The following is a 57,671-nucleotide window of genomic DNA, read 5'->3' on the forward strand; positions in this document are numbered from 1 at the left end:
TTAGACAAAACTGATAATCCATGATCGCTAATTTGTAATCGATAGCTTCCAGGGCTTGTCACTTTGAAGTGATCGTCCGAAGCCCCATCGATTACTACTCCATCTCTCATCCATTTTTTGTCTATTCCTTTTTGAATATTTGTAGAAAGCATTACAGACCCGCCCTGCGAAAACACAATAGGCCCGTCAGCGCTAATTACAGGTGTAGGAACGTAAATAAACCCATCCATAGCCACTAACCCGGCCAGTGTACTGACCGAAACAGTACCAGTGGCGCCCTCACCCGGAAAGGTTTTGATTTCAGTTGATGTAGCGGTAAACGACTTTGCTGCTACATTACCAAATGTTATTGATTGGAGGTGATCAAAGTTAGAACCCGAAATGGTGATCTCCATATCTTTTGTAGCAATTTTTGGTGTAAATCCTGTTATTACCGGAACAGGAAGTGCTGTAATTTGTAATAGTCGGGTGGCGTGCGAAACCTTACCTGAACTCAACGTGGCAGAGAATATAATCGTCCTGTCTCCGCTTAAATTTACGGTATTTGAATAATTAACTTTTCTAAGGGCATTTTGCCACTCTGTAACTGATGCGGAATTGCCTGCAGAACTTAAAACCAGCGCTCCGTTTACTGAATCGTAAGTCCCCGCAATATTCCCCATTCCTCCATCATTTTTAAATGACAGGATATCTGCGGAATGGAGACCTTCATCGATCACTACATTACAACTGCTCATGATATCATTTCCTTTACTGATAATTTTTATTTCGGGATCTAATGCAACAGCTGTAAGCCTGCTGGTGTAGCTGGAGAACCCCGGGGATGTAGCTAGTTCGAGATCAAGAGCACCTAACTGGTTGATCAATATTGCCGGCGATACAAGATTCGAAATGTTGGTATAAGGAGCAAGAAGCAAATCGGCCCTGCCATCTAAATTGAAATCCGTAACAGCAGCTACCCTGAACATATTAGGCAACGTAACTGTTATTGGTTTATTAAAAGATGATTCATCAAGAATTCCTGGTGCAGCTATATTCCTGAATAAATATATGGCAGGCTTGGATTCATCTTCACCAGCCAGGGCAAGATCGGGCTTTCCATCACCATCAAAATCAGCCGACTCGATAAACCTTACTGCAAGATTGTTAACAATGGTTTTACTCTCAGCAAAACCAATATTACCTCTGGTCGAGATATTACGCATAAAAATTATGGAATTATACTGTGAGACAATCAGATCAGTTTTACTGTCTCCATCAAAATCTCTTGCTGAAATATGCCCAACATACGAAGGTACTGCCCTGTAGAAAGGGTTGGCAAATGAAATTGTATTCGCCCCGGGGGTACTGGTATTACGGAATATACACAGGCGTTTGGTACCATTCGAACCACTAACCATCAAGTCTATCATCCCATCATTATCAAGATCGGCAAGCTCATATCCCAGATTACTGGAATAAGATGCGTCAATATCTAAAACAACTCTGGTATAGGGATCAAAACTTATGCTTCCTCTTTTTGAGTTGTTAAGGTAAATGCGTAGTGCTGAGCCAACATCGGGTGCAATAATATCAATCTTACCGTCCTGATTGATGTCTGCTAGAAAAAACCTGTAAAACCTGGTCTCCTCATCCAGTATATCCGAAAGAAAAGATAAGCTGCAATCTTTAGTGCAGGCATTTTCGAAAATGAGTATTGTGGACGAAAGCGCCAGAATTTCCGGCTTCCCATCTCCATCAAGATCGGCTATCTGAACCAGTGAACCGTTTTTGTTGGTCTCCATCTCTTTGGCGCTAACAAAGTTTTTGGGTAAACTCGTTTCATCACGCGAGGCGGCTTTGAATATCTTTAACTTCGATGTATTTCTTGTTTCGCCGATGATGACTTCAGGAATACCATCGTTATCTAAATCCACGGCTGCGAGACCAGAAGAACCGGGATTATTGACATAGTTTTCCTGAAGTTTAAAGGCGGAGGAATCAAAATCCGTTCCTTTGCCATCACCTGATTGTACACTAAAATACTGGGTTGTTGTGGCCCGCAATTTGGTTTCGATATCGAGTACACTAATGAAGGAATAAACAGCACCTGGCGGTACCTCAACTACTAACTCACTGCTACTTCCGGAAAGTAAACGTGCACGCACATCGCCGAAGTAAATCATATTTTTCTCCAAAACCGGATTGAAATGATTTCCCTTAATTAAAAGCTTAGATTTAATGGTTCCTTTAGCTGGGGCAAAGGAGCTAATTACAGGTGGGGTATCAGTCTCAGGATGTGTGGTATTCTCAAAAATAACTAAATAGTTATTCTGGAATGTCCTGAGCACAATGTCTGCTTTTCCATCATTGTTTAAATCTATAAACCCCTCCAGACCAGGTGTTGCTATGATATTATCACCAGGATTTTCATTCCGGGCGTTAAACTTTACGTAATCCTGGTAAACCGGATCCTGCACACCAGACATCAAATTCTGATAGACATATAAGGTATCTTGATTGGCAGCCGAAAAACCATTTCTACCTCTGATAGCATCTTCTAACCCATCACCATTGAAATCTGCATAATCAAGAAAAGATGTATTAAAAGTATAACTTTTATTTACCGGATACCCGGTAAGGGTTTGTTGCTGCCCAAAATTAACATCTGTGCCCAAGCTATTGTTTCTATAATAATATTCACCATAAATCATGTCTGGCAAACCATCATTATTGAGGTCCTGATAGCGCACATTTATGGGGGGAGAAAGTGCGGGTACATGAACAAACAGACTGTCGCTTACCATACCTGGCTGGCAGTAATTTTTATAGATTTTGTAAATACTCCCTTCTGATAAATGTAATTCAGGCTTTCCATCATTTGTAATATCTATCATGTTCGCTTGTTTTGAACTGACCTTTACGAAAGTTGGCCGGGTCGAATTTTCGGTGGTGACATTACGCATTGGAAAAAAATCAATCTTGCCATCTCCGTCGATATCAGCCCCTAAACCTCCGGTGAGGGGTATGCCAACAGGTGGATTAAACATTATTTTTCCTGGTGTAGAAATATTTTTAAAATATTGAGTTTCACTATCGCCAGCAACAAGAATATCTACTAAACCATCATCGTCCAGATCTTCATAAGTTGCATCACCTTTGCTATTCGAAGTCAAAACCATCTTCTCCGCGAAGGTGGAACAATCCAACGCACCACTGGCACTGTTTCTGAGAATAGTTAAGTTTTGTTTGAAGTCGACACTTGCCATATCCGGAAAACCATCGTTGTCAAAGTCGATAAACTTCAATTTGTTTGTTCCTTCACCGGGTCGGTCCATGCGTATAGCGAATCGATAATCTGCCGCAGAGATGGGTACTGCCTTTTCATAGATATATCGGAAAGGCTGAGAAAATCTTGCCGTGCGACGGGAAACTTTATTCTGAACGCTAACGATAGCTGACGCTGCACCTGTGGGAATTTTGATTTTTAACTGTGTTGCGGAGGCTGATAGGATTTGTACTTTTTTACCACCCACTAAAACCAGATTATCATTGGCGCTTTTGCCAAAGTTATTTCCCTGAATAGTAACAGTTGCTCCCATCGAAACAATCAAAGGTTCAACCGACTTAATCGTAGGTATAAGGGATTCCTTGTTTTTCCTAAAGGTGATCGTATTGTCGGCATTAAGGGAAATTAGGTCTGGAATACCGTCATTATTTAGATCTTCAGCGAGTAAAGCATAAGGTGTTTGAGCGAACTGATATAGGGTGATGATTTTGAACCAGCTATTGTTAGCAACTGAAAAACTAAAATCATTTTTGAAAACCGATACGCGATTGTCACTTTTACTCACAGTTACGAAATCAACCCTGCCATCTCCATCAATATCATTGGCAAGAACATCTTTGGGGTCTGCTCCGATGTAGTGTTTAGAAATAAGTTGGAGGGAGCTATTGGTAAAATTAGTAGAACCAGAATTTTGTTTATAAACATTCAGATATTTTGTAGTGCCAGAAATTGTGATAAGATCTTTTAAACCGTCCTGGTCTACGTCTCCAATAGCGAGCATAGAAGAACTTCCCACTTCCAGCTTGGTAATAGGGAATGAGGTACTGGAGAGTATATTATTTATTACCTGATTTGAAAAGATGCTTACAAAGGAATTAGAATTCCCTCCGGCAATAATTTCTGGCCTGCCATCATTATTCATATCTTCGATTGTAATTCGATTGAAACTACCAAACGCAGGTATGGTGGTGATATTCGAGAATGAAGCTGGAAGGATCTGATTTGGGGAGCATTCATTTTTATAAATTTGAAGATTTAGAAAACCTAACACAATGTCGGGCTTTCCATCTCCATCCATGTCGCCAATGGCCAGTTTTCCACCAGATTGTCCAAGAGGTATTTCTACCCGGGTAAACGCATCCGCTCTAAAACCTGATGTTAAATTATTTTTATAAATAGATATTAAACCACTTTCCAATACGATGATATCTTGCTTACCGTCTCCATCCATATCTGCTATTGCCACATTTTCAGACCCGGATTTTGTTTGTAAGCTGATTGTAGTGGTAAAAGAATTGTTATTCAACAGCTCAGTTCGTCCCATATTAGGACAGATGTATAAAATATTTGAACCCAAATTCACGTAAACCAAATCCTTCCTACCGTCGCCGTCTAAATCTCCAGCCGATATAGCAGAATTTGCCGAACCACCATTTCTGGAGGTTTCGATATCGAAATCAGAAGCAAACATCTTATCTTCACGCGGGTAGGTGGAAATAAAATACTTTGATGATTTGACTGATAAACCAGTGACGGTATTGAGTATGTTAAACGAACCGGTTCCTCCTGTTGGTGGGATGATAAAGCTAAGCTGTGTTTCTGTGGCGGCTTTTAACTGGACTTTTACGCCTGAAAAATAGACGACATTTTTGTCTACTGAAGAATTAAAGTTTTTTCCAGCAACATTCACTACGGTACCTGGCGCCCCTTTCTCCGGACTAAACGATTCAATGATAGGCGCTTGACAAAAGCCAATTGTAGGAATTAAAAAAAAGAGCAGATAAAGCGGCAGCAGACCTGATTTAATAGATCTTAATAGATTTGAAAGCATTAAATTTAATTCAGTTGGTTTATATAGGGAATTTGGAATTACCCATGCCTAAAGATAATGGAAAATATTTATCTTTTCACACATCGAATAAAATTCCATTGGATCATTTGCCCGTTCTAAATCCCTAGGTACCATAAGTGTTTAGATTTGATTTCGGACATTAAAAGGAGTAGATAGCTCAGTGTATAGATTAACCAGATAAAAACAAGAACTAGCTACCCATGCGTGGTAAGCAATTTACAACCTGGCATCAACCAATTCTCTTGGAACAAAAGATTTGGTATCAAAAATCACAGCACCTTCCTGTTTAAACTTTCCGTAATCAATTTCCAGAAACTGCTGATGTGCCACAGCCAGGATCACCGCGTCATAGCTTTTGATTGCCGCGGCTGGGATCAAATTGAATCCATATTCTGTTTTAACTTCTGTCGCATTGGCCCAAGGGTCATAAACCTCAACATTTAAACTGAAAGATTTTAATTCTTTATAGATATCGATTACACGGGTATTGCGGGTATCCGGACAGTTTTCTTTGAAGGCAAAACCCAATATTAATACACGTGCGCCATTGATCACTTTATTTTTAGCCACCATCATTTTGATGACCTTGTTCGCCACAAACATTCCCATATTATCGTTTACCCTTCTGCCCGACAGAATCACTTCAGGTTTATAACCCAGCGATTCAGATTTATGGGCCAGGTAGTAAGGATCTACCCCGATACAGTGACCGCCTACCAAACCTGGCTTGTAATTCAGAAAATTCCATTTGGTTGCGGCAGCCGCCAGTACATCCGTGGTGTCAATCTCCATCCGATCGAAGATCAGCGCCAGCTCATTAACAAAGGAGATGTTCACATCGCGTTGCGCATTCTCAATGGCTTTTGAAGCTTCGGCAACTTTGATGCTCGGCGCTAAATGCGTTCCGGCTGTAATAATAGAAGAATAAAGTTCGTTTATTACAACAGCGATTTCTGGCGTGGAGCCAGAAGTAACTTTTTTAATTTTAGTAAGGGTATTCACTTTATCACCCGGGTTAATCCTTTCCGGCGAATAACCGCAGAAAAAATCAACATTGTATGTTAACCCTGATACTTGTTCAAGCACAGGCACACAGTCTTCTTCGGTGCAGCCTGGATATACAGTAGATTCGTAAATCACGATATCTCCCTTTTTGATTACTTCTCCGATCATTTTACTGGCTTCCAGCAAGGGCTTTAAATCAGGGCTTTTCTGCTGATCGATCGGTGTAGGTACGGTGACGATGTAGATGGAACAATTGGCAATTTCATCGAGTCTGGCAGTAAGGGTTAGCCCCATTGTTGCTGCCTTGGGCTGCAACACCTGAGCAAGCGCATGGAGATCAGCTTCGTGCGTGGCATCTTCCAAACGACTCAATTCGTCTACCCGTTTAGCATTGATATCGAAGCCATAAACGGAATAATGTTTAGCAAATTCAATGGCCAATGGTAAACCAACATAGCCTAAACCAATAACTGCGATTTGCTTTCCCTTGTTCATAGATGCGCAAATATATATAAAAAGGCATGAAGGGTGAAACGGGTACTGAGGGATGGAAATAGAATGATTTCATTTCCAAATTATTTATTAAATCTATGTACTTTTGTGTCCATTAAAAATATAACATTGGAAAAAAGCGCCAAAATTTACGTTGCCGGACATAGAGGTATGGTTGGCTCGGCTATTTGCAGAAAGTTACAGAGAGAAGGCTATACTAATTTGATCACAAGAAGTTCTTCTGAACTAGACTTACGTAATCAACAGGCTGTTGAGGATTTCTTCACAAAAGAAAAACCAGAGTATGTATTTCTGGCTGCGGCAAAGGTAGGCGGTATTATTGCCAACGACATATACAGAGCTGACTTCTTATTTGAAAATCTGGCTATTCAAAGTAATGTGATCCACAGCTCCTTCGTTCACAATGTTGAAAAATTGATGTTTTTAGGATCCAGCTGTATCTATCCTAAAATGGCGCCTCAACCCTTGAAAGAAGAATATCTATTAACCGGCTCTTTAGAAAGCACCAATGAGGCATATGCCATTGCGAAAATTGCAGGTATTAAAATGTGTGATGCATACCGCGACCAATACGGCTGTAACTTCATTTCAGTAATGCCAAGCAACCTATACGGCACCAATGATAATTACCACCCGGAAAATTCGCACGTACTTCCAGCACTAATTCGAAAAGTACATGAAGCCAAGTTAAATAACCAAAAAGAAATTGTGGTTTGGGGTTCAGGATCGCCGATGCGGGAATTCCTCTTTGCCGATGATTTGGCAGAAGCTTGCTATTTCTTAATGGAAAATTACAACGAGCCCAACCTAATTAATATTGGTACCGGAGAGGACCTGACGATTAAAGACCTGGCTTTACTCATCAAGGATGTATTGGGTTATGAAGGCGAACTGGTATTTGATGCCAGCAAACCGGATGGAACGCCAAGAAAACTGATGGATGTAAGCAAATTGCATGCGTTAGGCTGGAAACATAAAATAGACCTGCGCGAAGGCATTGCCCTGGCTTATCAGGATTTCGAAAGCAGATACTAAGCATAATAAAAAACAAAAAATCCCGAATGATTCGGGATTTTTTTATGCTATTTAATTTGCTTTAAGATATAGGCACCATAACCACTCTTAAGCAACGGTGTAGCAATTGCTTTAAGTTGTTCCGCATCGATAAAACCCATGCGGTAGGCAACCTCTTCGATGCAGCCGATTTTTAAGCCCTGGCGCTCTTCAATGATGCGCACAAACTCCCCAGCCTGCATCAAGGAGGCGAAGGTTCCGGTATCCAACCAGGCCGTGCCACGGCTCAGCACACCAACCTTCAGTTTACCACGTTCCAGATACACACGGTTCACATCGGTAATTTCATATTCGCCACGAGGGGAAGGTTTCACATTTTTGGCAATTTCAACCACTTCATTGTCGTAGAAATATAATCCCGGAACAGCATAATCTGATTTAGGTTGCTCCGGTTTCTCTTCTATGGAAATCGCTTGTTTGTTTTCATCAAACTCCACTACTCCATAACGCTCCGGATCAGCTACCTGATAGGCAAATACCACGCCGCCTTCCGGATCAGCACTTTCCTGCAATAATTTCGACATCCCATCTCCGTAGAAAATGTTATCGCCCAATACCAAAGCTACTTTATCCGTTCCGATGAAATCAGCACCGATCACAAAGGCTTGTGCCAGTCCGTTGGGTTCTGCTTGTACCGCATAGCTGAATTTACAGCCCAGCGATGCACCATCTCCCAGTAACTTTTCGAAGTTAGGCAGATCATGGGGCGTAGAAATAATCAGAATCTCTTTAATACCCGCAAGCATTAAAGTAGACAGTGGATAGTAGATCATCGGTTTATCGTAAACCGGCATCATTTGCTTGCTGCAGGCAAGGGTGAGTGGATGCAGGCGCGTACCGCTACCGCCAGCTAAGATTATACCTTTCATATATGGAAATTAGATTTGAGACACTAGATGTAAAATTTAAGAAAGTTTATCGATACAAGCCACAAGGCTATCTCTCCAGTATGGAATGCTGATATTAAAAGTACTTTTGATTTTGCTTTTATCCATTACCGAAAAAGGAGGGCGTGTGGCTTTAGTAGGGTAAGCCGAACCGGGAATGGGATTGGCTTTTACCTGTGTGTTGCTGATATCAAAGATGGCTTTTGCAAAATCAAACCAGCTGGTTACCCCCTCGTTGCTGTAATGGTACAAACCGTAAGCGGTTGAACCGGAAGCAATGATATCGAAAATGGCATTAGCCAGGTCGATGGCATAAGTGGGTGTACCCACCTGATCAGCAATGATGTTCAATTCATCACGCTCGGCACCGAGCTTTAGCATCGTTTTTACGAAGTTGTTGGCGTATTCTGAATACAGCCAGCTGGTACGTAAAATGAAATGCTGCGGCAATAAGGCCATCACCGCTTTTTCGCCATCCAGTTTGGTTTGTCCGTATACACTAACTGGCAGTGCTTCGTCATCTTCCTTCAATAGCTTGACCTCATTTCCGGCAAACACGAAGTCAGTGGAAATGTGCACTAAAGTAGACTGATGCGCAGCACAAGCCAGGGCCAGATTAGCGGCACCGGTTTCATTCACTGCTTTGGCCAGTTCCACTTCATCTTCTGCTTTATCTACGGCGGTATAAGCGGCACAATTGATGACGAAAGCTGGTTTCTCTTTTTCAAGCAGGCTGTTTAAGGCTTCCTGATCCAGGATATTGGCATCTGCTTCAGCAGGAAATATCATTTCGCTAATGCCTCTGCGTTCGGCAACGGTTTTTAAACATTGGCCCAATTGCCCGCCGGCACCAATCACTAATATTTTACCCATGTTGTAATTCAGCAAATGGTTTTAAAAGCATGTCTTTTTCGGAGATCGACTCCATTCCGGCTGGAATCAGCCAGTCTATATTCAAATCCCTATCATTATAAATGACACCGGTCTCTGAAGCTTTATTGTAAAAGTTGTCGCATTTGTAAAGGAACTCCACAGTTTCACTTAATACGGAAAAGCCATGAACAAATCCACGAGGGATATACAACTGCAATTTGTTTTCGGCACTCAAACGTACGGCCACATGCTGTCCGTAAGTCGGAGAACCCGGACGAACATCAACCGCTACATCCAATACTTCTCCTTTGGTTACACGCACCAGTTTGGCTTGTGCAAAAGCACCGGTTTGGGCATGTAAACCACGGATGACACCGTAAGATGAATAAGATTGATTGTCTTGTACAAAGGCACCGGAAAGCCCCGTTTTATCTTCAAACGTTTGTTGATTAAAGCTTTCGAAAAAATAACCACGTGCATCATCAAAAACCCTTGGCTTTAAAATCAGACAGTCTTTTATTCCTGTTTCAGTAATTTCCATTATTTAGCGCTGTACTGTTGCTCGTAGTAAGATTGATAGTTTCCTGAAGTTACGTTGTTTAACCAGTCTTCGTTTTGTAAATACCAGTCTACCGTTTTCGCTAAACCTTCTTCGAACTGTAAGCTGGGTACCCAGTCTAACTGATTTTGCAATTTGCTCGAATCGATAGCATAACGCAAATCATGTCCGGCCCTGTCGGTTACATAAGTAATCAGCTTAGCGGATTCGCCAGCTTCACGGCCCAGTTTCTGGTCCATGATGGTGCATAGCAAATTGATCAGGTCGATATTTTTCCACTCGTTGTGTCCGCCGATATTATAGGTATCGCCAGTTTTAGAATTGTGGAAAATCACGTCGATGGCACGTGCATGGTCTTCTACCCATAGCCAGTCGCGTACGTTTTCACCTTTACCGTAAACCGGTACTGGTTTGTTATTTTTAATATTGTTAATGGCTAAAGGGATCAGCTTTTCAGGAAAGTGATGTGAACCATAGTTGTTTGAACAGTTTGAAATCACACAGTCCATACCATAAGTATCATGGTATGCCCTTACAAAGTGATCGGAGCTGGCTTTGGAGGCGGAATACGGACTATGTGGATTATAAGCAGTAGTTTCCGTGAACATGCCCTCTTCACCCAGTGCGCCATATACCTCATCCGTACTCACATGGTAGAAACGTTTCTGGTCGTAAGCACCTTTCCACGACTCACGTGCTGCATTTAATAAGTTTACCGTACCAATCACGTTGGTCATTACGAAAGCAGTAGGATCTGCAATAGAACGGTCTACATGACTTTCGGCAGCGAGGTGAATGACTGCATCAAAGTTTTCGTTTTTGAATAATTCGAAAATGGCACTGGCATCAGTGATATCTTCTTTAACAAAACGGTAGTTTGGTTTATTTTCGATATCGGTTAAGTTGGCGAGGTTACCGGCATAGGTAAGCGCATCTAAATTAACAATTTCGTATTGCGGGTAGTTGTTTACAAAACGACGAACGACGTGAGAGCCAATAAAGCCTGCACCACCTGTTATGAGAATTTTTTTCACTTTATTATTTGAGTTTCAGGTGGCTAAATTAACACAGATAATGCTAAAAGTCAATGTTTTTGGCTGGATAGATGGTCGAATAGCCCTATTTCGCCAGATTAAGAACTGAAAAGGCTCAATTAACAGGTAAAATGAATAGAGTAAACAATAAAGTATCTACATCGCGGCAACCGAACTCTCCAGTTCCTGGTACCAGGCTTCGCCATACTTACGGATGAGCGGTCCTTTCAAAAAGCTGTATACCGGTACCTTTAGCTCGCGGCCGAAAGTACAGGCATCATGGCAGATGTGCCACCTGTCGTAGTTCAGCACATCAAATTCCGGATATTTGGTAATGCGGATCGGGTATAAATGGCAGGACATTGGTTTTTGCCAGTCTACAATGCCTTGCTCGTAAGCTTTCTCAATGGCACATTTAGTAATGCCACCTTCAAATAAAACATAAGCACACTCTTTGTTTTTATCTACACAAGGCGTAGTTAAGTCGCCGTCTTCATCCACCACATAAGTCCCTTGTTCTTCGATGGCTTTGATGCCTTTTTCGTTGAGCAGGTGTTTGATTTTCGGATAGATTTCTTCCAGTATCGCGGTTTCATCATGATCTAATGGTGCACCTGAATCGCCCTCCACACAGCAAATGCCTTTGCACTTGCTTAAATTACATACAAAGTTTTCTTTTAAAACGTCTTCGTGCACCAGCACCTGTTCCACTTCTATCATCATTATTCTTTTGCTAAAGCATATTTAAGCCCATCGGCCGATTTCAACTCCATTGTAACCGCACCCACCAGGATTTCGACCTGCGCTTTTACCGGCACACGGTTCCCATCATCGGTGACCCAAAGATACAAACGACTATCCTTTTTAAAAATACGTCCAGGCTTAATAGATGGACTAAATTTTAAACACCTGATGTTTCCCAGCTTACTTTTAACGGTTTCTTTACCAGCATATTCCACTTCGAGCGCGGAGATTTCATCCTGCAGGAAATAGTTCAGCTTAAACTTGTCGCCTACTTTGAGCTTGCTGATGTCCAGACTGCGGGCAAAATAATAGGCCGATACCAGATCAAAGGTCTGCGTGGTTGGGGTGGTAAAGGTGCCCCGGTTGGAGACTACCTTTTTGCCGTCCTGATTAAAGCGTGCCTTATCCTGGCGTTTATAGCTGGCTTCACGGATGTTCTCCTGGTAAAAGTAGGGCAACAAATCGGTTCTATCGATATAGGAATCGTAATGGTCCCTGATTTTATAAAAGACATCAAAGGTACCGGAGGTTTCGGCATCTACCGTGAGTTTATAGGTAGGCCTGCCGTCGAACTTCAGATCGGAGTTGGTCACTTTCAGCGTACCCTCGGCCGCGGTGATGAAGCCGTAGCGGAGTTTGTACTTGAGTACCTCCCCTTCCTGAAATACAGGTTCCTTTTTGATGGGGAGCTCCTGCGCCAGACTCGTCAGGCTAAGAAGCACCCCGGTGAAGATGAATAGTATTGGTTTCATTTGCGTGTGTGTTTGCATGAAGATATGCAAAAAGTAAACCAAATTCCAAACAGCATGAACAAACTCAGGCTAATCCTTCCTTTTGAAGACCGGCACCGTAGAGCATGGCTCCCCGAACATGATGCTCTTTACGACTGGTGTAAGCAGATTGGTGATCTCTACATAAGCAGATACAGGTACATCGATATCGCCACAACCTTTTACCACTACCCTCTCGTTGGCATAGGCCTGAGGATCGATTTTAGATAAGGCTTTGGTGGCCAGAACAGCTTCGAGGGTATCAAGCGTGCCGAATACCACTTCATGGGCATAAGGCTTCATTTTATTGGCCAGCAGCATATAGGCCCAGGTAGGTACGATAGCATCGGCTGAGCAGAAGATGGCAACATTTTTATCCTGGTACTGGCTCCAGTCGTGGGTTTTGATGAACTCGCGGAAATCCTTTTCGCGCAGCATTAAACCATGGAAAAGATTATCCTTGATATCGTACAGTACACGCTCGCCTTTGTGATAAAAGTCTTCGAGGTTTAAGGTGATTAAACCACTGTTAGCTACTTTGTTGATGATGTTTTCCTGAATGTCCATGGCCTGTAAATAAAAAAAACCGTTCCGAAGATCCTCGGAACGGTTACAAAATTACGTATTTTCTGTTTAATAGAATTTCACACGATTGTCTTTTATCTTGGCATTATCCTGTAAAGCCTGGAAAGCTGCGCCCAATGAACGCTGACCTAAGCTTAACAACATCCCTTCTTTTTGTTTGTACATGTTGGCAATTGGTGCAGGATTAGTAAATCCATCTACCGAGAACACATATACACCACGCTCGCCTTGTACCGGTGCAGATACTTTGCCTGGCTGAGAACCGAATACGCTACCTACCAATGCATTTTCTTGTGCCACACCTGGAATTACCGGGTTAGCAAATACAATGTTCGATACCGGACTTACCTGACGCGCAACTTTCGCTGCAATCTGATCTAAGTTTCCTTTTCCGGCAGCAGCTAATTTCTCTTTTAAAGTTTTAGCTTTTACATTGTTGAGCACCATCGGTTTGATATCGTTTTTCACATCAGCCAATGATAAAGTGCCTTTCGGACTCACACCTGTTAAGTGCGCCACTACATAAGAATCGCTCATGCTGTAGATTTCAGGCAATACTTCACCTTTATCTGCTGCATATGCATCCTGGATTAATTTACGTGGGTTATCTAAACCTGCAGCGAAACCCTGAGTAGCGGTAACGCGGTCGGCCAAAGCCACTTTTAATTTCTTGCTAGCTGCTACTTTAGCAAAATCACTTCCTTTAACATCGTTTAAGAAGTTACTTGCTGCTTTATAAGCGGCATCTTTGGTTTTGCTGCTTGCAGTAAGTGCTTTCTCAACGTAAGCCAGCTTAGCTACTTTAGAAGAACCAATTTGTTTTTCGATTTTAAGGATGTGTACACCAAACTGAGATTTTACCACTTTAACATCGCCAACCTGGCCATCAAAAGCAGCATTCTCAAATTCAGGAACCATAGCGCCACGGGCAAAAGTACCCAGCTCACCACCTTTATCTTTAGAACCATCTACACTGTATTGTTTTGCCAGTTCAGCAAAGTTACCGCCTTTAGCGATTAAGCCTTTTAATGAATCAGCCAGTTTGATGGCTTTATCTTCGCCGCCTAATTTAGCTGCATCTAATAAAATATGGCTCGCTTTAACCGAATCAGGAGAGAAACGGGTTTGAACCACTTTAACAATTTTATAAGAGTTACCTGATAATTTCGGACCGTAGAAACTGCCTGCAGGTAAATTGAATACTGCTGAATCTAATGCCGGATCGCCCAGTTTACCTTTTGAAAGGTAAGTGAAAGGAACCTTAACATCAGAGTTGATGGCTGCGAACAGTGAATCGTTTTTAGCTACCTGGAAATCTGCAGCCAATTTATCTACCTGTGCTTTTGCAGCCAGTGAATCTTCTTTGGTTGGGTTGATGCTGAAAGCAACATATTCAAAAGCGCGTGTTTCAGTTGGATTATTGAAACGTGCTTTGTTCTGATCGTAATACTCACTGTAATCTGCATCTGTTAGTTTTACAGAAGCATCAGGAATAGAAGTATAATCAAGGCTTACATATTTGAAGTTAGCCAGTTTGTTGCGGTTGTTGTACTCATCGGTAGCTTCTAATGAAGTTACATACACAGAGTTTTTAATCAGGTTGCTGTATTTGGTTTGCAAAGCCTGGTTGGTTACCTCTTGTTGTAACATATTCGATTGCTGTATCGCTTGTGCTTCTTTTGATTTTAAGAAGTTCATCAGCGTAACGCGATCAATCTGTCCGGTTTGAGGGTTAGAGAAATATTGTTTGATTAAAGGGCTTGGGTTTGAACCTTGCAATAAATCAAGTAATTCATCTTCAGAAACAGTTAATCCTAAACGCTCGTATTCTTTTGTTAACAATACTTTACCCAATTCAGCATTCCAGGCCTGATCTACAGCCATAGCAGTCATTTGTGCATTCGCACTACCGCCATACTGTTGTTTCATCTGGTTAACACCCTGATCTACTTTCGGTCCGAAGTCATCGATACTGATATCGTTGCCATCGATAGACCCCACAACTTTCTGATTTGCCGACCAGAAAGGCTTACCTACGTTAATTGCATCGCCTACTAAAAATGCAACAATTGCAAAACCTATCGCAAAGACCAGGATATAGCCTGCACGGTTACGCAAAAATGTCATTAATCCCATATTGTACTGTATAAATTTATTTAGTTTTTTTAAGAGGGCGCAAGATACAAATTTGCCTTAAAAAAGAAAATACAAAATTTTATTTATCAAGAGCTTAGTTTTCAGGAGTATCAGGTATCAGAACTGGATTCGGACTAAGGCGCCACGCCTTCTTTCATGTTCAGCTCCCCGCTACCTGTTTCCATTTCATAGGTACTAAAATCCTGGGGCGCTTTGAAGTTGATGCCGTTACCGACATTCCCATCAACGCCCTTTACAAATACCCTTTGATTGGAATAAAAGATTTTTTTCTGCTCGTCCCAGATGAGTTCTTCTGAAGAGAAGGTATCGCCTTTGGCGCTCTTCACCACTACGTTTTTACGGAATTCGGTTTTGAGTTCCTGATCTTTACGGATGGCGTAGTCGCATACGAGGTTACCATCAATCTGGCCGTTCTCGTTATAGAAGTCGATCTTTACGCCTTTGGGCATTTCCTGGTAAATCGCTGCGTTGGCCGGAGTTACCTTATCAAGTACGGGTGCGTAGCCCTGCGCTTTTACCCTTGCCGAATCACTGTAAATGATATCAACACCCAGGGTCCTGTCGCGCGCAACATTAACTTTTTTGGAAGAAGCAACAGCATCGGCTTTTTTTAAATCATCATCTCCACACGATGCCAGAAATAAAGGCAGGGCAAAGATTAAACCATATAAAAAAGCCTTTCTGATCATTAATCTACCCTGTATCTGCGGAACCAGGTATCGTTAAGTGTAAAACCTAAATGGAAATTGATGTATTGTTCTTTAACCAGGTTATTGTTTAAAGTACCGCGTTGACCAACTTCTGTAGTGAAGTTGATTTTATAAAAAGCAGTACCCCCGTTTGCTGATGGCAATGGGAAACCAAAACCCAATGAAGCACCCATTTGCTTAATATCCTGATTGTTGATTTGAATATATGTTTTATCGTAAGAAACCCCTAAACGGTAATCTACCCTTTTCATGTAGTTGTTGTATGAATAGGCATCAGGCGTAAATTGTCCACCTAGAGATGCACCCCAGCTGTTTTGTAAGCCTTGGTTTGTACCATTAATAGAAGTGGCTGACCATTTGCTCATTCTGAAATCGGCACCCACCATCCATTTATCATTTTGCTGAATGGAAATACCAAAGTTATGTGTTAATGGTAAAGTGATGTTTGATGATCCTTTATCCACGCTGCTCAGGGTATCAATTGCCGTTTGCTCGTTTCCGCTCGCATCTCTCAGGTAACGGGTAGCATAGAAATTCTGGGTGGTATTGATTTTACCTTTGTAGCTTCCTGAATAACCTAAAGTAACGAGGGTCTTTTTACCTACATTGAAATCGTATTGAAGTCCGTATGAATAGTTGATACCGCCCACGCTGTTTTTATTTTGCAATTTAGCATATACGGAAGTGGCATCGTAAGGGTATTCTGTAGCCCTGGTGGTTTGCAGGTTACCGAAGATATACTCGATGTTTGCACCGATCCTGAAGTGATCGCCAATGCGGTGACCGTAACCGAAGTAAGCTTTAGATAAACCACCTTCGCCTTCGTAAATCTGATCTACAGTGGAAGTATCAACCTTGGTTCTGTTGCGGTAAGAGTAACCCAGATCAGAGTATGGCAGGATACCAAAACTGATGGCCGAGTGCCTGCTTACCGGTGTAGCAAATGCCAGGTGACTAAATGTAGAGTTAAAGCTGTTCTCACTCAGACTGCCTTTTTGCAAGTTAGTAAGACTGGCATTCATACCGATATCGATGGTGGTTAAGGTAATGCCCGCATAGGATGACGGGTTTTGCATATTGATGTAGTTAAAACCACTTACCTTATTTACTGCAGTAGAAATTCCGCCCATTGCCCTTAACTGGGGAAGCAATGAACCTTTGATATTTCCTAATCCATATCTTGAATATGGTGATGATGTGGTAACCTGTGCATGAGCACCTAAACCACAAACTAAAACGAGTATGGCTGCAATATAATTTATTCTTCTGTACATTTTAATCTGCAATAGCTTCATTTAATCCTTTTAATACTAAGTAGGGATCATTAATAATTTGCGGGGCAAAGATGCTGTTTTGTAATTGCTTATACAAAAATTTAGCGTCGCCACCTGTTAAAATCACCTTTAAAGTACTTTCTTTTCTATTATTTAGGGCGATAAAGCCTTCAATTTCATTTATTACCCCTTGCAATACCCCGTTTTTCATGGCCGAAGCGGTATCTGTTCCGGCCTCAATCTGGTCTCTTTCACTCCACTCTACCAAAGGCAGCCTGCCGGTAAATTCGTGCATGGCTTTAAAGCGCATGGCAATACCGGGACTAATGCTCCCCCCGAAGTAGGCTTTACTGCTGCCCAGCAAATCGTAGGTAATGCAGGTTCCGGCATCGACAACTAAACTTGCCGAATTGGGATACAAGCTATGGGCCGCTAAAACAGCTGCCCACCTGTCTAATCCCAGTGTGGCCGGTGTAAGGTATTTATTCTCTACGCCGTTGGTAAGCTGTGTTGAAAACCGCGTGTAAAGTGTGTGTTTTTTTAAATACTCTTCCAGGGGTTTAATGTCCTGATTCACACTGCTAATGATTGATTTTTGAGGAGAGAACTTCTCGATTAGTTGTGCCAGATCAAGAATACCCAGTTTAGTTAAACGTTGATGGTGTACCACTTCGCGATGCTTAAAAATGGCAACCTTCGCTGATGAATTCCCAATATCGATGCTTAATTTATGCACTTAATATCCCTGTCTGCTAATTATTAAATCATTAGAAATTTAGAAAAAACACAGCATAACCAAACTTCATGGCACAAAGCTATCAATCTTCTTCAAGTTTCGTCCTGGTTTTTTGTTAAAAAAGGTTAAACAAAAAGAAAGTACTGCACCGAAAGCACGAACAACAGGAACAGCGTTTCGTAAAACCAGCGCTTTTTGGCATTAGAAAAATAATAGGCTAACAGCACTGCGCCCGGTGGTACGCACAGTAAAAAATGCCAGGTCCGGAAATCAGGCTTGAGGTAGAAACTGGCTGCCGCCACGATGAACATGAAGAACAGGAGCTGGAAGGCTTTCCGGGTACTGATAAAACTGCGGAAGAAGTTTTCGCGAAGCTGTAATGATGCCAGAATGATGATGATGGCCACAGGGATCAGCACCAGATAATCGTTATAATTGATTTTGAAAACGGATGGAAATTTATTGCCCAGTGGTTTCCAGATCTGATAAAACAGGCTTAGGTTATCATTCCAGTAGTAAAAAACGGCCAGAAAGAAAAAGACGGTCAGAAAACCGGTCACGCCGGCAACCCACTCGCGCCAGCTGAACGCCCGGAACAGCAGCAATGCCAGAAAAATCATCACCATCATGACCATGAAAGGGAAATAAACCAGCGTGCCCAAGCCGATGATCATTCCGATATCAAATACCGTAGTGATGGAATTAGCACTCTTCCCCAGTTTCAGGAATTTATCAATGATCCAGATGAGCAGAAAATTGCTCACCAGTGCCGGGCTCAAAATCATAAAGGGCATGAAGAGACTGGTTCCGGTAACAAACATTAGCGCCGGCAGAAAGCTGGGCTTTGCCAGTAAGTTGTGGTTGTTTACGACATAATTGAAAATTAATGCCTGAATAAAAACCAGCATAGACGCAATGGCAATGTTGGTAGATGGGGTAAAGGCGTTGTCGAGGTTGATATTGATAAGCAGCCGGGCAAAGGGCTCCAGAAAGTCAAAATTCAGCTGTGGCGGCACCTCATAAAAAATGGCTATTCGCATAAAAATTGTATATGCAAACAGCAGCAATATGTTAATGGGGTTGAGCTTTCTAAACTGATTGATCATGCTTTTTTAAAGAGGAAGCAAAGTAAAGATAAAAAGCTGAAAGTGACAAGTAAGTATCACTTCTCACCTTTTCTCGCATACTTCTTCACCATGTCATCAATAATCTTCGCGGTTTCATCCGGGAAATCGAATTCATGTTTTTGAGGTTGCGCTACCCAGTTTTTCACAATCGGCAACCAGTTTCGGGTACTTCCCCAGATCACCGGGAGGCCAAACTGCTTCAATGCATAGGCATTGCATTGCTGCTCAAACTGGAAACGCATTGGCGCGACCAGTAACTTTTTCTTCAGATACAGGGCTTCAGACGGGCCTTCAAAACCGCCACCGGTAAACAAACCTTCGCAGGTGGCGAGGCTGGTATTGAACTTTTCGTTATTCACGGGCTCTACCAGTACGTTTCCATGCTGATAGGCGACTTTGGTATGCTTGGAAAATACCTGCCATTGCACCTCAGGAAGCTGGATAAATAATTTAACGAGTCTTTTATCATCAATAGCCGGCAGATATACGGTATAATGCCCCAGGTTTTTATTCTCCAACGCCCTGATTTCGGAGCGAATAACCGGCGTATGGATAAAGGTATCGTAGCGATCGAAATGAAAGCCGATATGGTATTTAGTAGGTGCATATCTGCTCAGGATCAGTTTACCCCAGTCCAATGAACGCGGGCGGGGAACCTTCTTCGATTTAAAAGCGGCCTGGTGACTCAGCGATACGCAATCGATCCCCTGCAACTTACAGGCCCAGGCACTAACGGGTTCGAAATCGTTAACAATCAGGTCGTACTCCTTAAGCGGAAGCTGTTTCATGTCTTTCCTGAAGCGGAAAAGGTTCATGTTCAGCCAGGTTTTAAAATGATCTACCCCACCTTTTTTACCAAAAATAAAGCTGAAACCATGAAGCTGGTATTTGATCGGCTGACTCAATTTCACATCGGCCTGGGTGCCACTTACCAGGATGTCAAGTTCACCATACTGCTGAAGTAATGGAATAATTTCCCGTGCGCGGCTCACATGCCCGTTGCCTGTACCCTGAATTGCGTAAAGTATTTTCATTTGATGCTCCAATATCTAAATTTATTGGGCAATTTCATATTTTATATTCTGTAAAAGAATATTTATATCCAGTTTACTTTTTAAATCATCGGCATCAGACAGGATTCCCTCTTCTGTTTCATCTCTAATAAAATCCGCATGATTGTATTTAAAAACCGTCCATTGCTTTTCATGATACTCCAGTGCCGTTAAACTTTCTACCCAGTCGCCGCTGTTAAGATAGGTTACTTTTCCCTCATCGGTAGAAATCTCACGCATTTCGGCCTGGTGGATATGTCCGCAAACCACGTAATCGTAGCCTTTTTCGATGGCCAGTTCGGCTGCTGTTTGTTCAAAGCTATTGATAAACTTAACCGCATCTTTAAACTTAGCCTTGATCTTTTTTGAAAAACTCATCTTCTCGCGGCCGGCTTTGGTGAGTACCCAATTGACCACACTGTTGAGCAGAATCAGGGTATCATAGCCTACCGCTCCCATTTTAGCCAGCCATTTAGAATGCTGCATGGTCACGTCGAACACGTCGCCATGGAAAAACCACCCCTTTTTGCCATCCAGGTTGAGGATCAGTTTATTTTGCAGGTAGAAACCGCCCATTTCCATGCCATCGAATTTGCGCAGCATTTCATCATGGTTACCTGTCAAATAATGTACCTGCACACCTTCTGAAACAAATTTCATCAGCTTGCGGATCACTTTCATGTGCGACTCCGGCCAGTAGCTTTTGCTAAACTGCCAGATATCGATAATATCACCGTTGAGGATTAATGTTTTGGGCTTAATGCTTTTGAGATACTTTAGCAATTCTTTGGCGTGGCAACCATAGGTGCCCAGATGCACATCGGAAATTACGACTACATCAACATTTCTTTTACTCATAACCGGGATTTTTTAGGGGCAAAGATTTTGATACCGCTTGCAACAAGCAGTTTAATTTAAAACGGGGATGTTTACCACTCTTCTTCCTCATCAAGTTTTACCTCAAAAGGACTGAAGAAATAAAGGATAACAATCAATAAACAAATGGCGAAAAAGGATTCCAGCATAACATCTGATTTAACAATACAAAAGTAAGACATTGAATATCAAACAAATGTTACGGGACTGTTAAATTTTTAGCAGGAAAGTTAAAGGGGTTGGAAAGTGCAATGGAGAAGGGAGACAGCGGCGAGCGGAGGGATAACCATCCAGGAGCAGAAAGATTACAGGTGGAAAGCCGGGCAAACGGAACTTTAACGCACAACAATAAAGGTTAATGAAACAAAAAATCCTGAGCTGAGGTGTCGAATATGCCACTTCTGCTCAGGACTCCGTATGAAAATAAGGATTTAAGGCCAAAAATTAGGCTGCCTTTTTCTTCTTTTTGTTTTCTGAATAAAATCCGAAACCTAAACCGGCAAGCAATAAGATTGATCCGGCAAGCGAGATTTTTTCTCCTGCATAGTATGAAGTTGGATGGAAAATAAATTCCAGTTTATGGTTACCACCTTCCAGTTGAGCGGCACGTAAAACGTAGTCGGCCCTGAAATATGGCTTCTCCTTATCATCGATATACATTTTCCAGCCTTTGTTGTAATAGATCTCTGAGAACACAGCGATCACATCTTTTGCTGATGAATACTCATAGGTTAAATGATCTGGGGTGTAGGTGGTCAACTTGATAAAACCTTCCACACCTGTACCCAAACGTTTGGTATCGATTAAGCTTTTATAACTTTCATCTACAATAGCTTCTTTTTTGGCGTCGAAACTGCTGATGGCTTTCATTTCCTCATCAGAATTCTTCGCAAACTGCACACTTTGTACAAACCAGGCATTACCCGCAGCCGTTTGGTTACGCTGCATTTTGTAAGAACCATTCTGAGGATCCTGAGTAATGATGTATTTGGTATTCAACATATCCAGTACATCCTGATTGATGCTTTTGGTCAACTGATTATCCACCAGTTCCTGAAAACGTTTTAAACGGGCAGAATGAAAACCACCAACTGTCTTATGGAAGTAAGAGGTTTCAGCACTTTTGAACGGATCGCCCAGTGATAAATCGAATACCCTGAAGTTAGGATCTTTATCTGCCGAGATCAGCGGATCGATATCTCTTGGCTGATAGTGGTTAGCCAGGTCCGATTTGCTTACGAAATTCTGATTGTTTAAGTAACGGCGATCTACCTGCCATAAATCTACCAGGATGAAAAATGCCAGTAGTCCGAAGGCCAGTTGCATGTTCATTTTTTTGGTGATGAATGCCCAGGTGATACCAAAGCCCAGGGCAATAAACAATAAGGTACGCAAAGCATCGGCACGCGCCAAAGCGACACGGTCGGCCACTACGCCATTTAATATTTCGATAGCAGCACCCCGGTTATTTTGTAAGGTTTGTGCCAGGGCATCTAATATCTGCGCCTGATTGGCCTGGGTAAAACTGAAAAACGCGGTGGGCAATACGGCTACGATAAGTGCAAAACCTCCGGTAATGGCGGCCGACCAGGTCAGGCGCTTAACCAGGTATTTCTGATCGTACTGACCTTCCTGTGCTTCCTTAATTGCCAGAATAGCCAATAAAGGAACGAGAAACCCTACAACGGCCAGGATTGATTCAACCGCACGGAATTTATTGTATCCGGGCAGGTAATCGAAGAAGATATCGGAGATTAACGGGAAGTTTGAACCGAAGGAAAGGAACATCAGTAAAATACTGGTTCCTAAAATCCACCATTTCCAGCGGTGCTTTACAATGAATAATCCGAATACAAAGAGCATACAGATAATGGCACCGAAGTAGTATGGACCAGACGTACCGGGTTTGTTTCCCCAGTACTGGTTGGTACCGAAGTTTTGCGCCACATAACCAATGGCCTGACGAGGATCTACTCCCTGAAGGTTTTTCTCAACCGCTTTATAGGTATTGCTCTCCGGCTTGATCATTTCATCGATGCTGCTGGCACCACCATAAATATCGGGAATCAGAAAAGAGAAGCTTTCGCCAACACCCTGGCTCCATTGATAAGCATAATCTTTATCTAAACCGTTCGCAGGCTCAGCTTTATCAGTGGTTAAGTTAGACTTTCCACGGATGGTTTCTTTTCCATATTCATAGGTTGTCCACAAGGTACCTGCATTTACCAGAACGGCAAGGAAAAGACCTGCAACGATATAGGCAATAGACTTACCAAATGTGGCCAGCTGTTTTGCTTTGATGGCATGGTAAAGTTCGATACAGGCCAGGATGAATAACGCGATGAACAGATAATAGGTCATCTGGATGTGGTTAGAACGGATTTCCAGTGCCATGAACAAGGCGAGTAAACTTCCGCCAACCAGATAACGGCCTCTTAATGTAAGGATAATAGCGGCCAGAATCGGCGCAAAAAAGCCGATCGCCAGTGCTTTATTGCTGTGACCTGCGGCGATAATAATGAAGTTATAGGAAGTAAATGCAAACGCAATGGCTCCTGCCGCAGCCAGCCAGGGGTTAATCCGGAGTACGCAGAACAATAAATAAGCGCCAAGGAGGTAAACTAAAACCGTTCCAACCGGATCGGGAAAAACACCTTTAATTACATCAATACCATAGGTGGTAATGTTAAGCGGATACTGCACCCAGATCTGGTATGCCGGCATCCCGCCAAACATCTGGTTTGTCCATAGCGGACCTTTTCCAGTGGCTTCCTTCACATCCATAATTTCTTTCTGCATGGCTTTGGCCTGCAAAACATCGCCCTGCTGAGGTGCCTTCCCCTGTAACACAGGACTGAAGTAGGCAAAAGTAATGACTACAAAAAACGCTATAATGGCAAGGTGGATGCCATTTCTATTGAACCAGTTATTCATTAAGGTTTGTTTAAGTTTAAACGAAGGTCAAAAATAAAAATTTGGGCGGTATAAAAAAGGAATAAATTAAATGCACGTCGAATAAATAATTAGTTTTGTATATAGTATAATCAAATTTAAGCCATTTATAATGAGAATTTTTGCTTTGATCTGCCTCTTTACGGGAATCAATTTTGTTGCTTACAGTCAGACCGTAAGTTTGAACGCAAAAGAAATTAAAAAGCTGAAAGCATGGATTAAACAAGATGCAGCAGCTAAAAATACCTATGCGCAGTTTGAGCAGGACGGGGTGAAGTACCTGAATGAAGCACCCAATCCTTTGGATACCATCAGGACTGAAGGTTTGTTAAAAGGAAATCCAAAAAAGATAAAAACATGGCTGGGGTTCAAGGATATGGATAAAATGTATACCCTTGCATTGCTCTACCGGTTAACAGGTGATCAAAAATACCTGGATAAAAGCACCTCTTTTCTGCTGTCATGGGCAAAAATAAACCGCCCGAATGGCAATCCGATTGATGATACCAATGTGGATAAGGCTGTTGAGGCTTATGACCTGATTAAAGATAATCTTGCAGTCAAAGATAGTGAGGTGATTACGAAATGGCTTGCTGAAACGGCGTGGGCAGAGGTGAACAGTGTGCGGATGAAACCAGGAAGGGCTACCGCCATCAATAACTGGAATGCCCACCGGTTAAAAGTTGTCGGGGAGATCGCTTATGCCATAGATAGCCGGGAGCTGATTCAATGGACCATTGACAACCTGAAAAGCCACATCAACATCAACTTATATGCTGATGGAACGAGCCTTGATTTTAAGGAGCGTGATGCCATGCATTATCATATCTACGACCTGCAGCCCATGCTTAAGCTTGCCATCATTATCGACCGGGCAAAGGGATCAAACTTTTATACCTACGAATCGCCTAAAGGCGCCTCAATCAAGAAATCTGTTGAATGGTTGCTTCCTTATATGGAAGGCAAAAAACAGCATGAAGAGTATGTGCATACCACGGTTCAGTTCGACCGCGACCGGGCAAAAAATAATGAGCCTGGTTTTGCAGCCGGTACTATGTTCGAGCCTAAAATGGCGCTACCCGTGGTGGAGCTATCGGTTTATTTTAATGCCAGTCAGAAAAAATTGCTGCAAGAATTGAGTAACGGCGAATCAATGCAGTCTCTGACCAATCAGATTCAGCGGGAAAGCATCAGGTAGTTTCAACAGGAGAAGATCAGGTGTTTTAAGCAGAAATATCTGAGATAGATAAACTTTCAATAATTTTTGAAAACATAAAAATTATGGGTTATCTTTAGATATGGAATTAGCAGCAGCGAAACTTAAATTTATAGAAGCCTGGGGAAAGCTGGGCTCCGAATGGGGAATCAACCGCACCATGGCACAGGTGCATGCTCTGCTGCTGATCTCTCCGGAGGCGCTTACCACTGAAGACATTATGGAAAGTTTGAGTATTTCCAGGGGCAATGCCAATATGACCCTTCGCGATTTAATTGGCTGGGGTTTGATTGAAAAGCAACACAAAGCCGGCGAGCGGAAAGAATATTTCTTTGCGGACAAAGATGTGTGGAACATCTCCCGTCAGGTGGCCAAAGAACGTAAAAAACGCGAGCTGGAGCCTGTACTGAAGATTCTCGGTGAACTATCGGCTGTGGAGGGTGATGAAAAGGATCCGAACTATACCACTTTTAAAAAGTCGATTACTGACATCAATAAACTGGCTGTGAATGTTGATAAGACCTTTGAGGCGATGCTGAAAGCAGAAGAAAGCTGGTTCTGGGGATCGGTTTTGAAGGTATTTAAGTAGCGTTAAGTATCAGGTATGGATACCTGATACTCCTATTATAAAATTATTTAACTTCTTCGTAATCTACAAAATCACCGAGTTTATCGGTTTTACCTGTTTGCTGGGGCGGCATGTAATCGATTGATATAGAACCTTCAGGCTTTGAACGTTTTTGTTGCTGTCCTTGTCCGCCGGCCTGTTGCTGGGCTTTACTGACAAGGTTACTGAAAAGCATCGGCAATATCAGTTTGATCAGCATTCTGATGATCCAAAGTACCAATATAGCGATGAATATGAATTTAATTAATCCCATTTCTTTTAATTACTGTTAATACAAATATAGACGTCGCAATTTTTATTTTGTTACTTTTTGGGCCTTTAATTGCTTTTTCATTACAAAATGTTACGTAATCGAGCTGTATTAGCTACCATTGCTGGCCTTCAATCTTCAACAATCTCAGCTACCCTCCCGATCTGTCCATCCTCGAGCCTGACTTTAATACCCCTCGAATGAAAGGCGGATGAAGTTAACAGATTTTGAACTACACCGTAAGTAATTACGCCTGACCGCTGATCTTTCTTCAATATAATTCCTACTTCGAGTCCCGGGTAAATATCTTTTCTGTTTTGACCATTCATAATGCAATGTTTTAATAATGGGCAAAGATCAGAATTTTATTTCAATGACAACAACTCCGGGTAATCCGGATGAATTTTTACACTTATTTCGCGAACTTCTCATTATACATTTTCTCCAAAGCAAACATTTCATCACGCAGCTTTGCGGCTTGTAAAAAGTCCATTCCTTTGGCTGCTTTCTGCATATCTTTCCGGGTATTGTCGATGGCTTTTTGCAGTTCGGCTTTACCCATATATTGCACAATAGGATCGGCCGCGATACTGATTTCCGCATTCTCAATATATGCCCTTGCTTTATTATCACTGGCTTTTTGTGAGAAGTCGAGTACTGAAGTTTGTTCCAGGATGGCTTCCCTCGATTTTCCGACCGTTTTAGGGGTAATGCCATGTTCCAGGTTATAGGCAATTTGCTTTTCCCTGCGGCGGTTGGTTTCGTCGATGGTTTTCTCCATACTATCTGTTATCCCGTCGGCGTACATAATTACCCTTCCCCGATCGTTACGGGCGGCTCGACCGATGGTCTGAATCAACGACTTTTCTGAGCGGAGAAACCCTTCTTTATCCGCATCGAGGATGGCCACTAATGTAACTTCAGGTAAATCCAGCCCTTCTCTAAGCAGGTTAATTCCAACTAAAACATCAAATTCGCCGAGGCGCAGTCCACGAAGGATCTCTACCCTTTCCAGCGTTTTGATTTCGGAGTGGATGTACCGGGTTTTAATATTCAAGCGGTCGAGGTATTTGGTTAATTCTTCTGCCATGCGTTTGGTGAGGGTGGTCACCAGGATACGCCCTCCATCTTTAATGGTCAGGTCGATCTCATCTAACAGATCATCAACCTGATTTATTGCCGGTCGGATTTCAATGATGGGATCTAACAAACCGGTTGGCCGGATCACCTGCTCAACCACTACACCTTCAGATTTTTCCAGTTCGTATTCCGCTGGTGTGGCACTTACATATATCGTTTGCGGTGCCAGGGCTTCGAACTCATTGAAGTTTAACGGACGGTTATCTAATGCTGCCGGTAAACGGAAGCCATATTCCACGAGTGATAACTTACGCGACCTGTCTCCGCCGTACATGGCCCTGATTTGCGGAACCGTTACGTGGCTCTCGTCAATCACCATCAGGTAATCATCAGGGAAATAATCGAGCAGGCAGAATGGGCGCATACCAGGTTGTCGGCCATCAAAAAAGCGCGAATAGTTTTCGATACCGGAACAATAACCCAGCTCTTTCATCATTTCAATATCAAAATTGGTTCGTTCTTCCAGGCGCTTCGCTTCAAGTAAATGTTTATCGCCAATCAGCTGATTCTTCCTCACTTCCAGTTCCTCCTGAATACCCCATATAGACTGGTTAAAACGATCTTTTGGAGTAACGAAGAGATTGGCCGGATAAATGGCCATGTTCTCCAGTTTTTCCAGTGTTTTTCCGGTTACCGGATCAATGGCTGAAAGTTCTTCAATATCATCACCAAAGAAAGATATCCGGTAGGCATGATCCAGGTAGGCCGGATAAATATCAACGGTATCGCCTTTGACCCTGAAGGTACCGCGTTTAAATTCGGTAGTGGTTCGGGAATATAAAATCTCAACGAGACTATGTAAAAAGGCATTTCTCGATATTCTTAGTCCCACAGCAAAACGGAAAACCATTCGGGAAAAGTCTTCCGGATTACCCATACCATATATACATGAAATAGAAGAAACCACAATGATATCCCTTCTGCCGCTCATGAGAGAAGAAGTGGTCCTTAAACGTAGTTTTTCGATTTCCTCATTGATACTTAAATCTTTCTCTATATAGGTATTGCTTGAAGCGATAAAGGCTTCAGGCTGATAGTAATCGTAATAGGATACAAAGTAATTGACCGAATTTTCGGGAAAGAAATTCTTGAACTCGCCATACAATTGTGCTGCAAGCGTTTTATTGTGACTTAAAATCAATGTAGGCTTCTGTGTTTGCTCAATTACATTGGCTACAGTAAAAGTTTTTCCTGAACCGGTAACGCCCAGCAGTGTTTGATAGTGCTCATTTGCATTAACACCATCTACCAATTGCTTTATTGCCGTAGGCTGATCACCTGTTGGTTTGTATTCTGAAGTGATTTTGAATTTCATCGTTGTATCAAATATACGATTTAAAGAACAGAAGTGATAACAGATTAAAGTCAGGATAGTTTAACACACCTGTTGCATCGTAATACAAAATCTATGTAATTTCAAAATAAAAGCTATGTAATTTCAAAATAGAGGTTATGTAATTTCAAAATAGCGATACAATTTTCCTGGCATAGATGGAAGCCATACAAATAAAAATCCCCCGCTGATTTGTCTTCAGCGAGGGATTCAAAATTTTAACTTCAGTAATTATTTGCTTCCTGCAACTTTCATCGGGTTGGCTCCAACAGACTGGCCTCTAACGGCACCACCTGTTTTGGCTTTGAAGGCCCTGAACTTGCTTTCTTTGGCTTTACCGCCCCAGGTATTGTTGGTGGTATCAATATCGGCAGTTTCACGAAGCGGATCAACCAAAATAGATTCTACCTCTTTATCTTTAACATAAAACTTTGAGGTTTTCAGTTCATTATGTCTCCAGATTTGTGCAGGAATACGATCGATTTCCTTAGTACCATCTTTGTAAGTAAACTCTACAATAACCGGCATCACTAAACCGCCCCTATTGCTAAAATTTAATTCATACAGGAATTTGTCTTTATATTTTGCCTGGTCGCTCTCTGGTACAACCTCAAAAGGCATACCCATCTCTACTTTATTCGTGATGTTCGTATCAATGCTGACCATTCCCCTGTCGTATTTGTAATAGAAATCCTGTGCGGCTGTGTTTTTGTCAACATAAAAACCGATCTTTTTATCTTCACGGTTTCTGATTTTTGAAATGTCTTCAAAAGCATTCACAGCAGGTTTATCTATTTTTACCATTCTTGATCTGGCGGCAGGAACATCTTTAGGAAAATCTGCTTTTGCAAATTTTACGCTGTCCAGGGCGATATCACAAGGCTCGGTTCCATAAAACCAGCCTCTCCAGAACCAATCTAAATCCTCACCACTGGCATCTTCCATGGTACGGAATAAATCTGCAGGTTCAGGGTGTTTGAAAGCCCATCTTCTGGCGTATTCTTTAAAAGCATAATCAAATAACTCTCTTCCCATAATAGTTTCACGAAGGATATTCAAACCAGTGGCAGGTTTTGAATAGGCATTCGGACCGAAACGTGCAATGTTTTCTGAGTTGGTCATGATCGGCTCCAGCTCGTCCTTTGGTAATTTCATGTAATCGACAATGGTATAAGCAGGGCCTTTTTTACTTGGGAATTTATTATCCCAAAGTTCTTCTGTTAAGTATTCAACAAAAGAGTTCAAACCTTCATCCATCCAGGTCCACTGGCGTTCATCACTATTTACAATCATCGGGAAAAAGTTGTGACCAACCTCATGAATAATTACCCCCAACATGCCGTTTTTGGTGCTTTCGCTATAAGTTCCGTCAGCATCGGTACGGCCATAGTTGAAACAGATCATCGGATACTCCATACCGTTGGCTGCTTCGATACTCTGCGCAACAGGATAAGGATAAGGAATAGTGAAATCAGAATACGTTTTAATGGTATGGGCTACTGCGCGGGTAGAGAACTTGCTATATAAGTTATAGGCTTCTTTACCATAGAAACTCATACACATTACGGTGTTATTGTTGGCTTGTATTTTTTGAGGCATTGCATCCCAGATGAATTTGCGGGATGATGTCCATGCGAAGTCACGAACGTTGTTGGCATTGAATACCCAGGTTTTTTTAGCTGTTGATTTTTTAGCTTCAGCAAGTTTAGCTTCGGCTAAAGTCTGTATTTCTACCGGAGCAGAAGCCGTTTTTGCGGTGTTATAACGGCTTAATTGTGTTGGAGTTAATACCGCGCTGTAGTTGATACACTCTCCTGTTGAACCAATCAGGTGATCGGCAGGAACGGTCATTTGTACTTTGAAATCACCAAAGGTTAAAGCAAACTCCCCCCTTCCGGTAAACTGATGATTTTGCCAGCCCTGAAAATCGCTGTACACACATAAACGTGGGTACCATTGTGTCATGGTGAACAAATAATTGCCATCGGCAGGGAAAAATTCATACCCCCCACGGCCGCCAACGCTCATCCTGTCGGTAATTTTATAGTTCCAGTCGATATTGAAGATGAATTTCTGACCTGTTCTTAAAGCCACAGGCAAATCTACCCTCATCATGGTTTTGTTGACGGTATATTTCAGGCTCTTACCGGTAGCATCGGTGAGTTTGGTAATGTTAATTCCGTTGCCATTATCTGTTTTGGCACTTAACTGATCCAGAGACTGGATGGTACCTGCAGCAGGCATTTTTGTTGCATCCTGATAATTGGAACTTTTGCTGGTGCTGTGTTCGTTTTCATCTAATTGCAACCAGATATAGGTTAATGGATCAGGTGAATTGTTGGTATAGGTTACCGTTTCAGATCCTGTTAATAACAGGTTTTTCTCATCCAGCTCGCACCTGATGTTATAATCGGCACGTTGCTGCCAGTACTTAACTCCTGGTGCACCACTGGCTGTACGCTGTTCATTCGGCGTTGGTAAAATGGTGCCCAGCTGCTCAAACTTATTTCCATGGTTGCTGCCTGGATTGTTTTGAATGTTCTGAGCCATAGCCATGCCACCCGAAAGGAGCATAAGACTAGTGGTGATTGTAAATAATTTATTCATTTGTTCTTAGTTAGTTAAAAAGGGATGCGCTCTAGAGCCATTTTTAGTGCGAGGGAAAATACGCCAGCCGATATAAACAATACCCAGCTCATGCGTTTAATTCTGGTATAGTTAAATATAACAAAAGTAATCAACAGAATAATCAACACGACAAAAATCTGTCCGGCTTCCAGGCCTAAGTTGAAGCCAAACAGTCCCCAACCCAAATGCTGATCTTTGGCCAGCATCATCCGGATGGAGTTTGCAAAGCCCATTCCGTGGATTAAACCGAATCCAAGTGCAAAAAAGTAATTGATCTTTACCGACTTCAAAGAAAAATTCTTTCTCAGCAAGTTACTCAGCGCAGTAATCACAATGGTACAGGGAATTAAAAATTCTACCCATTTACTTTCAAACCTGATTATATCCAGCACGCTTAACAGCAGCGTGGCAGAGTGACCTATGGTAAATGCAGTGACTAAGATTAATACCTGCTTTAGATTGGTATAGCTGTAAATGGCAACAAGCGCCAGAATAAAAAGCTGATGATCTAAAGCATCGGCACTAATAATGTGCTCCCACCCCAGTTTGAAGTAAAAAATAAAATCCTGCATCGGCATTATAAACAAATGAGCGTTTGTATTCTGCTTTTAGTTACTTTTGAAAGCTTAAAATTAGAGTTTTAATTATAAAAACATATAAAATCAAATCAAATGCACGTGTTAAACACCAAATTTGTTACCATTATTATCACTTTCCTGTTTTTCGGATTGGCTAAAAGCGACAAACACCCTTTGCATGTGAGCACTACTGAGGTAAATTTTAACGCGAAAGAGAAAAGTCTGGAAATTAGCTGCAGGGTTTTTTCTGATGATTTTGAATCTATTCTGGCGAAGAACTATAAACAGAAAACAGATTTATCTAACCCTGCTATGAAAGCTGCAATGGACGAGCTGGTGAAGAAATATATTTTAACTCACCTTTCGGTTAATGCAAACGGCAAGTCAGTAAAAATGAGTTACCTGGGTTTTGAAATGGACCACGAAGCCACCAACATTTACCTGGAAGTAGCAAAAGTATCAGCGGTAAAATCGATGGAAGTAACCAATACCATGCTTTATGATATATTCGACGACCAGATGAGTATTGTTCATTTAGTAAAAGGAAATGTGAGAAAAAGCACTAAAATCCTTTACCCGGATAAGCAGTTTTCGGCAAACTTTTGAGTGTAATTTTTGTAATAGATATCAGGTTAGCATTAAAATACTGTTAAATTTATTATTCAGATATTACATTTAGATAATATAGGCTGAAGAATATTGTTGTATCTCTTTTAAGTTACTTTGATTATTAAGTTATGCACCTGATCGTTTTTTCCAAGCTACTCACCCCAAGGATAAAATATATCTTCAATTTTATATTTAAAGATATTTTAAAGGCCGAAGTCGAATTTACAGGCAATGCACAACATTTTTTACAAAGCCAGCAGTGCAAAATAAGCTATGGAGATATGCCACTGGCGGATGAATTGTTTTTTAAAAGTACTTCGCTGCTGTTTTCTAACAGGCTGGAGGAAGTAAAGGTAAAAAGCACTGAATTTGGTGGATATAAAGCACCTTTTCCGGTTGAAGATTCAGCATTACCTTTTGATGTATTCGCGGCATCTTTCTTTCTTGTTACGAGATATGAAGAATACCTCCATCAAAAGAAAACTGAAGATGAGTTTAGGGCATCAATGAGCCTTCAAAATAAATGGAAAATTCTGGAGCGGCCGATTATAGATGAATGGGCTTTAATTGTAAAAAGTCTTCTCAAAAAGAAATACCCGGATTTTAAATTTCATGAAAAAAGCTTCTCTTCACAGACTGCACTACACTTTCACCTTACAGCGGGTATTCCGAACGGCTTTCTAAATAAAACAAAATTTGTTTTCAGCAGTCTTTTTCAAAAAGAAAACAGTTACCTCAGCGCCAGGTTTGATGAACTTACCGGAGTAAGGGTAAAAGATGAAACGGTGCTTGAACAATTGAAAACCAGCTTTGCAAAAAAAAGCGTAAAGCCGGTATTCTTTATCAGCTTTCCTCATATTCCATCAGATTATATTCATAGAGTGCCCATTTCAGAAAGTCTTGGTAAAGCACCGGTAGGATTGCTTCGCCCCTGCGCAAGTGATAAAGAAAAAACCAACGTCATTAAAAATGACCTGGCTTTACTAAAGGAAACTTTCCCTGAACAGATTATTTCGATTAGTCAGCAAATGGAACCTTTGAAATTTCCAATATGCTATTTAAACATTTTAAACCTGGGTATCGTGGTAGATTATTCCATGGGGTATCAAAATAATTCAGGTTTTAGGGCCGGTACGGCAACACCTTTCAACTGGTACGATCTGCAGCTGGAGAAAGTTACCTCACTGGTGGTTCATTCTTACTGCATTGCAGATACCCAGCTACAGTACCTGAATCCGGCGGAGGCTAAGACTGAAATCGATAGCTACATCAAAGCAGTAAAGGTTGTTAATGGGAATTTCCTTTCCTCCTGGAACTTAAAAAGCCTTTCGACTAATCCAAAGTATAGAAAGCTGAATACGATGTTCAACCTGCTATTAACCGAGACGGCGGATTAAATAGGTTTTTTAAACCATGTTCGGCCATTAATTGTTAATTTAGACAGCTCGTAACAAGCTAAAGAACAAATGACGATTTTTGACCTTAGTAAAACAAAATCTATTGCCAATACATTTATCGCTGAGCTTCGCGATGAAAACATCCAGAAGGATGCGATGCGTTTTCGTAAAAACCTGGAGCGCATTGGTGAGTTTTTCGCTTATGAGATTAGCAAATCACTGCACTATATTCAAAAAGACGTAACCACTCCGCTCGGCGTTTCGACATGTGAGGTTTTAGCTCAGCAACCTGTATTGGCAACAATTTTAAGGGCAGGCTTACCTTTACAGCAAGGGTTGCTTAATATTTTTGATCAGTCGGGCTGTTGCTTTATTTCGGCATTCCGCAAAACGGAGAAAAACGGCGACTTTATCATCCAGATGGATTATGTATCTACGCCTGACCTGGACGGGCGCATATTGATTATGGCAGATCCGATGCTGGCAACGGGCCAGAGCATGGTGATGTGTTGTAAGGAATTGATTAACCGCTACAAAATTGCAGAGCTGCACATTGTTGCTGCAATTGCCAGCACAGAGGGGGTTGCACACGTAAGGGCTAATTTACCAAAAGCAAAGTTATGGGTTGGCGCCATAGATGAGGAGATGACCAGTAAATCTTACATCGTTCCCGGGTTGGGTGATGCCGGAGATTTGGCATATGGCACAAAGGTTTAATGAATTTGTGTGGATAAAGTTGATCGATATTTGTGAATCGCCCTACCTTTGTGACTATGTATCACCATAAAAAACATATTTTCTTTGACCTGGATCATACCATCTGGGATTTTGACCGCAACGCTGAAGAGACTTTAAATGAGCTTTACCATACTTACGATTTGTGTTCTCTTGGACTGAACTCTTGTGCTGATTTTATTACTACTTATACGGAAAACAATCATCAGCTGTGGGCAGACTATCATCTGGGAAAAATTACCAAAGACTTTCTGAGATCAGAAAGATTTAGCAAAACTTTTATCCAGCTCGGTATTCAGCCAGAAAAGGTTCCGCATCAGTTCGAGAATGATTATGTTAATATCTCTCCTACAAAAACGAATCTGTTTGATGGCGCAGAAGAGGTTTTAGGCTATCTCCAGCAAAAATATACACTACACATCATTTCAAATGGGTTTAAAGAGACCACATTAACTAAAATGGATCTTTCAAATCTGAACCCATACTTCGAGCACGTGATCATATCTGAAGATGTGGGGGTGAATAAACCGAATCCGTTGATTTTTGAATACGCACTGGATAAAGCACAGGCCCGCAAATCAGAGAGCATTATGATTGGCGACAGTCTGGAAGCGGACGTTTACGGTGCGATGGGATTTGGTATGGATACCATATTTTTTAATCCCTTGAGGAAAGATAAACCAGCGGATGTGGAAAGTGAAATCTCCCATTTAAGGGAACTTTTGCAGCTATTCTAATAAATACGCTATATTTATTAAATGACAGCTGCAAAAATCCGGGCATCTTTACATCACATCGTTAAAGCGTATAAGGCAAAGCTATCTTCTTATCCTGAGGATATTTTCCAACTTACCCCGCCGATAGATGGATGGAGTTATAGTGAAGTATATTCTCATATTTTCGATTCCAGTTTGCTATCGCTAATTGCCCTCGAAAATTGCATCAAAGGGAAAGGCGAAGATAAGCCCACACATTTTGCGGTAAAAGTGATTTTGTTTTTTGGAGCTTTTCCACCTGCTCAAAAATATAAAGTGCCTAAACGGTTGATTGACCGTGTCAAAAAAATATCAAAAACTGAAGCACTGGATTTTATCTTAGAATTTGAAAAGGCACTTGAGCATGCCTATCCAAATGTAAGTAAAGCAAACAAGCATATTAAAACGCCACATCCACGCCTGGGTTATTTAAATGCTAAGCAATGGTTTCGGTTTATCGAGATCCATCTGAAACATCATCTCAAGCAGCTGAACCGTATTGAGCAAAGTTTTAAAGGTTAAAATTATTTCGCCATATTTGGTTAAATCTAAAACCTACGCTTATGAAGCAGTTTACCTACCTCCTGGCATTAGTGCTGTTTTGCAGCTGCAAGGGTGAGAAAAAAGAAACTTCACAAAGTTTAATTGCCACACCCGGCGGATTGCAAGGCCTGCAACAAGTTGCTAATCCAACGCCCCAAACTGCTACAACTAAAAGTAACCTGATTTTTAATCCCCCTCATGGCCAGCCCGGACATACCTGTGCTTTAGCTGTTGGTGCTCCGCTGAACCAAAGTGCACCTGCGCAGGCACAAGTAACTCCAAACGCTACACCGCCACCTCCTGTTGTACCAGCGACAGTGGATGCAAAAGGGAAAAAACTAAATCCCAAGCATGGTGAACCCGGCCACAGGTGTGACATTGCCGTAGGTGCACCTTTAGATTCAAGACCTGTGCAGGTTGCCCAGGCCACAACGCCACAACCGGTAGTCACTCAGGTGTCGACTATGAAAGTGGCAAAAGGCATGAACCCACCGCAAGGTCAACCCAACCACCGTTGCGATATTGCCGTGGGCGCGCCACTGAACTCGGAGCCCGTTGCTGTTAAAACGACTGCTGTTTCGCAACCCCCTGCACAGCCTGCGGCAGGTGCAGGATCTCTTGAGGCTAAAAACGGTGTAAAGTTGAATCCCAAACATGGAGAGCCAGGTCATCGCTGCGATATTGCGGTGGGCGCACCACTTACCTAATTACCGCACATTTTTTACATCTTTGCGTTAATGAAATTACCCGGTATAAAAGGTTTTGATGAGGAGGCGCTAAAAAAGTATTTCAAAAACACAGGAATGCTACTCATTGGCAAGGTTGGCAGTTTAGCTATCAAAATGCTGAGCAGCATTGCCGTAGCAAACTACTTACTTTCGTATGGAAATGGGATTTTAACAACTTCAGTTTCTTATGTATTCCTTTTCGCTGCTTTAGCCGGATTGGGACTGGATCAATTTATTGTAAAAGAACTTCATCAATACCCTGAGAAAAGAGAACAGATTTTAGGAACTGCATTTTCATTAAAGTCATTTGCCGGATTAATATGTATCCCTTTAATCTATGTAGCATGGCTGATTTATCCCCTGGAGGGAATTAAATATTCCCATATTTTCCTGTTATCATTTATGGGAATATTCCAGTCATTTACTATAATTGACTCTTACTTTCAATCGGAGGTAAAGTCGAAATACATTATGCAAGTCCAGATTATCGGGAATCTGGTATCAGCAGCGATTAAAGTTGGTTTAATCTTAATGCATTCCTCAATTACATTCTTCTTCATCGCCTATCTTTTCGACACGATTCTGTTGTCTGCAGGATACATCATCACCTACAATAGAAAAGGAAGAAGTATTTTTAACTGGAAATATGATTTTTCCCTCGCGAAAAAATTGCTTACGCTATCATGGCCACTCATTATTTCAGGAATCATGGTTTCGATTTATATGCGGGTAGACCAGATTATGTTAAAGCAGATATTGGGCGATAAGGGTATAAAGGAAGCTGGGGCATATAACACCGTTGTTATGTTTAGTGAGGCATTAAATTTCGTTCCCATTGCCATAGTATCTTCATTGTTTCCAGCTATTTTGAATGCACGCAGGGATGATAAAGTCAGGTATCAAAAAAGGCTTCAGAATTTATATGATTTAATGGTATGGTTAAGTTTAAGCTTCGCCATTTTTATTACAATAGCTTCTCCAATTATTTATAAACTTTATAAACCAGAATATATTTCTGCTGCCCCTGTTTTATCGGTTCATGTTTGGGGTTCTACTTTCGTATTTCTAGGTGTAGCAAGTGGACAATATCTTATTGCAGAGAATTTTGGGCATCTTTCATTTATCAGGACGGGATTGGGCGCAATCATTAATATAGTGCTCAACATTTTATTAATTCCTACAATGGGAATGATGGGAACAGCCATAGCCACTGTAAGCGCATACTTTGCTTCCGCATTTTTCATATTATTTATACCTAAACTTCGCCAACAGGGAATAATGATGCTAAAATCATTATTTTTGGTCACAGCATTTCAAAAAATATTCAAACGTTGAGTACCTTAAAAGCATTAACTACATTAATCGGGAAGCCAGGTAGACTAAAAGCGCTACTATCATACGGGCACAAAGGCTACCTAAACAGCATCGGCTGGTTTACCGCCTTCGATCAGAAACAGGCAGTAGACGGGCAGGGTAAAGCCTTACCCTGGGTTACCTACTCCTTTATTGATTTCATCAGGGACCGCATTAATCGGTCACATCATATCTTTGAATATGGTTCTGGAAACTCTACCATCTTCTATGCACAAAAGGCGGCTTCGGTTACTTCTGTTGAACACGACAGAAATTGGTACAATAAAGTAAAAGGCACCAGCCCTGCTAATGCCGAGATGATATTTTGTGAGCTACAACGCGACGGCGAATACGCCAGGAAAGCAACATTACTGAATAAAAAGTTCGATATCATCATTGTTGATGGTCGCGACAGGGTACGTTGCTGCCGGTATAGCTTAGCCGCTTTATCTGAAAATGGAGTAGTCATTTTAGATGATAGCGAACGTGATGTTTATGAACCGGCGAGGGTATTATTAAAGGAACAGGGTTTTAAGGAAATTAGCTTTAGCGGCATCTCCCCTGGCCTATTTTATGAAAAGGCTACATCGGTTTTTTACAAAGCCAATAACTGTTTAGACATCTAACTTCATCAATATGTTAAGCGAAGAGGTAAAAACTGCTTATGATAATTTCTACACTAATAGCGATGTGGAATGGCGGATGCTGGGCGCTAAATATAAAGCGAAAAATATTGTAGATGTTTGCGCAGCTATCAAGCCAAAAACGGTACTGGAGGTGGGCGCAGGTGACGGCAGTATTCTTCACTTTTTAAACGACTGGAATTTTGCGCCGGAGCTTTATGCCCTTGAAATTGCTGAAAGTGGGGTTGACCTGATTAAAAAACGAAATTTATCGCTGCTAAAAGAAGTACAAAGCTTTGATGGCTATAAAATCCCATACGCTGATGATAGCTTTGATTTGATTATTCTGGCTCATGTACTGGAACATGTAGAGCATGAACGCATACTGATTCGTGAGCTAAAAAGGGTGGCCAAATACATTGTGGTAGAAGTACCTAAAGATTATCGTTATGGCGTTGACAACCGGATGAAGCACTTTCTGGATTATGGCCATATCAATATGTACACACCTACTTCACTACGTTTTCTTTTGCAAAGTGAAGGCCTGGAAATTATGGAAGATAAGGTTTCGATGACGGCGACAGAGACGGTAAAGTTTAATGAGTTTGTAAACAAGAGAGCACCAAAGTCTTTTATGAGGAACCTGAAAATTGAGCTGGAATACAATATTAAAAAAACGCTGGGAGGCTTGCTTGGCCGCAAAAAGCAGGAGCAGTTTGCAAATGCCTATACAGTGCTGACAAAAAAATCTGATCAGAATTTACATATATTTTAGCCGTTAAATAAGATTACCTCACTAACTCTGCATAGATTATTAGCTTGGTTCGCAATGTCGCCTTGGGTTTAATGGTTAGTTGAGCGTGACTTAAGCTATTTAATTCAATAACTCAACCGGTAACATATACATGCAAAACCTTGCCCCCATAGCCCTTTTTGTTTACAACCGCCCGCAGCACACAGAGCGGACGCTTCAATTTTTACAGCAGAATGAACTGGCTGGAAAAAGCAGACTATATATTTTTTCTGATGGGGCCAAAACCAAAGCAGATGAAGAAAAAGTAGCGGAAGTAAGAGCCATTATTAATAAGGTACACGGATTTAAATCTGTTAAGGTAATTGCACGCAAAGAAAACGCTGGGTTAGCCAATTCAGTAATCGCTGGCGTGAGTGAGCTGATTACTGATTACGGGCAGGTTATTGTGTTTGAAGACGACCTGGTGAGCTCGCCACACACTTTGGCTTATTTTAACGATGCATTGAACCGCTATCGGGAGGAAGAAAAAGTAATGCACATTGGGGCCTACATGTACCCCTTAACAGCCGTAGACTTGCCCCAGGCATTTTTCTACCGCGCGGCCACGAGCTGGGGCTGGGCTACGTGGGAAAGGGCATGGAAGAACTTTGAACCCGATATTGATATCCTGATCAAACAGTTTGATAAAAAGAAAAGGGCAGCCTTTTCTATTGATCATAAAATGAACTTCTGGAAACAGATGCAGGAGTTTAAGAAAGGTAAGAATAACAGCTGGGCCATTCGCTGGTATGCGTCAATTTTTCTTAAAGGAGGTCTCACATTAAATCCTGCTCAATCACTGGTGAATAATATCGGTCATGATGGCACAGGTGTCCATTCGGGGATTAACGACATTTACAATGTCATCATTAACCCAAAGCCTATTACCGAATTTCCGGACAGCATCGAAGAAAACAAGCAGGCTTTTAAAGCGATAAAAAGTTTCCTCACCCATCGTAAAGGGAATATGATGATCAGAATTAAGCGCTTTGCCAGAGAAAAACTTGCACAATATTTTTCAAAGTAAATTGATTATTCTTTGTAATTTGGCTTCACTAAGCAACAAATTATGAAGTCCTTTTTTATCTTACTGCTATTTCTTTCGTGTAATGTCTTAGCACAAAACGCCCCAGAACCGTATGGCGCAGTACCCTCAAAACGACAGCTGGCATGGCATGACATTGAGGTTTATGGTTTAATTCATTTCACTCCAACTACTTTCGAGAACAAAGAATGGGGCTTTGGCGACGCAGATCCTAAGACATTTAACCCAAGCGATTTCAATGCCACACAGATTATTCAGGCAGCAAAAGCAGGTGGTTTGAAGGGCATTATACTGGTAGCCAAACACCATGATGGTTTTGCACTATGGCCGACCAAAACCACTGAATATAATATTAGTAAAAGTCCTTTCAGAAACGGGAAAGGAAACCTGGTGAAAGAGGTAGAATCGGCTGCGCGCAAAAATGGTTTAAAATTTGGCGTTTACTGCTCGCCATGGGACAGGAATAATGCCTTGTACGGCACCGATAAGTATCTCGCCATATACCAGGCCCAACTTACAGAACTATATTCCGATTATGGACCGTTATTTATGAGCTGGCATGATGGCGCAAACGGCGGCGACGGCTACTATGGTGGTGCAAGGGAAAAAAGATCAATAGATAATACCACATATTACGACTGGAATAATACCTGGGGCATTACCAGAAAATTGCAACCTACAGCAAACATATTTAGTGATATTGGCCTAGACATTCGCTGGGTTGGTAATGAAGATGGCCATGCAGCAGAAACCAGCTGGGCTACTTTTACACCAATGGCACCTGATGGAAAAAATGTTGCAGTACCTGGGCAGGCTAACTACCCACAGAGCCCTGCCGGTATCAGGAACGGAAAGTTCTGGATGCCAGCAGAGTGTGATGTTCCTTTGCGTAAAGGCTGGTTTTACCATCCGACGGAAAAACCTAAAACTCCGGAGGTTTTATTTGACCTGTATTTGAAAAGTGTAGGCCGTGGAGCAGGACTGGACCTGGGTTTAGCACCCGATACCAGAGGACAGTTGCATGATGATGACGTAAAGGCTTTAACCGAATTTGGCAATATAGTGAAACACACCTTTGCAAATAATCTTGCCAAAGGCGCTCAGATTACCGCCAGCAATGTTCGCAGTAACAGTTTCGCCGCCAAAAATGTATTGGATGGAAAGAAGGAAAGTTATTGGGCAACACAAGACAATACCCATAAAGCCAATATTGAAATCGACCTGAAAACTGAAAAAACTTTCGACATTATAAGCCTTCAGGAATACATTCCTTTAGGGCAAAGAATCGAGGCATACACTATCGAGGTTCTGCAGGATAAGCATTGGAATAAAGTTTTTGATGGCACAAGCATCGGCGCCAAAAGGTTGATTCAACTTGACCAGCCGGTTAAGACCAATAAAGTGAGAATCAATATTACCAAATCTCCGGTTTGTATTATCCTTAGTGAAATAGGTTTGTATAAAAAAGCTATTTAGTCTCCTCGCGATCGTAAAGGATCCTGAAAACACTACCCAGTGCTTTCGACGTTTCCTTGCTATAGCGATAGGTACTATCTCCTTTTATATCCCTATACATCAGCATAACTGCTCGGTAAGATATCTTGCCGAGCCTTACTTTTTTATCACGCTGTTTTGAATCCTCACTCTTCAGCACTAAAGCATCCATCTGTTTAATGATCTGGAGATTTCGCTCCATAGGGATAATACCATCTTCTTTAATTGATTTTAACTTTGAATCCTTCGGCAAATCAATTTTTAAGCGGGTGATTGCATTAAGGTAATCCATATTGCTGTTGAATTTCTCATTTAATGCTTTAAAGTCTTCTGTCTGGTATCTGGGAATAAATGTTAATACTGCGCTGAAAAACAATGCGAAAACAACAAAATTTACAGCGTACCTTGCCCAGTCTTTCAACGCGTCTTCATGCGTCGGTTTAAAGCTAAACAGGTAACAAAATGCAAAACCAGAGATAAACCCACCAATGTGCGCTGCATTATCAACCCGCTTTCCAAATGCGCCATTAATCAACACAAATACGGAAACGATTACCGTACTGATCAATAATGCCTGTGTGGCCTTTTTTTCGAATGTTTTATTGATGAGCAGGGCAAGGAATGCACCAAATAATCCCATAATCGGACCAGAGGCACCCAGAATAAATTGATCTGGATGAAACCACAAACTCACCAGTCCGCCACAAACACCACTTAACAGGTAAATAAAAATAAATTTTTTCCAGCCCAGTTTATTTTCAATCATCAGGCCCAGATAAATAAGGGCATACATGTTAAATAAGAGATGTGATATTGACCCGTGACTGAACTGATAACTCATCAGGCGCCAAAGCTGCCCATTGAATATGGTATTGCGGTAATCCAGACTGAGTATGTTTTTAAAAGCTTTTGCTTTTAAACTAAGCGTGTAACTATCGGTGATTCTGCCCTGAGTAATCAGGAGATACCGGAAATATATCACGTATAGGACAGAAATGGCAAAAAAACAGATGATATTCACCAGCACCAGAATTGGCGTTACCGTATAGCCTTTCTGTGGGAAAAATAGGTATAATACGTTCTTGATTTTATTCTTGGTTGCCAAAGGGGCTTTCTCAAAGTAGTGATCGTCTTGCTTATTGATCAGCGAATGGAATTTGGCTAAGCGATCATCCCACACATCTTTCAGGTGAAATTCGACATACTCGAATTCATGAAAGAACTTCTCCAGGTTCTGGTCGTTCTTACCATAATCATTAAACAGCATCTGAATACCCACGCATTCGCTTTTGATTACCGCGAAATTATTATGAATCCGGATGGAAATTTCTTCGCTGTAGGACTGAAAAGAGATACTGGTATAAGCGATGAGTCCGGTTTGGGAAATGTGACTAAGCTTCCATCCCAAATTTTCAATCGCTTGTTGTGCAACGATTAAGTACTTATCCGCAGCAAAATCGCCAAGCGGAATAAACTTTTCAATTTTTGGCGAGTATCCCCAACTGATTGACATAGAGCGTAATTATTTTTTCGCTACTAAGATAATATATGGCGATAAATTTTTGCTCTCAAAAGGAATAATTTTAGTAAAAACTTTACCCGCTAACCAGATTGTTTTTTTCAATAAACGAACGCCTGCAGACTTTTGATCTTCATTCTCCAGCCAAACGCTGAAGCGTCCGAAGTAACCAGATGTTACTTCTTTTAAACCCGCTTTTTCACAAATAGATTTTAATAGCTCTGGATCCATACTATCAATATTGTGTTTATCGTAGTTGTCCTTATCAAACTGCTTCTGGAACCATCCGTTAACTGCTTTAAAGTTAGGCAGGGTAATAAATAATGTTCCACCTGGTTTCACAAAAGAAATATGTCTGTGGATGATATCTGCGGTGTCATTGAAATGCTCAATCAAACCGCAGCTGAGCACCAGATCATATTGTTCAGCGGGCTGATAATTAAATAGATCTGTTTCGATGACGTGTATATCATCAGGTTTCAAATCATTTTTCTTCAAAAGTGCCTGAACTACTGGAGGATGGACGAAATAATCTAAAAGTGTTACGTCAAGTTTTAGATATTTCTTTAAAAACACAGCATAATAACCGGGGAAACCGCCAAGTTCAATCGCGGTTTGAACATTTCCTTTATCTACAATTTCAGCCAGCTGGCGATGAAACAAATAATTTGCAGGTAACTGAACCGCTAGCCCTTTTTTACTTTCCCAATAACTTACCCAAAAAGCCCTGTCGGTTAATAAATTTGCCATGTTTTAAATTGAATACAGGTTCAAAGAAACGGAAAATTTGTTTAACTGTATAAAATGATGAACGGGTTAATTGTAATAGCATCATTGCTTTCACCATTAACCCGTTTAAACAGTTCAAAATTGATCTTATTTCAGGTCTTTCAGAATTTCCGCCACGGCTTTTTCTAATTGGGGATCTTTATCTCCGAGGCGATCTTCGAAGGTGTTTTTAACGAAAAGATCTGGTTTTACGCCTTCACTCTCCAGGTTTTTCCCATCCATGGTATAGCAACCCCAGGAGGGTAATCGGTACGACGACCCGTCTACAAGTCCTTTAGCTGACGTGAAAATAATCCAGCGATAGGTTTCCGTACCTATAATTTTACCCAGCTTCAATTGCTTAAAACCTGCCGCCGTCATTTCTGCATCACTGAGAGATTGTTCATTGATCAACAGCACGATAGGTTTTGCCGCGGGACCGAAGTTACTTTGGGGCGCAAGCTTGCCGCCACGATATTTCCATTGCAGGTACGGACGTTGCGAGAGAAACTTCAGCACATCATCATGTACATTGCCACCCGTGTTATAACGCAGATCGAGAATGATCGCATCCTTGTTTTCTTCCTGCGCAACCATATCCAGCAAGAAAGATTCCAGCTCGCCCCCACTCATGTTTTTCATGTACGAATAAGCAATTCGGTTATTACCCCATTTATCTACATTTTTGCGGTTATTGTTAATCCATTCGTCGTAAAGGTTTCCGCGAAGGGTGCCTGCGCTTTCGGGATGTACATTCACATATACCTCTTTACCATTTCGGTTGAAGGTTAAGCTCATCTCTTTATCCAATGATGGCTTGCTGAAATAATAATCACGGTCTATTTTTTCATCTACCTTAATCCTGTTCACCTGAGTTAAGATATCTCCGGCTAAAATATTTGTACCTGTGTGCGCAGCATTACTTTTAGCAGCGATTCGTTCAACTTTCAGTGGGTTCTCATTATCGAACACAATCCCGGTTTCATTGGTTACATAGTTCAAATTTTTGCGTTCTTCTGCGCCGGTGCTATTGAAACCCATGTGTGATGAATTTAGCTCCCCTAACATATCATTTAGCAGAATCCTCAAATCACTGCGGTTGTTTACATAAGGGAGATATGCGGCATAGCGGGTTCTCATTTTATCCCAGTCAACACCGTGAAACTTCTCGTCATAAAAATTTTCATCCAGCCCTACCCAGGTTTCATAGAACATCTGATTAAACTCAGCATTGAGGTTTCGGGTAAATTTATATCCGTGATCGATCTTATCCAGTTTGTTGGCCTCCAGGTTATATTTATTGATAACACCACGGGAGAGCACAAAGAACTTATCTCCAGCCTGAACAATGTTATAGTCACCTCCATCTACAACTTTTTCGGTTTTGTTGGCTTCAAAAGGCTCAATTGTTGTCCGATACAAACCTGGTGCCCCTCCCTCGTGATTCGAGGTATAAAAAACGTAAGTCTTATCCCCTTTTGCGAAAGCATCTGTTCCGTACTGTCCGCCAAAAGAAGGTCCCACAAGTTCAATACGATCTAAAATATCCTGAGTATTGATGGCAATTATATTTGCTGGTTTTGGAGTGGGCTTTACCTCAGCTTTCTTTTTACTGGTATCGGCTTTTCCCTTTTTACTTTTATCATCAACTGCAGGCTTTACCTCTGCAGGCTTGGTTTCTTTAAACAAATCATCAAACTTATCTGAACGGTAAGGCTCGTCATAGTTATTCAGTGCCATCCGATAGATATGCGCATTTGACATCCCCGTAGGATAAGATGGTTTTGTACGGGCACTGGTAAAAAATATGTATTTTCCATCGGGCGACCAGGAAGGTGCCGTTTCTGTAACCCCTGTATTCGTTAGATTGATGGTTTTATTTTGTTTGATGTTGTGTACTACAATATCCTGTTCAAAATTTCTGTATACTGTAAACAGCAGGTATTCATCATTCGGAGAGAAACCGGGTGCTGAATTCTGAAATGCCCAGAATTCATCTGTGACCACCGTTTTACTGTCAAATGTTTTAAGATCCATTAATTTCAGCTCATTTCTACCGCTCAGGTAAACGGCCATGGTTTTACTCTTATTCAGGCTGATATCCCGGTTATTGGCCTTGTCTTTAGTCAGTTGTTTAACCGTTCCTTTACCATCACCGGCAATGGTGAACCAATTTTGATAGCCGTCTGCCGTTTGGCTGAAGAGGATTGTTTTATTATCAGCCAGCCATTTACACTCCATGGCTCGCTCGCCACTATTGGTAATTTTACGGATGAATTTACCGTCTGCATCACTTACAAATACTTCTCCGCGGGATACAAATACGATTTTTTTACCATCTGTGGATGCATCAAAAGCGGAGATACTTGCCCGTACATCATATTCCTGTTCTTTACTTAATACCTGATTTCTTGATGTACTGATGCTCACCTTCTCTGTTTTTTTAGTGTTTACATCATAAGTATATAGCTGATAATCTTTTTCAAAAACGACAACGGTGCCGTTTGCAGCTACGAAAGGTCTTTTAATAGAGGTATCAAACTTAGTTAAACCTGTTTTCTTTCCACCGGTGAAGGTGTAAAGATTATATTCCTCGTTCCCTTCATCGGATACAAAATAGATGTTTCCCTTTTGATCAACGCTTGTCCAGAAGTCTTTCCCAATGTAATCCGTATAACGTTTATATGTTTTAGTTTTAGGGTTGTATGACTGAATATCTGGATTATAGGCACCCTTATAATGCTTCCGGTTCGGAAAGCGGTAACTTTCCCAGGTATCGTTAAAAAACAATTCGCCGGTTGGCGATTCAGCAATATGGTGCGTGGTATTAAAGTAGTTGTCGAACAAACGAATTGCGCTACCTCCATTTACATTTACCTTATAACTTGAAAAAGAGTTATACCTGCCTGAAGTAAAGTAGATGGTTTTGGAATCCCAGCTCCAGTTATCCACTTCATCAGAAGCATCATTAAAGGTTAGCTGCCTGATATCACCTCCATTGATGGGCATTACGTATACATCATTATTACCAAACTGATTGGAGGAAAATGCCAGCCATTTCCCATCAGGAGAAACTTTTGGATTGACTTCTTCGCCCTGTAGTGCGGTAATCCGGGAAGCCACCCCACCTTTAACCGGAACTTTCCATATATCGCCATCATAACTGAATACTATAGTCTGCGCATCGGGCGTTAATGCTGGATAGGAAGCAAAATAAGTTTGATTTTGAGCAAATGAATAACATGGCAGCAAAAACGCTATTGCTGTGAGCGATTTTAACAGGGTTTTGATCATGATTTTGGTTTGTTGGCTTAAAATTAGGTTGAAATTACGCAACAGATTTTATATTCGTGAACAATAAAATGTATTTTTGGTTGATTTGAAAGTAGTACACTTAAATACCTATGATGGAAATGGCGGAGCTGGCAGAGCCTGCCTTCGCCTGAGCGACGCATTGAATGCAAATGGTATAGAGTCGAAAGTACTGGTATATTATAAATTTGGAAACAATCCAAAGATTGATACATTCAGCAAGTCTCCTTTTCAGAGAGCGAAGGCAGTTTTCAATATCCTCTCGGAAAGATATTATGCCAAATGGCTGAGCAAATCCGTTAAGACTCCTTTTAGTTTGCAGTGGTTCGGGCGATCGATCAAAAATCATCCTGAAGTGAAAAATGCTGATGTTATTCATTTGCATTGGGTAAATCATGGGTTTTTAACTCCAAAGTTTTTAGCTGAGCTTGACGAATTGGAGAAACCTATTGTGTGGACTTTCCACGACAGCAATGCATTTACAGGCGGTTGCCATGTGCGTTATGGCTGTGAAAATTTCCATCAGCAATGTGGCAATTGTCCGATTCTGAAAATGAGTGGTAATGATGATATTTCACACAAGACCTGGCAACGTAAACAAAAGGCTTATAGTGAACTTAATTTTCATATTGTGGCACCGAGTAAGTGGATGGCTAAGTCGGTCAAGTTTAGCAGTTTATTAGGTACGCGAAACACTTCGGTGATCCCCAATACAATAGAAACCAATATTTTCAAACCTTATGTTAAAGCTGAAGCGAAGAAAATATTAAAAATCAATCCGGATAAATTTGTGCTGATGAGTGGATTTATGCCGTCAAAAAATGATAAGCATAAGGGAACGCCTTATTTGATTGAAGCATTGGAAATCTTATCCAAAAGATCGGGAATTAACAAAGCAAATATTGAACTGGTTATTTTTGGCAATAAAGAAAATGCGGAAATGCCTGAATTCCCTTTTAAAACGACATTTCTAGGTACGATAAGTAAAGATGATCATTTAGCAAAATGTTATTCGGCTGCGGATGCTTTTATTACACCGTCGCTCGAAGACAATTTACCCAATACGGTGATGGAAAGTCTGGCTTGTGCCACTCCGGTAATTGCTTTTACTACAGGTGGAATTCCCGATATGGTAAAGCACATGCAGAATGGTTACCTGGCAGAATATAAAAATGCCCGTGATCTTGCAAATGGAATTGAATGGCTTTACCACCGCCCGAATAAGGAAGAGATACAAAAAGCAGCAAGGCTAAGTATTCTGGCAGATTTTTCGGAAGAGGTTATTGCTGCTGAACACATTCACCTGTACGAAACCCTGATTGATTTGCAACCAAAATAGTTTTGACTTGAAGATTAATTTAATCTTTACATTCCAATTTATTTGAGGGTATACAAACCGACAAATCTTTGCTAAATTTATAGCGTTTCGACTAGCCAAATGAAAAAATATAGCAATGCCTAAACTGACCATCATCACCATCGTATATAATAACGTCCGGGACATTGAACGAACGATAAAATCAATCACCAATCAAACCTGCAAAAGCATCGAATACATTGTAATCGATGGGGCATCAACTGATGGTACGCTGGAAGTGGTTAATAAGTATCAAACCCAAGTCTCTAAAATTGTTTCAGAGCCTGACAAAGGGATTTATGATGCGATGAATAAGGGGCTGGCATTGGCTACAGGAGATTACGTTTTGTTTATGAATTCGGGCGATGAGATTTACGATGAACATACGGTAGAGGATGTTTTTGATTCGGCTCCTGGTGCAGATATCTATTATGGAGAAACCGAAATGTATAACGATAAATGGGAAAACCTGGGAAGAAGAAGACACGAGGCACCGGAGCATTTTGATTGGACGAGTTTTAAATATGGGATGAACATCAGCCACCAGGCGATATACATCAGAAGGAGTATTGTTACGCCATATGATTTAAGCTACAAATACAGTTCGGATATCGACTGGATCATAAAGGCGGCGAAGAAAGCATCGAACATTGTTAATGTTCACCGCTATGTGGCCAAGTATCTGGTTGGTGGTATGAGCAAGAAAAAACATCGCGAGAGTTTGAAGGAGCGTTTTAACATCTTCACTAAATATTATGGGCTGATTCCTAATATTTTTAACCACCTGATTATTGCAGGAAATCTGGTTATGTATTTTCTTAAACACCGGAGAACGAATGACTAATCTCATTTTCTAAAAACAAAATTTCCTGAATGAATGTCTTTAAATACATACCTATTTAAAACAGAAAGATTATGGGACAATTAAGTAACCGCACAATCGCTGTTCTTTCAGAAAGCGGATTTGAAGAAGTTGAATTAACTGAGCCGGTAAAGAGATTAAAAGAGGAAGGTGCAACCGTACATATCATTTCCTCAAAAAGTGGAAAAATTAAAGCCTGGGATCAGGACCATTGGTCGATAGAGGTGGATGTTGACAAAACCATTGCAGAGGCAGATGCTGACGATTATAACGGATTGCTTTTACCGGGTGGCGTAATTAATCCTGATCAGCTAAGGGTAAATGAAGATGCCATTGCTTTTGTGAAGTCCTTCTTTACAGATGGCAAGCCTGTCGCAGCCATTTGCCATGGTCCGCAAACACTGATAAATGCGGATGTAGTTCAGGGCCGAAAATTAACTTCAGTAAAAAATATTTCACAGGATTTGATCAATGCAGGGGCTTTGTGGAGTGACGAAGAAGTAGTAGTGGACCAGGGTTTGGTTACCAGCAGAACACCTGAAGATTTACCTGCTTTCAATGATAAAATTGTAGAAGAGTTTGCGGAGGGAATACATGAGGGCCAACACGCTTAATGTTTTGGACGCTCTTTCTAGATTCACTCAAAAACGGCTGGCAAAATTGTCAGCCGTTTGCTTATAACTTCACTTGCCGGATGATGTTTTTAATATTCAGCTCAATGATATCTGTCATGTTGCCGCATTTCAGATAATTTTTATCTTTAAAATATTCACTCATACTTTGCTTTAACACCGCAATATTTTCTGGCGTGGTTAGCTCTTCCTTATTTGATACATCGCGCAAATCAGTCAACCGGTGCCGCTCACTCCTCACCCGGTGAACAATAGATGAACGCTCTTCCTGCTGATACTGTAAAACTGTTTTCTCGGTCAGCTGCTCCATACTCATTTTTACATACGGAAGATTTTCTTTAAAAAACTGGGGCAAATAAACCTTCAGATTCCCTTCATAAAACTGCTGATCAAAGTCTATAGCACGTATGCGGAATTGAATGTCATCAAAATCAGGTGTAATCTGTACAACAAAGTTATATGCCCTCATATCTCCCAGGAGCATAATCAGGCAACGCTCATTAAACTTCACAAATTCTTTAGCAATACGGGTGGGATTAAATTCCGGGGTATACAACTGTCCTTTTGTAAAAACATCTCCGGGGATACCGGCAATATGTTCTTCCACGAGGGTATCTCCATCCACCAGATAGTTTACTTGATTAGGAGATAAAATCTCTTCCATTTCCAGTCCGTAAATACGTGAGGCATCTGCCTTCTTGATATAGAAATAATCGTAAACATCATTTAATCTGTTTACGATTCTGATGCGGAAGGGATGAGTATTGCCGAAGGTGCAGTATTCAATCTTATCGATGTATTTATGTTCAACAATCCGAAGGTTGCCGGAAGCTTTTAAGTTGGCATAGACTTCTTTCAATCCGTTGTGCAGGTTTTCAATCAGGTCCTGTGCGTAAATCGGACCTTCCCATAAAGAATCTTTTCCGGCTTTGTCCATCAACGGGAAAGCCTCATTGAACTGCATGAGATCTTGATAGGATATAGGTAATTTAGCCTCACGCTGATAGGTCCGCAAATACTTCTGCAAAGCTGGCGTAACGGGAAAAATTGGTTTTTTCTTCAGAATTTTTACATCATCATTTTCCATGTATCAGCAATGTAGTGTTTAAAAATTCAACGGCAAAGAAAATAAAGCAAGCGCAATGAACCTTGAGATAAATAGTAAACTTTGTGTGCTTTGCGGATATTTCTTTGTGCCCTTTGTGGTTAAATAACGTCAAATCAGGGATAATTAAAAGGCAAACCAGCTAAATACCTGCTTATTCTGCGGTAGGGATAATCACCTGCACCATGATCTGCAAACTGCACAATAATGGTATTGGTTATTGGATCGACGTATAGCCTCTGTCCTAGCATTCCTTCCGCAGCGTAATCGCCGGTTGCTCCTTCCTGCGGAATCCACCACATATAGTGATGGGCTGATTTTTGCCAGCCTTTGGCCGAAGCCGGCTTTTCGATACCGATGCTAATCGATTGCGCTACCCATGGCTTTGGCACCACCTGAACATGATTATATTCTCCATGGTGTAGATAGAGCCTGCCAATCTTTGCCAGATCGATTGCTGTAACCTGAAACCGGCTTGCTGTATTTGCCAGTCCGGACGGCTGATCTAATCCAAAGGATGCTGAATACTGGGCACCGACTTTCCTCCAAACCGATTCTTCAAAGAACCGGGCTACAGGTTTTCCGCTTGCCCGCTCCAAAACCCAACCCAATAAAATTGGATCAATGCTTTTATATTTCCATACAGTACCCGGCTGGTTATCGAGCCTGACTTTCATCAGCTCTTTTTTGATATCATGTGTATAATAATATTTTGCCTCATCCGAAAAGAAAGCCTTCATTACTCCGCCTAAAGCATCCTGAAAGGCTAAACCAGACTTCATATCTAAAAGGTTTTTTATCGTAATGTTTTTAAATGAGGCGTTTTTAGCCAGTTCGGGGATGTAATTTGTTATCCGATCATTTAAATTTTTAATATCTCCCGCAGCTAAAGCCTGACCAATCATAATCGACACCATGCTTTTCGCGCCGGAAAATATAGTCGTTAAAGTGCTATCGGTGTAACCCGGGCTATACTTCTCATAAAGTATGCTATCATTTCTGATCACCAGGAATACGTTCAGTTTACCTTTTTTGAAATATTCATTAAAGCTAATCATGTGCTGATCTCCATCGCGAACCATAAGCGTATCGATATCATTTCTTATTGTACCTGAACGATGAAAATGAAAAGGGCTGGCACTTTTATGCACGATATCCTGCGGGAAGGCTTTATAAGTGGCGGCATCAGGAGTGCGGTACCACAGAACCCTGACCAAATAGGGCTGAATGATAAATAAAGATATGATGCCAAATAAGAAGACTACTATCAAATAAGTTAAAATCTTTTTAAACATGACGCTGGACATAGTCTGCAAATATAAAATTAATTCTCCTGTGCAAGCCATGCTCCTGCCTGTGGTTTGTGCTTCCACCTCCGGTGACTCCACAACCAGTACGCAGGTTCCTGCCGAATTATTTCCTCCAGAAACCTGGTATGCATCTCGGTAATCTCGAATTGTTCAGTTTCATTAGGATTTAAACATAATGGCACGCATTCGACGTCATAATACCCGCGTTTTAAAACCCTAACCTTAAGATAAAAAATAGGCCGATTGGTTTTCTTCGCTATCTTTTCTATACCAAGCTGTATAGCGGCTGGCTGATTTAAAAAGGTGGTCCAATAGTGTGATTCATCTTTGGCCGGTGCCTGATCATTACCGAAACTAAAACTTGTTGGCCCGTTTTTGCTTAAAGTAAGTGCCCTCATGGTTTGGCGCATGGGCACCATATGATTTCCAAAACGGCTTCTGATTTTTCTGAACCAGATATCAAATACCGGATTACTCAAAGGTTTATATATCGGGTAATGATTTCCAGAGAAATTTAGTCCAATCCCTATGGTGCCCCACTCCCAGTTTCCATAGTGTGCTGAGCAAAACAAAACGCTTTGCCCGTTTTCTAAATAATGTTCAGCCAATTCTGTATTTCTGAAAACAAACCGTTTACGGATTTCCGCTTTAGAAATGGTGGTCATTTTTATCACTTCAAAAATTAAGGACGCCAGGTATTTATAATAGCGTTTCTCAATTGCCACAATTTCTGAAAGTGGTTTGCCGGGAAAGGCGTTTAGCAGATTTCCTCTGACTACCTTTTTTCGATATCCGAAAATATGATATAGTAATAGATAACTACCATCCGCAAGTATATAGAGAATGGATAGAGGAAGAAGTGACAATGCACTCAAAAAAAATATGCCCAGGAATGAAATGCCTTTCTTAATCATGCAGGATGAGTTGATGGGCAAAATTAAAAGTGCTGAAAAAAATTTATGCCATGAAAATGTTAGATTTCTGGGTTGGCATCCGGTTTGAGTTTTCGCTGACAGAAAATACCCCAAGTGATTAATAATTGCCGGAATTCGGTAACAAAAAAAGCCCCGACTTTCATCGGGGCTTGCAATATATTTTTAAAAGGTTAAGCGAACTGCTTTCCTTTAACTTTACGTTCTTGTTCAGTTAAGAAGATTTTACGTAAACGCATGCTTGCTGGTGTAATCTCAATATATTCATCGGCCTGGATGTACTCCATTGCCTCTTCCAGTGAGAATTTAATTGCAGGTGCGATACGGGTGTTATCATCAGTACCTGACGCACGCATGTTCGTTAAAGCTTTACCTTTAACAACGTTTACTACCAAGTCGTTGTCACGGATATGCTCACCCATAATCTGACCTTCATAAACATCAACTCCCGGATCAATAAAGAAACGACCTCTATCTTGTAATTTATCGATTGAATAAGCAGTAGTCTGACCTTTTTCCATTGAAATCAATACACCATTTAAACGACCAGGGATAGTTCCTTTCCAAGGCTCGTAAGCTTTGAAACGGTGTGCCATGATTGCCTCACCAGCAGTAGCAGTTAATACGTTATTACGTAAACCAATGATACCACGGGATGGGATTTCGAATTCTAAATGCTGTAAATCACCTTTTGGCTCCATAATCAATAACTCACCTTTACGTTGTGTTACCAATTCGATTACTTTACCAGAAACTTCACCAGGTACATCAACAATTAAAGTCTCAACCGGCTCATGTTTTTTACCATCGATTTCTTTAACGATAACCTGTGGCTGACCAACCTGTAGTTCATAACCTTCACGACGCATTGTTTCGATTAATACAGATAAGTGGAGAATACCACGACCGTAAACCAACCATGAATCAGGTGAAGCAGTTTCCACAACTTTAAGGGCAAGGTTTTTCTCCATCTCTTTCATCAAACGATCTTTGATCCGTTGAGAAGTAACCAACTTACCTTCTTTACCGAAGAATGGTGAGTTATTAATAGTGAACAACATGTTCATCGTCGGCTCATCAATGCTGATTACCGGTAATTGTTCCGGAGCTTCAAAATCAGCGATAGTATCACCAATATCAAAACCATCGATACCAACAACTGCACAGATATCTCCTGAACTTACTTCAGTAGCTTTAACTTTACCTAAACCTTCGAATGTATAAAGTTCTTTTACTCTTGATTTCACGATTTTACCATCGCGTTTGATTAAAGTAACCGGCTGGTTTTCTTTAATTGTACCACGGTGAACACGACCAATTGCAATACGGCCTACGAAAGATGAATAATCTAAAGAGGTGATTTGCATTTGTAAAGTACCATCATTGATTGGAGCTGGTGGAATGTTAGCTACAACGGCATCTAATAGAGCAAAGATATCGGTAGTTGGCTTCTGCCAGTCAGTGCTCATCCATCCTTGTTTAGACGAACCGTAGATAACAGGGAAATCTAGTTGCTCTTCAGTTGCTTCAAGGTTAAAGAACAATTCGAAAATTTGCTCATAAACCTCTTCAGGGCGACAGTTCTCTTTATCCACTTTATTTACCACCACAATTGGCTTTAAACCTAGTGCCAAAGCTTTTTGCGTTACGAAACGCGTTTGAGGCATTGCACCTTCAAAAGCATCGCAAAGTAAAAGTACTCCATCGGCCATCTTCAAAACACGCTCTACCTCACCGCCAAAATCCGCGTGACCAGGTGTATCGATAATGTTAATTTTTACGTCTTTGTATTGAACAGATACGTTTTTAGACACGATCGTGATACCACGCTCCCGCTCTAAATCGTTGTTATCCAATATCAACTCTCCTGTTTGTTCGTTGTCACGAAAAATAGAACAAGAGTGTAAAATCTTATCAACCAACGTGGTTTTACCGTGGTCAACGTGTGCTATAATAGCTATATTTCTAATCTTTTGCATAAAATGCGCCTCAAATTTGGCGCAAAGATAATGTTTTGAAATGGATTTTCTACTATGACCCAAACTATTTAATGCTATGATAATGTTCTAATTATCTCATTTTTAAACCAAAAGCAATCATGGGTACGTTGCCTTCACTAAGTCTAACTTTTTCCCAAGTGAGTTTTAACCATGAGGTAAATGAAGAGTAACCTTCTATATTACCTTACGGCACCCAGATTGTCGCACCCAAAAGATGATCATGAGCATATTGACTATAAAAAATTGAAAAAAGCAACCGAATAGATGTACTGCACATCCTGGAAAGTTCCCAATAGCAGTGAATGCCTGGTCATCAGTCCAAATTTTAAATACAAGAGATAAGGCTAAACTTCAAAAGTCCAGTTCAAAAACGCAGGCATTACACTTTCCCATGTGGCCACATCGTGCTTGCCCCCTACCTTTTCAAAATAGAAAACATTTTCATTGCGCTTGTAACCTTTCTTTAAAAGGCCTTTTACAATATCAATTGTATCATCAATCGAATCAATGATAAAATTTTTATTGCGGTCTGCCTTTTCATCCTCTGTACCTGTCATCAGCCAGAACTTCATATCGGCCTTGGTCGATGTACGTTCGATCAACGCATGCATAATCCGGTCTGCATCCGTATAACCGTCTGCTAAATCTTTGGTACGCCACCAGAAGGCACCGGAGAAAACCCCTACAGCATCGAATACTGAAGGGTAATTCCAGGCAATATCGAACGCAGATAAGCCCCCCAAAGAAAATCCCGCATAGGCAACTTTACCCGTTATGGGCATTGCGATCTTCTTTTTAACAAAGGGTAAAAGTTCTTTAACCACAAAATCGGTATAGGCACCCGCCTTTGCTCCACGCCCTTTAAAATCAGGAATTCCGGCTACACCATACTCCATTAAACGATCTTCAGAAGCTTTAATGGCCACTACAACCAATCTATGATTTCGTTTATGCTGATGCGCAGCCTGAAGGATTTTTGGAAAATCCATCTTAGCCACATCCTGACCATCATTTAGAAACAAAAGTTCAATCTTTTCATTTCCCAATATTCCCTCGGGGGCATAAATATCTATTTCAACCTCATGCTTCAGATAAGCAGATGGTATTCTGAAATTACTGGTATTAACTTTTACAGATAAAATTGTAGTATACATATTCGAATCCCTTTCACCCGGCAACGCCTCAAAAATTTCGGCAAAGGTACAAATCCTGGTAAACTATTAATTATCAGACATCATTTTTTGTGCAGGACATCAACTTTATATATCCGCCAACATTTTTTCTAAAATTAAATCTCTATCTTAAAGCATTAAATATTCGATATGATGAAAGAAGAATACAAGCGGTGGTACAGCCCCAACCTGAGTATGGATATCGATATGCTCATATTTGGCCATGCGGGCATTCCGGTGCTGCTATTCCCCACAAGTATGGGCCGCTATTATGAAAATAAAGATTTTAAGCTGATTGATGCTGTTGAAGGTTTTATCAATGAAGGGAAAATTAAGATTTATTGTCCTGATGCAATTGACAAACTGAGTTGGTATAATAAAGGTATTCATCCTGCCGACAGGGTTAAAAATCATATCTGGTATGACAAATACCTGCTTGAAGAGGTTGCCCCGCTGGCCCGACATGAAACCGGACATAGCAAAATCATTACAGCAGGATGCAGCTTCGGTGGTTATCATGCGGCAAATTTTGCATTCAGACATCCCTGGCTGGTTAGTCATATGTTTAGCATGAGCGGCGCATTCGACATTAGTGGTCAACTGGATGGTTTTTACAATGATGATGTATACTTTAATAATCCCGTCGACTTTGTACTGAACAATAGCAATCCCGAATTGCATTACATGAAAATTGTACTTGGAACAACAGACCGTGATATGTGCAGACCTGATAACGAAAGGTTATCGGACATTCTCCATAAAAAAGGCATTGATCACTGGTTGGATATCAGGCCCAACGCTGATCA

48 protein-coding genes (2 of these 48 cut by a window edge) are annotated in these 57,671 nt (G+C 41.2%); 18 read left to right on the forward strand and 30 right to left on the reverse strand.

Going from position 1 to position 57,671, the window contains the following annotated elements; translation table 11 throughout:
* Positions 1-5,099, reverse strand: the 5' portion of a protein-coding gene (locus tag AB669_RS18445) for an FG-GAP-like repeat-containing protein (protein ID WP_047800838.1). It extends 739 nt beyond the left edge of the window; 5,099 of the gene's 5,838 nt are visible here — the first part of the coding sequence; it begins with the start codon at positions 5,097-5,099; its stop codon lies beyond the left edge, outside the window.
* Between the two features lie 237 nt (positions 5,100-5,336).
* Positions 5,337-6,620: a nucleotide sugar dehydrogenase gene (locus tag AB669_RS18450; protein WP_047800839.1), complete on the reverse strand. Its 1,284-nt coding sequence runs from the start codon at positions 6,618-6,620 to the stop codon at positions 5,337-5,339.
* 126 nt (positions 6,621-6,746) lie between these two features.
* Between AB669_RS18450 and AB669_RS18455 the strand changes: the two genes are divergently transcribed.
* Complete coding sequence (locus AB669_RS18455) at positions 6,747-7,673, forward strand: GDP-L-fucose synthase (RefSeq protein ID WP_047800840.1); 927 nt, start codon at positions 6,747-6,749, stop codon at positions 7,671-7,673.
* A gap of 47 nt (positions 7,674-7,720) precedes the next feature.
* On the opposite strand, the gene rfbA is transcribed toward AB669_RS18455, so the two are convergent.
* From rfbA to AB669_RS18530, 15 genes are all read right to left on the reverse strand, one after another.
* Positions 7,721-8,581 carry a glucose-1-phosphate thymidylyltransferase RfbA gene (gene rfbA / locus AB669_RS18460; RefSeq protein WP_047800841.1) on the reverse strand — a complete coding sequence of 287 codons (861 nt, stop codon included), beginning with the start codon at positions 8,579-8,581 and terminating at the stop codon, positions 7,721-7,723.
* A 36-nt stretch (positions 8,582-8,617) separates the two neighbouring features.
* Positions 8,618-9,472: a dTDP-4-dehydrorhamnose reductase gene (gene rfbD / locus AB669_RS18465; RefSeq protein ID WP_047800842.1), complete on the reverse strand. Its 855-nt coding sequence runs from the start codon at positions 9,470-9,472 to the stop codon at positions 8,618-8,620.
* Positions 9,465-10,013: a dTDP-4-dehydrorhamnose 3,5-epimerase gene (gene rfbC, locus AB669_RS18470; protein ID WP_047800843.1), complete on the reverse strand. Its 549-nt coding sequence runs from the start codon at positions 10,011-10,013 to the stop codon at positions 9,465-9,467. Before rfbC ends, rfbD begins: the two co-directional genes overlap by 8 nt.
* Positions 10,013-11,065, reverse strand: a complete 1,053-nt coding sequence (gene rfbB / locus AB669_RS18475) for a dTDP-glucose 4,6-dehydratase (RefSeq protein ID WP_047800844.1) — start codon at positions 11,063-11,065, stop codon at positions 10,013-10,015. Before rfbB ends, rfbC begins: the two co-directional genes overlap by 1 nt.
* A gap of 156 nt (positions 11,066-11,221) precedes the next feature.
* Positions 11,222-11,785, reverse strand: a complete 564-nt coding sequence (locus AB669_RS18480; RefSeq protein WP_047800944.1) for a DUF3109 family protein — start codon at positions 11,783-11,785, stop codon at positions 11,222-11,224.
* Between the two features lie 2 nt (positions 11,786-11,787).
* Positions 11,788-12,561, reverse strand: a complete 774-nt coding sequence (locus AB669_RS18485; protein ID WP_047800845.1) for a DUF3108 domain-containing protein — start codon at positions 12,559-12,561, stop codon at positions 11,788-11,790.
* Between the two features lie 69 nt (positions 12,562-12,630).
* Entirely contained in the window at positions 12,631-13,146 is a 516-nt protein-coding gene (locus AB669_RS18490) for a DUF2480 family protein (RefSeq protein ID WP_047800846.1), read from the reverse strand.
* Positions 13,147-13,212: 66 nt separating this feature from the next.
* Positions 13,213-15,300: a SurA N-terminal domain-containing protein gene (locus AB669_RS18495; RefSeq protein WP_047800847.1), complete on the reverse strand. Its 2,088-nt coding sequence runs from the start codon at positions 15,298-15,300 to the stop codon at positions 13,213-13,215.
* A gap of 134 nt (positions 15,301-15,434) precedes the next feature.
* A complete protein-coding gene (locus tag AB669_RS18500; protein WP_047800848.1) occupies positions 15,435-16,010 on the reverse strand; it encodes a hypothetical protein in 576 nt (191 codons plus the stop codon).
* Entirely contained in the window at positions 16,010-17,326 is a 1,317-nt protein-coding gene (locus AB669_RS18505; protein WP_047800849.1) for a membrane protein, read from the reverse strand. The genes AB669_RS18500 and AB669_RS18505 overlap by 1 nt, the downstream gene beginning before the upstream one ends.
* The gene (locus AB669_RS18510) at positions 17,307-18,041 is read right to left on the reverse strand and encodes a type III pantothenate kinase (protein ID WP_047800850.1); all 735 of its coding nucleotides are present in this window, start codon (positions 18,039-18,041) and stop codon (positions 17,307-17,309) included. The genes AB669_RS18505 and AB669_RS18510 overlap by 20 nt, the downstream gene beginning before the upstream one ends.
* Before the next feature lie 125 nt (positions 18,042-18,166).
* Positions 18,167-19,081 carry a DUF6427 family protein gene (locus tag AB669_RS18515; RefSeq protein ID WP_231582715.1) on the reverse strand — a complete coding sequence of 305 codons (915 nt, stop codon included), beginning with the start codon at positions 19,079-19,081 and terminating at the stop codon, positions 18,167-18,169.
* Positions 19,082-19,203: 122 nt separating this feature from the next.
* Positions 19,204-20,202 (reverse strand): glycosyltransferase family protein, encoded by a 999-nt coding sequence (locus AB669_RS18520; RefSeq protein WP_047800852.1) that lies wholly within the window; start codon positions 20,200-20,202, stop codon positions 19,204-19,206.
* Between the two features lie 21 nt (positions 20,203-20,223).
* On the reverse strand, positions 20,224-21,078 hold the full coding sequence (locus AB669_RS18525; RefSeq protein ID WP_047800853.1) for a UDP-2,3-diacylglucosamine diphosphatase: 855 nt from the start codon (positions 21,076-21,078) through the stop codon (positions 20,224-20,226).
* 462 nt (positions 21,079-21,540) lie between these two features.
* On the reverse strand, positions 21,541-24,030 hold the full coding sequence (locus AB669_RS18530; protein ID WP_047800854.1) for a YfhO family protein: 2,490 nt from the start codon (positions 24,028-24,030) through the stop codon (positions 21,541-21,543).
* Between the two features lie 130 nt (positions 24,031-24,160).
* On the opposite strand from AB669_RS18530, the gene AB669_RS18535 reads away from it, so the two are divergent.
* Both AB669_RS18535 and AB669_RS18540 read left to right on the forward strand, forming a co-directional pair.
* The gene (locus AB669_RS18535) at positions 24,161-25,246 is read left to right on the forward strand and encodes an alginate lyase family protein (protein WP_047800855.1); all 1,086 of its coding nucleotides are present in this window, start codon (positions 24,161-24,163) and stop codon (positions 25,244-25,246) included.
* A gap of 100 nt (positions 25,247-25,346) precedes the next feature.
* Positions 25,347-25,853 (forward strand): GbsR/MarR family transcriptional regulator, encoded by a 507-nt coding sequence (locus AB669_RS18540; protein WP_047800856.1) that lies wholly within the window; start codon positions 25,347-25,349, stop codon positions 25,851-25,853.
* 43 nt (positions 25,854-25,896) lie between these two features.
* Here the strand turns inward: AB669_RS18540 and AB669_RS18545 are convergent, their stop codons facing one another.
* The 5 genes from AB669_RS18545 to AB669_RS18565 all read right to left on the reverse strand — a co-directional run bounded on the left by AB669_RS18545 (position 25,897) and on the right by AB669_RS18565 (position 31,815).
* Positions 25,897-26,145, reverse strand: coding sequence for a DUF4834 family protein (locus tag AB669_RS18545; RefSeq protein ID WP_047800857.1), 249 nt, complete (start codon positions 26,143-26,145; stop codon positions 25,897-25,899).
* 128 nt (positions 26,146-26,273) lie between these two features.
* Positions 26,274-26,471 carry a YwbE family protein gene (locus AB669_RS18550; protein WP_047800858.1) on the reverse strand — a complete coding sequence of 66 codons (198 nt, stop codon included), beginning with the start codon at positions 26,469-26,471 and terminating at the stop codon, positions 26,274-26,276.
* Between the two features lie 83 nt (positions 26,472-26,554).
* The gene (gene uvrB / locus AB669_RS18555; RefSeq protein ID WP_047800859.1) at positions 26,555-28,597 is read right to left on the reverse strand and encodes an excinuclease ABC subunit UvrB; all 2,043 of its coding nucleotides are present in this window, start codon (positions 28,595-28,597) and stop codon (positions 26,555-26,557) included.
* 249 nt (positions 28,598-28,846) lie between these two features.
* Positions 28,847-31,222: a M1 family metallopeptidase gene (locus AB669_RS18560; protein ID WP_047800860.1), complete on the reverse strand. Its 2,376-nt coding sequence runs from the start codon at positions 31,220-31,222 to the stop codon at positions 28,847-28,849.
* A gap of 14 nt (positions 31,223-31,236) precedes the next feature.
* Positions 31,237-31,815: a HupE/UreJ family protein gene (locus AB669_RS18565; protein ID WP_047800945.1), complete on the reverse strand. Its 579-nt coding sequence runs from the start codon at positions 31,813-31,815 to the stop codon at positions 31,237-31,239.
* Positions 31,816-31,920: 105 nt separating this feature from the next.
* On the opposite strand from AB669_RS18565, the gene AB669_RS18570 reads away from it, so the two are divergent.
* The 11 genes from AB669_RS18570 (at position 31,921) to AB669_RS18625 (ending at position 41,878) form a co-directional block, all read left to right on the forward strand.
* A complete protein-coding gene (locus tag AB669_RS18570) occupies positions 31,921-32,427 on the forward strand; it encodes a DUF6702 family protein (RefSeq protein WP_197082439.1) in 507 nt (168 codons plus the stop codon).
* A 131-nt stretch (positions 32,428-32,558) separates the two neighbouring features.
* Entirely contained in the window at positions 32,559-33,827 is a 1,269-nt protein-coding gene (locus AB669_RS18575) for a hypothetical protein (protein WP_047800862.1), read from the forward strand.
* Between the two features lie 69 nt (positions 33,828-33,896).
* The gene (gene upp / locus AB669_RS18580) at positions 33,897-34,544 is read left to right on the forward strand and encodes a uracil phosphoribosyltransferase (protein WP_047800863.1); all 648 of its coding nucleotides are present in this window, start codon (positions 33,897-33,899) and stop codon (positions 34,542-34,544) included.
* Positions 34,545-34,600: 56 nt separating this feature from the next.
* Complete coding sequence (locus AB669_RS18585; protein ID WP_047800864.1) at positions 34,601-35,299, forward strand: YjjG family noncanonical pyrimidine nucleotidase; 699 nt, start codon at positions 34,601-34,603, stop codon at positions 35,297-35,299.
* A 21-nt stretch (positions 35,300-35,320) separates the two neighbouring features.
* On the forward strand, positions 35,321-35,839 hold the full coding sequence (locus tag AB669_RS18590; RefSeq protein WP_047800865.1) for a DinB family protein: 519 nt from the start codon (positions 35,321-35,323) through the stop codon (positions 35,837-35,839).
* Between the two features lie 41 nt (positions 35,840-35,880).
* Positions 35,881-36,567 (forward strand): hypothetical protein, encoded by a 687-nt coding sequence (locus tag AB669_RS21650; protein WP_053058476.1) that lies wholly within the window; start codon positions 35,881-35,883, stop codon positions 36,565-36,567.
* Positions 36,568-36,597: 30 nt separating this feature from the next.
* Complete coding sequence (locus tag AB669_RS18605) at positions 36,598-37,923, forward strand: flippase (protein WP_047800866.1); 1,326 nt, start codon at positions 36,598-36,600, stop codon at positions 37,921-37,923.
* The gene (locus AB669_RS18610) at positions 37,920-38,567 is read left to right on the forward strand and encodes an FkbM family methyltransferase (protein ID WP_047800867.1); all 648 of its coding nucleotides are present in this window, start codon (positions 37,920-37,922) and stop codon (positions 38,565-38,567) included. Before AB669_RS18605 ends, AB669_RS18610 begins: the two co-directional genes overlap by 4 nt.
* Before the next feature lie 10 nt (positions 38,568-38,577).
* The gene (locus tag AB669_RS18615; RefSeq protein WP_047800868.1) at positions 38,578-39,339 is read left to right on the forward strand and encodes a bifunctional 2-polyprenyl-6-hydroxyphenol methylase/3-demethylubiquinol 3-O-methyltransferase UbiG; all 762 of its coding nucleotides are present in this window, start codon (positions 38,578-38,580) and stop codon (positions 39,337-39,339) included.
* A gap of 130 nt (positions 39,340-39,469) precedes the next feature.
* Positions 39,470-40,384, forward strand: a complete 915-nt coding sequence (locus AB669_RS18620) for a glycosyltransferase (protein ID WP_047800869.1) — start codon at positions 39,470-39,472, stop codon at positions 40,382-40,384.
* Positions 40,385-40,426: 42 nt separating this feature from the next.
* On the forward strand, positions 40,427-41,878 hold the full coding sequence (locus AB669_RS18625) for an alpha-L-fucosidase (RefSeq protein WP_047800870.1): 1,452 nt from the start codon (positions 40,427-40,429) through the stop codon (positions 41,876-41,878).
* Here the strand turns inward: AB669_RS18625 and AB669_RS21655 are convergent.
* From AB669_RS21655 to AB669_RS18640, 3 genes are all read right to left on the reverse strand, one after another.
* Entirely contained in the window at positions 41,871-43,409 is a 1,539-nt protein-coding gene (locus tag AB669_RS21655) for a rhomboid family intramembrane serine protease (RefSeq protein WP_053058477.1), read from the reverse strand. The genes AB669_RS18625 and AB669_RS21655 overlap by 8 nt on opposite strands.
* Before the next feature lie 9 nt (positions 43,410-43,418).
* Positions 43,419-44,165 (reverse strand): bifunctional 2-polyprenyl-6-hydroxyphenol methylase/3-demethylubiquinol 3-O-methyltransferase UbiG, encoded by a 747-nt coding sequence (locus AB669_RS18635; protein WP_047800871.1) that lies wholly within the window; start codon positions 44,163-44,165, stop codon positions 43,419-43,421.
* Positions 44,166-44,291: 126 nt separating this feature from the next.
* Complete coding sequence (locus tag AB669_RS18640) at positions 44,292-47,477, reverse strand: S41 family peptidase (protein WP_047800949.1); 3,186 nt, start codon at positions 47,475-47,477, stop codon at positions 44,292-44,294.
* A gap of 85 nt (positions 47,478-47,562) precedes the next feature.
* Between AB669_RS18640 and AB669_RS18645 the strand changes: the two genes are divergently transcribed.
* The 3 genes from AB669_RS18645 (at position 47,563) to AB669_RS18655 (ending at position 50,328) form a co-directional block, all read left to right on the forward strand.
* Positions 47,563-48,834, forward strand: a complete 1,272-nt coding sequence (locus AB669_RS18645; protein ID WP_047800950.1) for a glycosyltransferase — start codon at positions 47,563-47,565, stop codon at positions 48,832-48,834.
* 115 nt (positions 48,835-48,949) lie between these two features.
* Positions 48,950-49,696: a glycosyltransferase family 2 protein gene (locus tag AB669_RS18650; protein ID WP_047800872.1), complete on the forward strand. Its 747-nt coding sequence runs from the start codon at positions 48,950-48,952 to the stop codon at positions 49,694-49,696.
* Between the two features lie 71 nt (positions 49,697-49,767).
* Positions 49,768-50,328, forward strand: coding sequence for a type 1 glutamine amidotransferase domain-containing protein (locus AB669_RS18655; RefSeq protein ID WP_047800873.1), 561 nt, complete (start codon positions 49,768-49,770; stop codon positions 50,326-50,328).
* Positions 50,329-50,389: 61 nt separating this feature from the next.
* Here AB669_RS18655 and AB669_RS18660 read toward each other — a convergent pair whose 3' ends face one another.
* From AB669_RS18660 to AB669_RS18680, 5 genes are all read right to left on the reverse strand, one after another.
* Positions 50,390-51,433, reverse strand: a complete 1,044-nt coding sequence (locus AB669_RS18660) for a hypothetical protein (protein ID WP_047800874.1) — start codon at positions 51,431-51,433, stop codon at positions 50,390-50,392.
* A gap of 134 nt (positions 51,434-51,567) precedes the next feature.
* Positions 51,568-52,722 (reverse strand): serine hydrolase, encoded by a 1,155-nt coding sequence (locus tag AB669_RS18665; RefSeq protein ID WP_197082440.1) that lies wholly within the window; start codon positions 52,720-52,722, stop codon positions 51,568-51,570.
* Between the two features lie 53 nt (positions 52,723-52,775).
* Positions 52,776-53,675, reverse strand: coding sequence for a lysophospholipid acyltransferase family protein (locus tag AB669_RS18670; protein WP_047800876.1), 900 nt, complete (start codon positions 53,673-53,675; stop codon positions 52,776-52,778).
* Positions 53,676-53,866: 191 nt separating this feature from the next.
* Positions 53,867-55,672, reverse strand: a complete 1,806-nt coding sequence (gene typA / locus AB669_RS18675) for a translational GTPase TypA (protein ID WP_047800877.1) — start codon at positions 55,670-55,672, stop codon at positions 53,867-53,869.
* Between the two features lie 365 nt (positions 55,673-56,037).
* Positions 56,038-56,847 (reverse strand): esterase family protein, encoded by an 810-nt coding sequence (locus AB669_RS18680; protein WP_047800878.1) that lies wholly within the window; start codon positions 56,845-56,847, stop codon positions 56,038-56,040.
* Positions 56,848-57,015: 168 nt separating this feature from the next.
* Here AB669_RS18680 and AB669_RS18685 point away from each other — a divergent pair, with 168 nt between their 5' ends.
* Positions 57,016-57,671, forward strand: the 5' portion of a protein-coding gene (locus AB669_RS18685; RefSeq protein WP_082120732.1) for an esterase family protein. The gene runs 52 nt beyond the window's last position; only the first 656 of its 708 coding nucleotides appear in the window; its start codon is at positions 57,016-57,018; its stop codon lies beyond the right edge, outside the window.

Source organism: Pedobacter sp. BMA (genome assembly GCF_001027745.1).
Lineage (GTDB): Bacteria > Bacteroidota > Bacteroidia > Sphingobacteriales > Sphingobacteriaceae > Pedobacter.

Bases quoted from the DNA above. Each gene is read 5' to 3' on its own strand.
- AB669_RS18650 (WP_047800872.1), top strand. From the start codon at position 48,950: ATGCCTAAACTGACCATCATCACCATCGTATATAATAACGTCCGGGAC.
- AB669_RS18680 (WP_047800878.1), bottom strand. From the start codon at position 56,847: ATGTATACTACAATTTTATCTGTAAAAGTTAATACCAGTAATTTCAGA.
- AB669_RS18635 (WP_047800871.1), bottom strand. From the start codon at position 44,165: ATGGCAAATTTATTAACCGACAGGGCTTTTTGGGTAAGTTATTGGGAA.
- AB669_RS21650 (WP_053058476.1), top strand. From the start codon at position 35,881: ATGAAGCAGTTTACCTACCTCCTGGCATTAGTGCTGTTTTGCAGCTGC.
- AB669_RS18585 (WP_047800864.1), top strand. From the start codon at position 34,601: ATGTATCACCATAAAAAACATATTTTCTTTGACCTGGATCATACCATC.
- AB669_RS18590 (WP_047800865.1), top strand. From the start codon at position 35,321: ATGACAGCTGCAAAAATCCGGGCATCTTTACATCACATCGTTAAAGCG.
- AB669_RS18620 (WP_047800869.1), top strand. From the start codon at position 39,470: ATGCAAAACCTTGCCCCCATAGCCCTTTTTGTTTACAACCGCCCGCAG.
- rfbA (WP_047800841.1), bottom strand. From the start codon at position 8,581: ATGAAAGGTATAATCTTAGCTGGCGGTAGCGGTACGCGCCTGCATCCA.
- AB669_RS18575 (WP_047800862.1), top strand. From the start codon at position 32,559: ATGCACCTGATCGTTTTTTCCAAGCTACTCACCCCAAGGATAAAATAT.
- AB669_RS18640 (WP_047800949.1), bottom strand. From the start codon at position 47,477: ATGATCAAAACCCTGTTAAAATCGCTCACAGCAATAGCGTTTTTGCTG.
- rfbD (WP_047800842.1), bottom strand. From the start codon at position 9,472: ATGGGTAAAATATTAGTGATTGGTGCCGGCGGGCAATTGGGCCAATGT.
- AB669_RS18535 (WP_047800855.1), top strand. From the start codon at position 24,161: ATGAGAATTTTTGCTTTGATCTGCCTCTTTACGGGAATCAATTTTGTT.
- AB669_RS18660 (WP_047800874.1), bottom strand. From the start codon at position 51,433: ATGGAAAATGATGATGTAAAAATTCTGAAGAAAAAACCAATTTTTCCC.
- AB669_RS18605 (WP_047800866.1), top strand. From the start codon at position 36,598: ATGAAATTACCCGGTATAAAAGGTTTTGATGAGGAGGCGCTAAAAAAG.
- AB669_RS18500 (WP_047800848.1), bottom strand. From the start codon at position 16,010: ATGATCAGAAAGGCTTTTTTATATGGTTTAATCTTTGCCCTGCCTTTA.
- AB669_RS18655 (WP_047800873.1), top strand. From the start codon at position 49,768: ATGGGACAATTAAGTAACCGCACAATCGCTGTTCTTTCAGAAAGCGGA.
- AB669_RS21655 (WP_053058477.1), bottom strand. From the start codon at position 43,409: ATGTCAATCAGTTGGGGATACTCGCCAAAAATTGAAAAGTTTATTCCG.
- AB669_RS18505 (WP_047800849.1), bottom strand. From the start codon at position 17,326: ATGAAGCTATTGCAGATTAAAATGTACAGAAGAATAAATTATATTGCA.
- AB669_RS18565 (WP_047800945.1), bottom strand. From the start codon at position 31,815: ATGCAGGATTTTATTTTTTACTTCAAACTGGGGTGGGAGCACATTATT.
- AB669_RS18480 (WP_047800944.1), bottom strand. From the start codon at position 11,785: ATGATAGAAGTGGAACAGGTGCTGGTGCACGAAGACGTTTTAAAAGAA.
- AB669_RS18545 (WP_047800857.1), bottom strand. From the start codon at position 26,145: ATGGGATTAATTAAATTCATATTCATCGCTATATTGGTACTTTGGATC.
- typA (WP_047800877.1), bottom strand. From the start codon at position 55,672: ATGCAAAAGATTAGAAATATAGCTATTATAGCACACGTTGACCACGGT.
- AB669_RS18495 (WP_047800847.1), bottom strand. From the start codon at position 15,300: ATGGGATTAATGACATTTTTGCGTAACCGTGCAGGCTATATCCTGGTC.
- AB669_RS18525 (WP_047800853.1), bottom strand. From the start codon at position 21,078: ATGAGTAAAAGAAATGTTGATGTAGTCGTAATTTCCGATGTGCATCTG.
- AB669_RS18560 (WP_047800860.1), bottom strand. From the start codon at position 31,222: ATGAATAAATTATTTACAATCACCACTAGTCTTATGCTCCTTTCGGGT.
- AB669_RS18625 (WP_047800870.1), top strand. From the start codon at position 40,427: ATGAAGTCCTTTTTTATCTTACTGCTATTTCTTTCGTGTAATGTCTTA.
- AB669_RS18540 (WP_047800856.1), top strand. From the start codon at position 25,347: ATGGAATTAGCAGCAGCGAAACTTAAATTTATAGAAGCCTGGGGAAAG.
- AB669_RS18530 (WP_047800854.1), bottom strand. From the start codon at position 24,030: ATGAATAACTGGTTCAATAGAAATGGCATCCACCTTGCCATTATAGCG.
- AB669_RS18520 (WP_047800852.1), bottom strand. From the start codon at position 20,202: ATGAAAATACTTTACGCAATTCAGGGTACAGGCAACGGGCATGTGAGC.
- AB669_RS18670 (WP_047800876.1), bottom strand. From the start codon at position 53,675: ATGATTAAGAAAGGCATTTCATTCCTGGGCATATTTTTTTTGAGTGCA.
- upp (WP_047800863.1), top strand. From the start codon at position 33,897: ATGACGATTTTTGACCTTAGTAAAACAAAATCTATTGCCAATACATTT.
- AB669_RS18490 (WP_047800846.1), bottom strand. From the start codon at position 13,146: ATGGACATTCAGGAAAACATCATCAACAAAGTAGCTAACAGTGGTTTA.
- AB669_RS18485 (WP_047800845.1), bottom strand. From the start codon at position 12,561: ATGAAACCAATACTATTCATCTTCACCGGGGTGCTTCTTAGCCTGACG.
- rfbC (WP_047800843.1), bottom strand. From the start codon at position 10,013: ATGGAAATTACTGAAACAGGAATAAAAGACTGTCTGATTTTAAAGCCA.
- AB669_RS18450 (WP_047800839.1), bottom strand. From the start codon at position 6,620: ATGAACAAGGGAAAGCAAATCGCAGTTATTGGTTTAGGCTATGTTGGT.
- uvrB (WP_047800859.1), bottom strand. From the start codon at position 28,597: ATGAAATTCAAAATCACTTCAGAATACAAACCAACAGGTGATCAGCCT.
- AB669_RS18615 (WP_047800868.1), top strand. From the start codon at position 38,578: ATGTTAAGCGAAGAGGTAAAAACTGCTTATGATAATTTCTACACTAAT.
- AB669_RS18550 (WP_047800858.1), bottom strand. From the start codon at position 26,471: ATGAATGGTCAAAACAGAAAAGATATTTACCCGGGACTCGAAGTAGGA.
- AB669_RS18515 (WP_231582715.1), bottom strand. From the start codon at position 19,081: ATGCGAATAGCCATTTTTTATGAGGTGCCGCCACAGCTGAATTTTGAC.